At 71.1% G+C, this 55,587-nt stretch carries 52 protein-coding genes (1 of these 52 running past the window's edge); 18 read left to right on the top strand and 34 right to left on the bottom strand.

All coding sequences use genetic code 11. From position 1 onward, the window contains the following. Window positions 1-126: 126 nt before the first annotated feature. The 4 genes from ACIQID_RS12325 to ACIQID_RS12340 all read right to left on the bottom strand — a co-directional run bounded on the left by ACIQID_RS12325 (window position 127) and on the right by ACIQID_RS12340 (window position 4,605). On the bottom strand, window positions 127-1,047 hold the full coding sequence (locus ACIQID_RS12325; protein ID WP_400285291.1) for a carbohydrate ABC transporter permease: 921 nt from the start codon (window positions 1,045-1,047) through the stop codon (window positions 127-129). After that, window positions 1,044-1,991, bottom strand: coding sequence for a carbohydrate ABC transporter permease (locus ACIQID_RS12330; RefSeq protein ID WP_025105358.1), 948 nt, complete (start codon window positions 1,989-1,991; stop codon window positions 1,044-1,046). Before ACIQID_RS12330 ends, ACIQID_RS12325 begins: the two co-directional genes overlap by 4 nt. Before the next feature lie 3 nt (window positions 1,992-1,994). Beyond that, window positions 1,995-3,308 carry an ABC transporter substrate-binding protein gene (locus tag ACIQID_RS12335; protein WP_400285295.1) on the bottom strand — a complete coding sequence of 438 codons (1,314 nt, stop codon included), beginning with the start codon at window positions 3,306-3,308 and terminating at the stop codon, window positions 1,995-1,997. 61 nt (window positions 3,309-3,369) lie between these two features. Then, entirely contained in the window at window positions 3,370-4,605 is a 1,236-nt protein-coding gene (locus tag ACIQID_RS12340; RefSeq protein WP_400285298.1) for an aminotransferase class V-fold PLP-dependent enzyme, read from the bottom strand. A 165-nt stretch (window positions 4,606-4,770) separates the two neighbouring features. Between ACIQID_RS12340 and ACIQID_RS12345 the strand changes: the two genes are divergently transcribed. Next, window positions 4,771-5,448: a FadR/GntR family transcriptional regulator gene (locus ACIQID_RS12345; protein WP_060922368.1), complete on the top strand. Its 678-nt coding sequence runs from the start codon at window positions 4,771-4,773 to the stop codon at window positions 5,446-5,448. 69 nt (window positions 5,449-5,517) lie between these two features. On the opposite strand, the gene ACIQID_RS12350 is transcribed toward ACIQID_RS12345, so the two are convergent. From ACIQID_RS12350 to ACIQID_RS12370, 5 genes are read right to left on the bottom strand one after another with little or no spacing between them, the layout of a single operon-like run. Continuing rightward, the gene (locus ACIQID_RS12350) at window positions 5,518-6,033 is read right to left on the bottom strand and encodes a glycine cleavage system protein R (RefSeq protein WP_025105362.1); all 516 of its coding nucleotides are present in this window, start codon (window positions 6,031-6,033) and stop codon (window positions 5,518-5,520) included. A 21-nt stretch (window positions 6,034-6,054) separates the two neighbouring features. Next, window positions 6,055-7,113, bottom strand: a complete 1,059-nt coding sequence (locus ACIQID_RS12355; RefSeq protein ID WP_312674840.1) for a PLP-dependent cysteine synthase family protein — start codon at window positions 7,111-7,113, stop codon at window positions 6,055-6,057. Window positions 7,114-7,173: 60 nt separating this feature from the next. After that, window positions 7,174-7,986 (bottom strand): GntR family transcriptional regulator, encoded by an 813-nt coding sequence (locus tag ACIQID_RS12360; RefSeq protein ID WP_025105364.1) that lies wholly within the window; start codon window positions 7,984-7,986, stop codon window positions 7,174-7,176. Next, complete coding sequence (rbsD, locus tag ACIQID_RS12365; RefSeq protein WP_400285304.1) at window positions 7,986-8,390, bottom strand: D-ribose pyranase; 405 nt, start codon at window positions 8,388-8,390, stop codon at window positions 7,986-7,988. Before rbsD ends, ACIQID_RS12360 begins: the two co-directional genes overlap by 1 nt. Window positions 8,391-8,404: 14 nt before the next feature. Beyond that, on the bottom strand, window positions 8,405-9,367 hold the full coding sequence (locus tag ACIQID_RS12370) for a ribokinase (RefSeq protein ID WP_400285307.1): 963 nt from the start codon (window positions 9,365-9,367) through the stop codon (window positions 8,405-8,407). 118 nt (window positions 9,368-9,485) lie between these two features. On the opposite strand from ACIQID_RS12370, the gene ACIQID_RS12375 reads away from it, so the two are divergent. Continuing rightward, the gene (locus tag ACIQID_RS12375; RefSeq protein ID WP_400285310.1) at window positions 9,486-10,148 is read left to right on the top strand and encodes a transaldolase family protein; all 663 of its coding nucleotides are present in this window, start codon (window positions 9,486-9,488) and stop codon (window positions 10,146-10,148) included. 4 nt (window positions 10,149-10,152) lie between these two features. Here the strand turns inward: ACIQID_RS12375 and ACIQID_RS12380 are convergent, their stop codons facing one another. Further along, window positions 10,153-10,830, bottom strand: coding sequence for a FadR/GntR family transcriptional regulator (locus ACIQID_RS12380; RefSeq protein WP_331201318.1), 678 nt, complete (start codon window positions 10,828-10,830; stop codon window positions 10,153-10,155). Between the two features lie 47 nt (window positions 10,831-10,877). On the opposite strand from ACIQID_RS12380, the gene ACIQID_RS12385 reads away from it, so the two are divergent. After that, window positions 10,878-11,777, top strand: a complete 900-nt coding sequence (locus ACIQID_RS12385; RefSeq protein WP_400285314.1) for an amidohydrolase family protein — start codon at window positions 10,878-10,880, stop codon at window positions 11,775-11,777. 298 nt (window positions 11,778-12,075) lie between these two features. Here ACIQID_RS12385 and ACIQID_RS12390 read toward each other — a convergent pair whose 3' ends face one another. Both ACIQID_RS12390 and ACIQID_RS12395 read right to left on the bottom strand, forming a co-directional pair. Then, the gene (locus ACIQID_RS12390) at window positions 12,076-12,852 is read right to left on the bottom strand and encodes an SDR family NAD(P)-dependent oxidoreductase (RefSeq protein ID WP_400285317.1); all 777 of its coding nucleotides are present in this window, start codon (window positions 12,850-12,852) and stop codon (window positions 12,076-12,078) included. Next, a complete protein-coding gene (locus tag ACIQID_RS12395; protein ID WP_400285320.1) occupies window positions 12,849-13,709 on the bottom strand; it encodes a fumarylacetoacetate hydrolase family protein in 861 nt (286 codons plus the stop codon). The genes ACIQID_RS12390 and ACIQID_RS12395 overlap by 4 nt, the downstream gene beginning before the upstream one ends. A 123-nt stretch (window positions 13,710-13,832) precedes the next feature. On the opposite strand from ACIQID_RS12395, the gene ACIQID_RS12400 reads away from it, so the two are divergent. The 3 genes from ACIQID_RS12400 to ACIQID_RS12410 are packed head-to-tail and all read left to right on the top strand — an operon-like array spanning window position 13,833 to window position 16,528. Then, entirely contained in the window at window positions 13,833-15,128 is a 1,296-nt protein-coding gene (locus ACIQID_RS12400; protein ID WP_101848828.1) for an L-fuconate dehydratase, read from the top strand. Next, a complete protein-coding gene (locus ACIQID_RS12405) occupies window positions 15,115-16,083 on the top strand; it encodes an aldo/keto reductase (protein ID WP_400285323.1) in 969 nt (322 codons plus the stop codon). The genes ACIQID_RS12400 and ACIQID_RS12405 overlap by 14 nt, the downstream gene beginning before the upstream one ends. Window positions 16,084-16,108: 25 nt before the next feature. Beyond that, window positions 16,109-16,528: an RbsD/FucU family protein gene (locus ACIQID_RS12410; RefSeq protein WP_025105374.1), complete on the top strand. Its 420-nt coding sequence runs from the start codon at window positions 16,109-16,111 to the stop codon at window positions 16,526-16,528. A 9-nt stretch (window positions 16,529-16,537) separates the two neighbouring features. On the opposite strand, the gene ACIQID_RS12415 is transcribed toward ACIQID_RS12410, so the two are convergent. Continuing rightward, entirely contained in the window at window positions 16,538-17,539 is a 1,002-nt protein-coding gene (locus ACIQID_RS12415) for a LacI family DNA-binding transcriptional regulator (RefSeq protein WP_400285327.1), read from the bottom strand. A gap of 185 nt (window positions 17,540-17,724) precedes the next feature. Between ACIQID_RS12415 and ACIQID_RS12420 the strand changes: the two genes are divergently transcribed. The 4 genes from ACIQID_RS12420 (at window position 17,725) to ACIQID_RS12435 (ending at window position 22,445) form a co-directional block, all read left to right on the top strand. Continuing rightward, window positions 17,725-18,594 (top strand): sugar phosphate isomerase/epimerase family protein, encoded by an 870-nt coding sequence (locus tag ACIQID_RS12420; RefSeq protein WP_331201313.1) that lies wholly within the window; start codon window positions 17,725-17,727, stop codon window positions 18,592-18,594. A 178-nt stretch (window positions 18,595-18,772) separates the two neighbouring features. Continuing rightward, a complete protein-coding gene (locus ACIQID_RS12425) occupies window positions 18,773-20,275 on the top strand; it encodes a sugar ABC transporter ATP-binding protein (RefSeq protein ID WP_025105377.1) in 1,503 nt (500 codons plus the stop codon). Beyond that, window positions 20,275-21,309 carry an ABC transporter permease gene (locus ACIQID_RS12430; protein ID WP_205807905.1) on the top strand — a complete coding sequence of 345 codons (1,035 nt, stop codon included), beginning with the start codon at window positions 20,275-20,277 and terminating at the stop codon, window positions 21,307-21,309. Before ACIQID_RS12425 ends, ACIQID_RS12430 begins: the two co-directional genes overlap by 1 nt. Window positions 21,310-21,443: 134 nt before the next feature. Then, on the top strand, window positions 21,444-22,445 hold the full coding sequence (locus ACIQID_RS12435; protein ID WP_126894151.1) for an ABC transporter substrate-binding protein: 1,002 nt from the start codon (window positions 21,444-21,446) through the stop codon (window positions 22,443-22,445). 162 nt (window positions 22,446-22,607) lie between these two features. On the opposite strand, the gene ACIQID_RS12440 is transcribed toward ACIQID_RS12435, so the two are convergent. The 7 genes from ACIQID_RS12440 to ACIQID_RS12470 all read right to left on the bottom strand — a co-directional run bounded on the left by ACIQID_RS12440 (window position 22,608) and on the right by ACIQID_RS12470 (window position 28,987). After that, on the bottom strand, window positions 22,608-22,904 hold the full coding sequence (locus ACIQID_RS12440) for a putative quinol monooxygenase (protein ID WP_400285333.1): 297 nt from the start codon (window positions 22,902-22,904) through the stop codon (window positions 22,608-22,610). Between the two features lie 23 nt (window positions 22,905-22,927). After that, a complete protein-coding gene (locus ACIQID_RS12445; protein ID WP_400285336.1) occupies window positions 22,928-23,896 on the bottom strand; it encodes a phosphotriesterase in 969 nt (322 codons plus the stop codon). Next, the gene (locus tag ACIQID_RS12450) at window positions 23,896-24,840 is read right to left on the bottom strand and encodes a shikimate dehydrogenase (RefSeq protein ID WP_071329172.1); all 945 of its coding nucleotides are present in this window, start codon (window positions 24,838-24,840) and stop codon (window positions 23,896-23,898) included. Before ACIQID_RS12450 ends, ACIQID_RS12445 begins: the two co-directional genes overlap by 1 nt. Further along, on the bottom strand, window positions 24,837-25,814 hold the full coding sequence (locus ACIQID_RS12455) for a phosphoglycerate dehydrogenase (RefSeq protein ID WP_331201309.1): 978 nt from the start codon (window positions 25,812-25,814) through the stop codon (window positions 24,837-24,839). The genes ACIQID_RS12450 and ACIQID_RS12455 overlap by 4 nt, the downstream gene beginning before the upstream one ends. Beyond that, a complete protein-coding gene (gene xylB / locus ACIQID_RS12460; RefSeq protein ID WP_400285340.1) occupies window positions 25,814-27,304 on the bottom strand; it encodes a xylulokinase in 1,491 nt (496 codons plus the stop codon). Before xylB ends, ACIQID_RS12455 begins: the two co-directional genes overlap by 1 nt. A gap of 9 nt (window positions 27,305-27,313) precedes the next feature. Further along, the gene (locus ACIQID_RS12465) at window positions 27,314-27,889 is read right to left on the bottom strand and encodes a glucose-6-phosphate isomerase family protein (protein WP_312674868.1); all 576 of its coding nucleotides are present in this window, start codon (window positions 27,887-27,889) and stop codon (window positions 27,314-27,316) included. Window positions 27,890-28,012: 123 nt separating this feature from the next. Continuing rightward, window positions 28,013-28,987, bottom strand: coding sequence for an acetylxylan esterase (locus ACIQID_RS12470; protein ID WP_400285344.1), 975 nt, complete (start codon window positions 28,985-28,987; stop codon window positions 28,013-28,015). An 80-nt stretch (window positions 28,988-29,067) separates the two neighbouring features. On the opposite strand from ACIQID_RS12470, the gene ACIQID_RS12475 reads away from it, so the two are divergent. Beyond that, window positions 29,068-29,877 carry a DeoR/GlpR family DNA-binding transcription regulator gene (locus ACIQID_RS12475; RefSeq protein ID WP_400285347.1) on the top strand — a complete coding sequence of 270 codons (810 nt, stop codon included), beginning with the start codon at window positions 29,068-29,070 and terminating at the stop codon, window positions 29,875-29,877. A gap of 11 nt (window positions 29,878-29,888) precedes the next feature. On the opposite strand, the gene ACIQID_RS12480 is transcribed toward ACIQID_RS12475, so the two are convergent. From ACIQID_RS12480 to ACIQID_RS12505, 6 genes are all read right to left on the bottom strand, one after another. Continuing rightward, the gene (locus ACIQID_RS12480; protein ID WP_231919662.1) at window positions 29,889-30,776 is read right to left on the bottom strand and encodes a LacI family DNA-binding transcriptional regulator; all 888 of its coding nucleotides are present in this window, start codon (window positions 30,774-30,776) and stop codon (window positions 29,889-29,891) included. Between the two features lie 68 nt (window positions 30,777-30,844). Continuing rightward, window positions 30,845-33,106, bottom strand: coding sequence for an FAD-dependent oxidoreductase (locus ACIQID_RS12485; protein WP_400285350.1), 2,262 nt, complete (start codon window positions 33,104-33,106; stop codon window positions 30,845-30,847). Window positions 33,107-33,143: 37 nt separating this feature from the next. Then, window positions 33,144-34,949: a BNR-4 repeat-containing protein gene (locus tag ACIQID_RS12490; protein ID WP_400285353.1), complete on the bottom strand. Its 1,806-nt coding sequence runs from the start codon at window positions 34,947-34,949 to the stop codon at window positions 33,144-33,146. Between the two features lie 11 nt (window positions 34,950-34,960). Then, complete coding sequence (locus tag ACIQID_RS12495) at window positions 34,961-36,286, bottom strand: extracellular solute-binding protein (protein WP_312674875.1); 1,326 nt, start codon at window positions 36,284-36,286, stop codon at window positions 34,961-34,963. A 50-nt stretch (window positions 36,287-36,336) separates the two neighbouring features. Then, window positions 36,337-37,242: a carbohydrate ABC transporter permease gene (locus ACIQID_RS12500; protein WP_025105392.1), complete on the bottom strand. Its 906-nt coding sequence runs from the start codon at window positions 37,240-37,242 to the stop codon at window positions 36,337-36,339. Next, window positions 37,239-38,093, bottom strand: coding sequence for a carbohydrate ABC transporter permease (locus tag ACIQID_RS12505; protein WP_174235390.1), 855 nt, complete (start codon window positions 38,091-38,093; stop codon window positions 37,239-37,241). Before ACIQID_RS12505 ends, ACIQID_RS12500 begins: the two co-directional genes overlap by 4 nt. A 246-nt stretch (window positions 38,094-38,339) precedes the next feature. Between ACIQID_RS12505 and ACIQID_RS12510 the strand changes: the two genes are divergently transcribed. The 4 genes from ACIQID_RS12510 (at window position 38,340) to ACIQID_RS12525 (ending at window position 44,258) form a co-directional block, all read left to right on the top strand. Then, a complete protein-coding gene (locus ACIQID_RS12510) occupies window positions 38,340-38,783 on the top strand; it encodes a hypothetical protein (RefSeq protein WP_400285359.1) in 444 nt (147 codons plus the stop codon). Window positions 38,784-38,918: 135 nt separating this feature from the next. Beyond that, window positions 38,919-42,992: an Ig-like domain-containing protein gene (locus ACIQID_RS12515; RefSeq protein WP_400285365.1), complete on the top strand. Its 4,074-nt coding sequence runs from the start codon at window positions 38,919-38,921 to the stop codon at window positions 42,990-42,992. Further along, window positions 42,983-43,588: an SGNH/GDSL hydrolase family protein gene (locus tag ACIQID_RS12520; RefSeq protein WP_400285368.1), complete on the top strand. Its 606-nt coding sequence runs from the start codon at window positions 42,983-42,985 to the stop codon at window positions 43,586-43,588. Before ACIQID_RS12515 ends, ACIQID_RS12520 begins: the two co-directional genes overlap by 10 nt. A gap of 19 nt (window positions 43,589-43,607) precedes the next feature. Further along, window positions 43,608-44,258, top strand: coding sequence for a GntR family transcriptional regulator (locus tag ACIQID_RS12525; RefSeq protein ID WP_136051814.1), 651 nt, complete (start codon window positions 43,608-43,610; stop codon window positions 44,256-44,258). A gap of 93 nt (window positions 44,259-44,351) precedes the next feature. Here ACIQID_RS12525 and ACIQID_RS12530 read toward each other — a convergent pair whose 3' ends face one another. The 8 genes from ACIQID_RS12530 to ACIQID_RS12565 all read right to left on the bottom strand — a co-directional run bounded on the left by ACIQID_RS12530 (window position 44,352) and on the right by ACIQID_RS12565 (window position 52,661). Beyond that, a complete protein-coding gene (locus tag ACIQID_RS12530) occupies window positions 44,352-45,161 on the bottom strand; it encodes an amidohydrolase family protein (RefSeq protein ID WP_400285372.1) in 810 nt (269 codons plus the stop codon). A gap of 1 nt (window position 45,162) precedes the next feature. Then, entirely contained in the window at window positions 45,163-46,128 is a 966-nt protein-coding gene (locus ACIQID_RS12535) for an aldo/keto reductase (protein ID WP_400285375.1), read from the bottom strand. Continuing rightward, a complete protein-coding gene (locus ACIQID_RS12540) occupies window positions 46,098-46,880 on the bottom strand; it encodes a ribonuclease activity regulator RraA (RefSeq protein WP_136051811.1) in 783 nt (260 codons plus the stop codon). Before ACIQID_RS12540 ends, ACIQID_RS12535 begins: the two co-directional genes overlap by 31 nt. Next, a complete protein-coding gene (locus ACIQID_RS12545; protein WP_400285378.1) occupies window positions 46,877-48,793 on the bottom strand; it encodes a hypothetical protein in 1,917 nt (638 codons plus the stop codon). The genes ACIQID_RS12540 and ACIQID_RS12545 overlap by 4 nt, the downstream gene beginning before the upstream one ends. After that, window positions 48,790-49,644, bottom strand: a complete 855-nt coding sequence (locus ACIQID_RS12550) for a carbohydrate ABC transporter permease (RefSeq protein ID WP_312674887.1) — start codon at window positions 49,642-49,644, stop codon at window positions 48,790-48,792. Before ACIQID_RS12550 ends, ACIQID_RS12545 begins: the two co-directional genes overlap by 4 nt. Further along, entirely contained in the window at window positions 49,644-50,627 is a 984-nt protein-coding gene (locus tag ACIQID_RS12555; protein WP_400285383.1) for a carbohydrate ABC transporter permease, read from the bottom strand. The genes ACIQID_RS12550 and ACIQID_RS12555 overlap by 1 nt, the downstream gene beginning before the upstream one ends. Before the next feature lie 94 nt (window positions 50,628-50,721). Next, a complete protein-coding gene (locus ACIQID_RS12560) occupies window positions 50,722-51,993 on the bottom strand; it encodes an ABC transporter substrate-binding protein (protein ID WP_400285386.1) in 1,272 nt (423 codons plus the stop codon). Window positions 51,994-52,124: 131 nt separating this feature from the next. Next, on the bottom strand, window positions 52,125-52,661 hold the full coding sequence (locus ACIQID_RS12565) for a CGNR zinc finger domain-containing protein (protein WP_136051808.1): 537 nt from the start codon (window positions 52,659-52,661) through the stop codon (window positions 52,125-52,127). 38 nt (window positions 52,662-52,699) lie between these two features. On the opposite strand from ACIQID_RS12565, the gene ACIQID_RS12570 reads away from it, so the two are divergent. The 3 genes from ACIQID_RS12570 to ACIQID_RS12580 form a co-directional block, all read left to right on the top strand. Beyond that, entirely contained in the window at window positions 52,700-53,644 is a 945-nt protein-coding gene (locus ACIQID_RS12570; RefSeq protein WP_400285390.1) for an EamA family transporter, read from the top strand. Between the two features lie 101 nt (window positions 53,645-53,745). Continuing rightward, window positions 53,746-54,411, top strand: a complete 666-nt coding sequence (locus ACIQID_RS12575) for a GntR family transcriptional regulator (RefSeq protein WP_025105405.1) — start codon at window positions 53,746-53,748, stop codon at window positions 54,409-54,411. Further along, window positions 54,408-55,587: the 5' portion of an MmgE/PrpD family protein gene (locus ACIQID_RS12580; protein ID WP_400285394.1), read on the top strand. 347 nt of this gene lie beyond the right edge of the window; 1,180 of the gene's 1,527 nt are visible here — the first part of the coding sequence; its start codon is at window positions 54,408-54,410; its stop codon lies off the right edge, out of view. Before ACIQID_RS12575 ends, ACIQID_RS12580 begins: the two co-directional genes overlap by 4 nt.

Below are 55,587 nucleotides of genomic sequence, written 5' to 3' on the forward strand. Positions count from 1 at the left end.
CCCCGCCCCCCCGCCCGCGGCCGCCGGCCGCCACCCCCCCGCCCGGCGCCGCGACGCCCCCCCCCCCCCCCGCCCCCCGCCCCCCCCCCCGCCCGCCCCCCCCCCCCCCCCCGCTACTCGGGCGGGTTACTCCTTGACGGCCCCGGCCGTGAGGCCCTGGACGATCCAGCGGCTGGCGAGGGCGAACATCACCATCGTCGGGAGGATCGTCAGCAGGGCCGCGGCGCTCATGGAGCCCCAGTCGATGTTGAACGTGGAGATGAAGCCGTTCAACGCCGAGGGCACGGTGCGGTTCGCATCGGTGTTCATCAGCACGACCGACAGGAACAGCTCGTTCCAGCAGTTCACGAAGTTGAAGATGAACGCCGCGATGATGCCGGGGGTCATCACCGGCACGAGCACCCGGAACAGGGCGCCGAGACGCGAGCAGCCGTCGATCATCGCCGCCTCCTCCAGCGCGTCGGGGACGTTCTCGAAGAAGCCCCGCAGCATGACCGTGGAGAACGGGATGCAGATCGCGATGTAGACGAGGATGAGCCCCGGCTTGGTGTCGACGAGGCCGAGGTCGGTCATCATCGAGTACAGCGGTCCGAGGGCGATGAACGCCGGGATCATCTGCGTCAACAGGAACGCGATGAGCACCGCCCCCTTGCCGCGGAACTCGAACCGCGCCAGCACGTAGGCGCTGAGCAGGGCGATGAGCGTCGCCACGGCGCCTGCCGACACCGCCACGATGGCCGAGTTCGCCAGGAACGTCCCGAAGGAGCTCTTCTCGAACAGGCTCGTGAAGTTGTCCAGCGAGGGCTCGCTCGGCCAGTACTCGATCGGGAAGCGGTTGATGGTCCCCGGCGACTTGAACGCGGTGAGCGTGATCCAGTACAGCGGGAACAGGGTGATCAGCAGCCACAGCCCCAGGCCGACGACACGCACCACGCCGCCCACCGTGAGGCGGGGCTTGGGACGCGGGGCGGCCTTCGGGTCGGGCACCGTGATGCGACGGGTCTCCGTGACCGAGGAGCCGGTCCGGACGGATGAGGTGATGGTCATCGCTGCACTCTCCGCATCGCCATCAGGTAGAACGCGCAGAACACCATGAGGAACGCCACGACGATGAGCCCGATGGCGCTCGCGATGCCGTAGTTGCCCTGCTGCGTGTAGTTGATCATCCACGTCGTGATGATGTGGGTCTGGTTGGCCGGTCCGCCGTTCGTCATCGCGTAGATGATGTCGGGGAAGTTGAAGATCCAGATCACGCGCAGCAGGATCGTCAGCAGCAGCGTCATCGAGATGTACGGGATGATGATCGAGAACAGCTGCCGCACCTTGCCGGCGCCGTCGAGGCTCGCCGCCTCCAGCATCTCGTCCGGCACCGACTGGAGAGCCGCGAGGATCATGATCGCGAAGAACGTCACGCCGTACCAGATGTTCGCGACGATCACGGCGAACATCGCGAGCTTCGGGTCGGCCAGCCACGGCAGCGGGGCGTCGATCAGACCGGCCTTCATGAGCAGGTCGTTGACGACGCCGAACTCGGCGTTGAACATCCAGCGGAACAGCATGCCGATGAGGAAGCCGGACACCGCCCACGGGAAGAACACCAGCGCCTGGTAGAGCCCGCGGAAGCGGAACCGCTTGCGCAGGGCGAGGGCGATGAGGAACCCGATCACGAGCTGCGGCACGAGCGAGCCGACCACCCAGAGCACCGAGTTCCAGGCCACGGTCGGGAAGGCGGGATCCCGGAAGACGGCGAGGAAGTTGTCGAAACCCACGAACGGCGTCGACGTCAGGTCCCACAGGTTCCAGTCGTGGAAGGCCATGCGGGCGCCCTGCAGCATCGGCCAGTAGGTGAACCAGCAGACGAAGACGATCGCCGGCGCGAGGAAGGCCAGCAGCGTGAGCGCGGTGCGACCCCGGAACGGGCGTCGACGCGATGCCGGGGAGGCCCCGCCGGCGGTGCCGACGGAGCCCCCTTCACGGATGGTGCGGGCCACGGATCAACCCTTCTCCGCGGCGTACTTCTCGGTCCAGAACGCGTCCCACGAGGCGAGGAGGTCCTTCGTGGACATGTTGCCGAGCAGCACGCTCTGCACGTCCTGGTCGGACTTCTGGATCCACTCGGTCCACCAGCTCACCCCGCGCGGCTGACGCACGTTGACGTAGGTCTCCGGGTCTTCGGTCATGGTGACGTAGCTGGTCCAGGGGCCGGTGGAGTAGAACTCGTCGTCCGCGGCGGCCGCGATGATCGGGACGAGGCTGTTCGCCTGCGCGAACTCGGTGGCGGGCTCGGCGGACGACAGGAACTCGACGAGCTTCACCGCGGCCTCCTTGTGCTCGCTGTTCTCCGCGACACCCCAGCCGGCGACGGCGAGGGGCTGCGCGGCCTTGCCGGACGGGCCGACGAGCAGCGGTGCGGTGTCCCACTGGTCCTCGGCCAGCGAGGAGTCCTGCACCGTCGCGATGACCTCCGGGTCCTGCAGGAGGAAGGCCGTGGTGCCGTTCGTGAATCCGGCGACCATCTCGGGGTAGCCCCAGGAGACGGCCGAGGGCGGCGAGGCCTCCTTGAACAGGTCGAAGTAGTCGTCGACCGCCTCCTGCGCCTCGGGGGCGGCGAAGATCGTCGAGCCGTCCTCCATGAGGAACGCGTCCTCCGTGTCGAGGCCGTCGATCGTGTAGGCCTCGATCGCCGCGACGACGTTGCTGTTCGCGTTCTGACCGCCGCGGAACGCGTAGCCGTAGATGTTGTTCGACGGGTCCTGGATCGCCGACGCCTGCTCCAACAGGTCCTTCCAGCTGTGCGGCGGGCCGTCGAAGCCGGCGTCCTCCACGAGGTCGGTGCGGTAGAAGAGCGACAGCCCGTAGAAGCCGTAGGGGACGAAGTAGCTCTTGCCGTCCTCCGCGACCGAGGCCGACTGCGCGTTCTCGGTCAGGGCGTCCCAGCCGTCCCACTTCTTCAGATCCGGACCGAGGTCGTAGAGCCAGCCGTTGTTCGCGAACGGCCCGACGGTGATGTCGCGCACCTCGAGCACGTCGACGCCCTTGCCGGACTGCAGCATCTGCTGGATCTTCTGGTCGGCCTGCTCGGTGGGCGGGGAGACCAGGTTGACAGTGATGTCGGGGTTGTCCTTCTCGAACTCGTCGAGGAGTCCGCGGAGCAGCTCGGTGCGCGCCGGGTTCGTCAGGCTCTCGACCATCTGGAGGGTGACGCTGCCGTCGCCGCCGGACGAGCCGGAGCCTCCGGAGCAGCCGGTGAGTGCGAGGACGGCGACGGTGCCGACTCCGGCTGCGGTCGTCAAGATCTTGTTCTTCACGATGTGCCTCTCGGTGGGGGTGGGTGGGTGTTCGGGTGGGTCGTGCGGGAGGTGATGCGGGTCAGGGGAGGATGAGGGCGTCCGCGGGGCGGATGCCGGCGCGGCGCAGGATCGCAGGGACGCAGCGCTCGACGAACGCCTCGATGTCGGACGCCTCCGTGTACAGGTGCGCGGAGAGGCGGAAGTAGCCGACGCCGCGGAAGCTGGTGAACGCGGTCTCCACGCCGACCTCGTCGAGGAGGTCCATGCGCAGCGCGTCGGCCTCCTCGCGGGTGGCGCCGAGGCCGAGCGGCAGCCGGATGAGCCGCATGGACGGCACCGGGGAGGGGAGGGGGGTCAACGGGTCCTCGTCGCTGAAGGGGCGGAGGGCTTCGGCGATGAGCTCGGCGCCGGCGTCGGCCCGTGCGGCCATGGCGTCGCGGGCGGCCGCCCATCCGAACTCGGCCTCGATGAACTCGATCGCGGTGGGGGTGGCGAGGTAGGTCGTCGCATCGATCGTGCCCTGGGTGTCGAAGCGCTCGGGGTACGGCTCGCGCGCGGCCCAGGAGTCGATCAGCGGCCAGAGCTCGTCGCGGTCGGAGGCGGTGGTGACGAGGAGGGCGGAGCCGCGCGGGGCGCAGGGCCACTTGTGCAGGTTGCCGAACCACCAGTCGCCGCCGGCGACGGCCGCCGCGTCCGGGATGAGACCGGGAGCGTGGGCGCCGTCGACGAGGGTGCGCACGCCGCGCTCGGCCGCGAGGTCGGCGAGGCGGCGGGTGGGCAGCAGGCGGGCGGTGGGCGAGGTGATCTGGTCGACGACGAGCAGCCGGGTGCGCGGGGTGAGGGCGTCGGCGAAGAGCTGCACGATCTCGTCGTCATCCGCGAGCAGGGGAAGCGCGACCGTGCGGACGGCGGCGCCGAAGCGTCGGGCGAGGCGCTCGGCGCCCATGGTGATGGCGCCGTAGCCCTGGTCGGTCACGAGGATCTCGTCGCCGCTGTCGAGCTGGAGGGCGTTGTAGACGACGGTGGCCGCGGCGGAGGCGTTGGGCACGAACACGCTGTCCTCCGCGCGCGCTCCGACGAACGGGGCCGTCCGCTGCCTGGCGTCCTGCACCCGCTCCGCGATCCGCGGGAACCATTCGACGGGGCTCAGGTCGGCGCGGCGGCGCAGCGCGTCCTGGTGGGCGACCACCACCGACGGCACCGCCCCGAACGACCCGTGGTTGAGGTGGATCACGGTCGGGTCGAGCGGCCAGGCGTCGCGCGCCCGCAGGCCGGAGTTCAGCGTGAGCGGAGCGGGGAACTGCGGAGCGGGCATCGGACCTCATCGATGAGTGGGGGCGAGTTGTTGCACAACTTTGCCATACGCCTTCGCTTTTGGCTACGAAACCGAGAAGATGAAACATAGTTGTCATACGAGTTTGCGGCGACCGGTGTGTCCGACAGACTTCACGAGGGGTGGGGAGTGGCAGAGAGGATGACGATGAGCGCACTCGACACGGCGCTGCACGGGCTGCGGGCTCTCATCGCCGACGGTGCTCTGCGCCCCGGCGACCGGCTGCCGAGCGAGGGGGAGCTGTGCGAACGGCTCGGCGTCTCGCGGGGATCGCTCCGCGAAGCCATCCGCACCCTCGCCGCACTGGGCGTGCTGGAGACGCGGCATGGTTCCGGCAGCTACGTCAGCGAGCTCCGCGCCGCCGACCTCATCGGCAGCCTGTCCCTCACGGTCGGGCTGCTGCCGATGGCCGGGGTGCTGGAGCTGACCGAGCTCCGACGGGTGCTCGAGCCCCATGCGGCGGCGCTCGCCGCAGCCCGTATCGACGACGACACGGTGGCCGCGCTCGACGAGGTGCTCACCGAGATCGAGTCGACGACGGACTTCGAGGCGCAGTCCCGCCTCGACCACGAGTTCCACATGGCCATCTCGTCGGTCGCGGGCAACGAGGCCCTGACCAGCCTGATCGACGTGCTGCGTTCCCGCTCCCGTGCGTACCGGATCTCCGACCCGGAGGACGCCGCGGAGCTCAAGATCCACTCCGACGCCGGCCACCGCGCGATCCTGCGCGGCCTCGCCGCCGCGGATCCCGTCGCGGCCTCGGCCGCCGCGTCCGCCCACGTCGCCTACACGGAGTACTGGGTGCGGCGGTACTCCGGCCTCTGACTCCGCTCGAATCGCCCGATTGGTCCCATCCGGCGGCCGAATGGAGCCATTCAGGCGATTCGAACGAGGTCAGCCGAGGGTGATGTCGACCTGGATCTCCGACGCGAGGCGCTCGAGGTCGGCACGCAGGGCGTCGAGATCGACCGTCGGCGGGACCTTCGCGATCACCGAGGCCTCGAACAGCCGCCCGCCGGCCATCGCGGCCTCCCGGGTCTCGGTCGTGAGCTCCTCGATGCTCAGGGCGTGCGCGTTCAGCACCGCCGACACCTCGCGCACGATCCCGGGGCGGTCGTTGCCGAGCACCTGCATCACGAGCAGCTGCTCCTCGTCCTCGGACGGCCCTGGCGTGCCGGTGAGCACCGAGAGCGTGAGCAGCCCCTGGCCCTGGATCCCCCGGAGTGCGGTCTCGAGCTCCCCGGTGCGCTCCGTCGGCACGGACACCTCGATGACACCCGCGAACGTGCCGGCGAGCTCGGCGAGGGAGCTGTTCTCCCAGTTGCCGCCGTGGGCATCGACGACATCGGCGACGGCGGCCACGAGGCCCGGACGATCGGCACCCGCGACGGTGAGGATGAGTGTGGTCATGGGGTCAGCGTAACCCGGGGATCACTCCGCCCAGACCCCGGTCTCCAGGAACCGCTCCAGCCGCGCACGGTGCGGCGCGAGGTCCCACCCCTGCTGTGCCACCCAGTCGTCCGAGTAGTAGGTGCCGGCGTACCGCACACCGCTGTCGCAGATCAGGGTCACGACGCTGCCGGTCTCGCCCGCGGCACGCATCCGGGCGATGAGCTGGAACGCGCCGTAGAGGTTCGTGCCGGTGGAGCCGCCCGCCCAGTGCAGAGTGCGCTCGCGGAGGAGGCGGATCGCGGCGATGGAGCCCGCGTCCGGCACCTGGATCATCTCGTCGATCACGGACGGCACGAAGGAAGCCTCCACCCGCGGACGCCCGATGCCCTCGATGCGGCTCGGCCGCCCGGCCGGCGGGTCGACCGTGCCCGCCCAGCCGTCGTAGAAGGCCGAGCCCTCGGGATCGACGACGGCGATCCGGGTGTCATGGCGGCGGTACTTCACGTAGCGGCCGAACGTGGCGCTGGTGCCACCGGTGCCGGCGCCCGTGACGATCCAGCGGGGGATCGGATGCCGCTCCTGGGCGAGCTGGCCGAACACGCTGTCGGCGATGTTGTTGTTGCCGCGCCAGTCGGTCGCACGCTCCGCGTAGGTGAACTGGTCGAGGTAGTGCCCGGTGCAGTCCGCCGCCAGGCGCTGCGCCTCAGGGGACATGTCCTCCGCGCGGTCCACGAAGTGGCAGGTGCCGCCGTAGAACTCGATGAGGTCGATCTTCTCCTGCACCGTCGACCGGGGCACGACGGTGATGAACTTCAGCCCCAGCATCCGGGCGAAGTAGGCCTCCGACACCGCGGTCGACCCGCTCGACGACTCCACGAGGGTCGTGTCCTCGTGGATGCGCCCGTTGACGAGTCCGTAGAGGAGGAGCGAGCGCGCGAGGCGGTGCTTGAGCGAGCCGGTCGGGTGCACCGACTCGTCCTTGAGGTACAGGTCGATGCCCCACTCCGGCGGCAGCGGGAACAGGTGCAGGTGCGTGTCGGCGCTGCGGTTGGCATCGGCTTCCAGCAGGGCGATCGCGGTGCTGGTCCAGTCGCTCATGCCCTCGAGCGTACCGGGGCCGGCGCCGTCATCCCGGTATGGGAGAACAGCCGCCCCGGCTCAGCCCACCGTGCCCGCGGGCGAGGCGCCGCCCGATCCGTCGACGTGCATCAGCGACGCCTGCGACTGCTCCTGCTGGAGTTGGAACTCGAAGCGCGAGCGGTCGCCACGGTGATACGCGATGAAGTACTCGATCGGCAGCCCGTCCTCGCTGCGGCTGATGCTGCGCAGGCGGAGGAGGGCGGAACCGGCACTCACGCCGAGGTGCTGGGCCTGCTCGTGCGTGGCGACCGTCGCCTCAGCGGAGCGGACGCCGTGCGTGGCGATGATGCCGTGGTCGGCGAGCAGCCGGTACAGCGACGCCTCGGTGAGGTCGGCGCCGAGCGTCACCGCTCCCACCGCCTCCGGCATCCACGTGGTCGAGAGCGACCAGGGCTCGCCGTCGACATGCCGCAGCCGCTCCAGCACGATCACCGGCGATCCGACCGGCACCTCCAAGGCCAGGGCGACCTCCTCGTCGGCGACGGTCTGCTCGTGCCGGAGGACGTCGCTGTGCACGTGGCCGCCGCGCCGCTCGACGTCGTCGTACAGCCCGACGAGCGTGTGCACGAGACTCTCGCTCGTGCGCGGGCGGGAGACGAAGGTGCCCTTGCCCTTCACGCGCTCGACGAGTCCCTCGTGCTCGAGCTGGGCGAGCGCCTGGCGCACCACCGTGCGGGAGATGCCGTAGCGCTCGCACAGCCGGTGCTCGCCGGGGAGGGGATCCCCCGGCTGCAGACCGTCGCGCGCGATGCCGTCGATGATGAGCTGCCGGAGCTGGTCGTACATGGGCGCCGCGCTGTGGCGGTCGATCGCATCCTCGATGAGCGACATCAGTACGCCACCCCCGCGTGCAGGATCACGTTCGCGTACGGGGTGAACTCCCCGGAGCGCACGAAGGCGCGGGCGGCGTGCGTGCGCTGCTTGAACTCGACGTGCGGGACGAGCTCGATCTCGAACCCCGCATCGGCGAAGCGCTCGCGCAGGGCGTCGAGCACCTCCGGGCTCTTCTCGGCGACCTCGGCCGACATCGTCGCCCCCTCGACCACGAGCTCCGCGAGCACCGTGTCGAGCACGTCGAGGAAGGCGGGGGCGCCGGGACGGTAGGCGAGGTCGATGCGCTCGGAGCCCGGCGGGATCGGCAGCCCGGCGTCGGTCACGACGATCAGATCGGTGTGCCCGGTCTCGCTGATGACGCGGGAGAGCGCCGGGTTGATCGTGGTCGAGGTCTTGCGCATCGTGTGCTCCTGGTTCAGTTCGCGACGGGGGCCGCGGTGCGCGCGGCGAGGAAGGCCTCGACGTCGGCGCGGTGGGGGAGGCTCGGTGAGGCCCCCTGCTTCGTGACGGTGAGGGCGCCCGCGGCGGTCGCCAGCCGCACCGCATCGGTGAGGGCCGCTCCGCTCGCGAGCGCGGCACCGAGGTAGCCGGCGTAGGCGTCGCCCGCGGCGGTGGTGTCGACGGCCTCCACGGGGAACGGCGGGACGACGGTGGCGCCCTCGGCGGTGACGACGCACGACCCCTGCCCGGCCAGGGTGATGACCGCGGCGCCCACGCCCTGCTCGAGGAACCAGTGCCCGGCGCGCTCGGCGGAGGCGGCGTCGGTCACCTCGATGCCGCTGATGAGCGACGCCTCGGTCTCGTTCGGGGTGACGATGTCGATGCTGCGCCAGATCTCCGGTGCCAGCTCTGCCGCCGGTGCCGGGTCGAGGATCACGGTCATCCCGTGCGCGCGACCGCGCGCGGTGATGTGCGCGGTCAGGGCGGACGGGGTCTCGAGCTGGGTGAGCAGGACGGAGGTCGTCGGGGCGAGAGCCGCGAGGGCCTCGTCGATCTGCGCCGTGCTGAGGGCGGCGTTGGCGAGCGGCACCATGACGATGTCGTTCTGCGCGGAGGCGTCGACACGGATGTGCGCGATGCCGGTCGGGCCCGGCACGGTGCGCAGGTGCGCGAGGTCGACGCCGGCCGCGGTGAGCCCGTCCACCACGAGGTCGTGGAACAGGTCGTCGCCGACGCAGCCGACGAAGCTCGTGCGGGCTCCGGAGCGCCCGGCCGCGACGGCCTGGTTCGCGCCCTTGCCGCCGAGCATCAGCGTGAACTCGTCGCCGAGGATGGTCTCGCCGCGGGCGGGAAGCCGCTGGGAGAAGGTCGTGACGTCGGCCGTCACGCTGCCGACGATGACGACGCCGGAGCGGTCGCCGGGGTGTGCGGGTGTCATCTCGCTCCTGATCCTCCTCGACAGCGCGGGGCTCCCGGTCTTTGACAAGGTTCGGGAGCTGTCATTACATTAGCCGAAGCCCCACCTGTAACGACAGGTTGTCCGCGAGGAGACCCCGATGACCGCGATCGCGCCCCGCCTGTACGTCGACAGCGCCGACACCGACCGCGTCTCGCGGCTGCTCTCCGCCGGTGTCGTGCACGGCGTCACGACGAACCCCACGATCCTCGAGCGCGGCGGGCGGACGGCCGCGGAGATCCCCGACCTCTATGCCCGCTGGGTGGACGAGGGGGCTCGGGAGGTGTTCTTCCAGACGTGGGGTGGCGACACGGACTCCTTCCTGCGGAACGCGGAGGGCATCCGTGCGCTCGGCGACCGGGTGGCGGTCAAGGTGCCCGCCACCGCAGCCGGTTTCGCGGCGGCCTCGGCCCTCGTCCGGGACGGGGCCACGGTCCTCGTCACCGCGGTGTACTCCGTCGCGCAGGCGCTCGCATGCGCCTCGATCGGGGCCCAGTACATCGCGCCCTACCTCGGGCGCATGCGCGACGCGGGCATGGACGGCGACGCGCTCATCGCCCGGATGCAGGAGATGTGCGCGGGCAGCGACGCCAACGTCCTCGCCGCCTCCCTGCGCTCGGCCGACGACATCACGGGGCTGCGCGCGGCCGGCGTTCCGTACTTCACCGCCGCGCCCGACGTGCTCGACGAGATGCTGTTCCACGAGGTGAGCGACAGCTCGGCGGCGGAGTTCGACGCCGCGATGCAGCGCCTCGGGGCCTGACGGCTCAGGCCGACGCGGCCTGCCGCAGCCACCGCTCGACACCCGCGATGTGGGCCGTCGCGAGGGAGGTCGCCAGTGCCGAGTCGCGCTGCGCGATGGCATCGGCGATGGCGCGGTGCTCCGACAGGGTGCGCTCCACGGCGCCGCCCTCCGTGAGACCCCGCCACACGCGCGCCCGGACCGTCTGGCTGCTCAGGTGCTCGATGAGGCTCGCGAGGTAGGCGTTGCCCGCCATGCCCACGATCTCGCGGTGGAAGCGGATGTCGTGGTCGACGAGCTCCTCGATCCCGACGGACGCGTCGACGGCCTCCACCTCTTCCTGCAGGGTCGCGATCGCCTCGTCCGTGCCGAGGGTGGCCGCGAGCCCGGTGGCCTGCGATTCGAGCATCCGGCGGACGGCGAACATCTCCAGCATCGAGTCGTCGTCGTGCATGTCCACGACGAACGCGATCGCCTCCAGCAGCAGGTGCGGCTCCAGGCTTGTGACATAGGTGCCGTCGCCGCGCCGCACGTCGAGGACACGGATGACCTCCAGCGCCTTGACCGCCTCGCGCATCGAGTTGCGGGAGAGGCCCAGCCGCTCGGACAGCTCCTTCTCCGGGGGGAGGCGATCGCCGGGGGCCAGTTCGCCCGACACGATCATCGCCTTGATCTTCTCGATCGCCTCGTCCGTCACTGCCATGGCGCTCATCCTCGCACAACATCCGATGTCTGCGGCAGGATGGGGACATGCGCATCCTCGACTCGCACCTGCACCTGTGGGATCCGGAGGTCCTCGAGTACACGTGGCTCGAGGGGCCGCTCGCGGGGCGCTTCGGCGCCGTCGAGCTCGAGCGTGCGCGGGCGGAGCGGGCCACGGCCGAGCGGGCCGTGTTCGTGCAGGCCGAGACCGCCGAGGACGACTTCCTCGCGGAGGTGCGGTGGGTGGCCGGGCAGGCGGAGCGGCTCGGGGTGGTCGGCATCGTCGCCGGCGTCCGTCTGGATCGCGGCACCGACACCACGGTGCACCTGGAGAGCCTCACCGCGGAACCCCTGGTCGTCGGGGTGCGTCATCTGCTGCAGGGGGAGCCGGACGGCGTGATGCTCTCGTCGGCCTTCATCTCCGGAGCCCGGGAGGTCGCGGCGCACGGGTGGACCTTCGACGCGTGCGTGCGGGCGGCGCAGCTTCCCGACGTCGCACGACTGTCCGGCGCGATCCCCGAGCTGCGGATCGTGCTCGACCACCTGGGCAAGCCGGAGGTCGGGACGGCTTCTGCTCCGCGCACGCCCTCCGTGGAGTGGGAGCGCGACCTCGCCGAGCTGGCGCGACACCCCGGGGTGTTCTGCAAGGTGTCCGGACTCCCCGCGGAGGCCGGAGGGGACTGGAGCCTCGCGCAGCTCGAACCCTTCCTCGACACCGCGGCCGACGTCTTCGGTCCCGAGCGCCTGATGTGGGGGAGCGACTGGCCCGTGTCGGCGGTCGGCCCCGCGGAGCATGACGATCCGCACGCTCCCGTCGACGGTGCGCCGGTGTATCAGCCGTCCGCCCGCAGCCGTTGGGCCGACGCCGTGGCGACGTGGGCCTCCTCCCGCGGCATCGATCACGACGCCCTCTTCCACTCCACCGCCACCTCCGTCTACTCCCTCTAACCCCCCCGCCCCCCTTTCGCGGGGCGGGTGCAATATGCCACCTCCGGAGCCCCTTCCAGGCCCGTTTCTGATCCCGGGACGGGGGGTGCCGTGCCGCTCACGGTCGTCCCTCCGGGGCGTCTTGTGGCGTGCGGGATGGCAAACGGTCCGCGGCAGCCGCATCGAGGAGCGATTCTGATCCCGCCCGCGTGGCGAGGCGGTGTGCGGGATCAGAAGGGGGCCTGCAGGGCGGGAGGGCCCGGGGACGGGGACGGCCCGGGGTCTCGCGGGGAGACACCGGGCCGTCGGGAAGATCGGGTCACTCGGGGCGGAGGCGGAGCTGCGCCATCCCGCCGTCGACCTCGATGAAGGTGCCCGTGGTGGAGCCCGCGGCGGGACTCACGAGGTAGGCCACCGCGGCGGCGACCTCGTCCGGGCTCACCAGGCGTCCGTGGGGCTGTCGTGCCTCCAACGCGGCGCGCTCGGCGGCGGGGTCGGCCGCGGAGTCGAGCAGTCGTCCGACCCACGGCGTGTCTGCGGTGCCGGGGTTGACCGCATTGACGCGGATGCCCTCGCGCAGGTGGTCGGCGGCCATCGCGCGGGTCAGCGCCGACACGGCGCCCTTCGACGCGGAGTACAGGGCGCGCTGCGGGAGCCCGGTGGTCGAGGCGATCGAGGCCGTGTTGCACACCGCGGCGGCCGGGGACTTCCGCAGCCAGGGCAGTGCCGCCGACGTCACCCGCGCGATGCCGGTGACGTTGATGGAGAGGACGCGCGCCCACTCGTCGTCGTCGTTCGCGGCGATGTCGCCCTGTGCGCCGATGCCGGCGTTGTTGACGACGATGTCGATGCGGCCGAAGCGCTCTGCCACGGCGGCGACGGCGGCCTCCACGCTCGCGCGGTCGGAGACGTCGGCGGTGAACGCGGCGAAGCGCTCGTCGGCGTGGGTGGTGTCGCGGTCGAGGACCGCGACGGTGACGCCGTCCGCGTGCAGACGGTCGGCGATCGCCGCGCCGATGCCGGAGGCGCCACCGGTGACGATGGCCACGAGGCCTTCCGTGCCGGCGTCGGGTCCCTGAGCCTGTCGAAGGGTCACTTCTCTGCCTCCCATGCGATGAAGTCCTGGCGCTGACGGCCGAGGCCGTCGATCTCGATCTCGACCACGTCGCCCGCCGCCAGGTAGGGGTACTTGCCCGACAGAGCCACGCCCTGCGGGGTGCCGGTGAGGATCAGGTCACCGGGCTCGAGCGTCACGTACTGCGACAGGTGGTGCACGATCTGCTCGACCGTGAAGATCATGTCGCTCGTGTTCGAGTCCTGTCGCGGTTCGCCGTTCACGAGGCTGCGGAGGCCGAGCGCCTGGTGGTCGACCTCGTCCGGCGTGACCAGCCACGGACCCGTGGGGTTGAAGCCGAAGGCGATCTTGCCCTTCGACCACTGCCCGCCGGAGACCGCCATCTGGAAGTCGCGCTCCGACACGTCGTTCGCGGCGACGAAGCCGGCGACGTGCGCCATCGACTCCTCCGGGGAGTCGAGGTACGCGGTGCGGGTGCCGATGACGATGCCGAGCTCGACCTCCCAGTCGGTCTTCTCGCTCCCGCGCGGGATGGTCACGGCGTCGTTCGGGCCGACCACCGTGTTGGGCGTCTTGAGGAAGATGATGGGGATGGTCGGCGGCTCCGACCCCGACTCCGCGGCGTGGGCGGCGTAGTTCATCCCGATGCAGATCACCGCACTCGGGCGGGCGATCGGGGCGCCGATGCGCATCGTCGCGGCGTCCGGCAGCTCGGAGAGCTCCCCGGCGTCGCGGGCGGCGGCGACGCGGGCGACGAAGTCTCCCGCAAGAAAGTCGCCGTTGACATCGGATGTCACCGGGCGGAGGTCGAGGTAGCGGTCACCCTCCAGGAGGACGGGGATCTCCGCCCCCGGGGTGCCGAGCCGCGCGAACTTCATGATTCTCCTGATCGTTCGGGAGGCCGCTGCTCAGCGGCCGGTCTCGTTGACAGTATAGACATCGGATGTTTACACTCCAAGAGATCCGCGCGGAAGAACGACCCGCGCATGGAGAGGAACCCCGTGAGCCGTATCGTCGCCCTCGACACCACCGACATCCGCTTCCCCACGTCGCTGAGCCTGGACGGCTCCGACGCGATGAACCCGGACCCCGACTACTCCGCCGCGTACGTCATCGTCCGCACGGACGCCGGCGACGGCATCGAGGGGCACGCCTTCGTCTTCACGATCGGCCGCGGCAACGACGTGCAGGTCGCCGCCATCGACGCGCTCGCCGGACACCTGGTCGGGCGTGAGATCGAGCCGCTGCTCGACGACATGGGCGGCACCTTCCGCGAGATCATCGGCGACTCGCAGCTCCGCTGGCTGGGACCGGAGAAGGGTGTCATGCACATGGCCATCGGCGCGGTCGTCAACGCGCTGTGGGACATCAAGGCCAAGCGCGCGGGCCTGCCGCTCTGGCAGCTGCTCGCCCGGATGACCCCGGAGGAGCTCGTCGACCTCGTCGACTTCCGCTACCTCACCAACGCCCTCACCCGCGAGGAGGCGCTGGAGATCCTGCGCGCGGCGGAGCCCGGCCGGGCCGAGCGCGAGCAGCAGCTCCTCGCCACCGGCTACCCGGGCTACACGACCAGCCCCGGCTGGCTCGGCTACTCGGACGAGAAGCTCGAGCGCCTCGCCCGCGAGGCGATGGCCGACGGCTTCACGCAGATCAAGCTCAAGGTGGGTGCCGACCTCGACGACGACATCCGCCGCTTCCGGAAGGCGCGCGAGGTGTGCGGCCCGGACTTCCCGATCGCGATCGACGCCAACCAGCGCTGGGAGGTGTCCGAGGCGATCGAATGGGTGAACGCGCTCGCCGAGTTCCACCCCGCCTGGATCGAGGAGCCCACGAGCCCCGACGACATCCTCGGCCACGCCGAGATCGCCCGCGGCGTCGCGCCCATCCGTGTCGCCACCGGTGAGCACGCGCAGAACCGGATGATCTTCAAGCAGCTCCTGCAGGCTGACGCGATCTCGGTCATGCAGATCGACGCTGTGCGGGTCGCGGGCGTGAACGAGAACATCGCCAACCTGCTGCTCGCGGCCAAGTTCGACGTGCCGGTGTGCCCGCACGCCGGCGGCGTGGGGCTGTGCGAAGCCGTGCAGCACCTGTCGATGTTCGACTTCGTCGCCGTCTCCGGGACCCGCGAGGGCCGCCTGATCGAGTTCGTCGACCACCTGCACGAGCACTTCGTCGTGCCGACCGACATCCAGGGCGGCTCCTACATGGCCCCGACCGCGCCGGGTACGGGCATGGAGATGAAGGCCGACAGCATCGCGGAGTACACCTGGACGGGTGCGCATGTCCACGCCTGACCGCCTGACCGTCCCGACCCTCGGCTACGGTGCCGCGAACGTCGGCAACCTGTTCCGCGAACTGTCCGACGACGACGCGTGGGCCGTGCTGGATGCGGCGTGGGAGAGCGGCATCCGGTTCTACGACACCGCTCCGCACTACGGCCTCGGACTCTCCGAGCGCCGACTCGGTGCCTTTCTGCGGACCAAGCCGCGGGACGAGTATGTGCTCTCGACCAAGGTCGGCCGGCTGCTGCGCCCGAACCCCGACCACGCCGGCGGCCTCGACACCGCGAACGACTTCCACGTGCCGGACGAGCTCCAGCGCGTGTGGGACTTCTCGGCGGACGGCATCCGGACGAGCCTGGAGGAGTCCCGCGAGCGCCTGGGCATCGAGCGCATCGACCTCCTCTATCTGCACGACCCGGAGCGGCACGACCTCGACCTCGCGCTCGCCGAGGCCCTTCCCGCCCTGGAGCAGCTGCGCGCGGACGGTGAGGTGACCGCGATCGGCATCGGCTCGATGGTCTCGGAGGCTCTCGCGGCGTCGGTTCGCTCCGCCGACCTCGACCTCGTGATGGTGGCGGGCCGGTACACGCTGCTGGAGCAGCCCGCCGCCGTCGACGTGCTGCCCGCGTGCCGGGAGACCGGGACGGGGATCGTCGCGGCGTCGGTGTTCAACTCCGGACTCCTCGCCTCGAACGAGCCGCGACGGGACGGCCGCTACGAGTACGGGCAGCTCCCCGACGAGCTGTGGGATCGGCTCGTGCGCATCGCCGCGGTGTGCGCCGATCACGATGTGCCTCTGCCGGCCGCCGCGATCCGGTTCCCGCTGCAGGCCGACGTCGTGCGCTCCGTGGTGGTCGGCGGCAGTCGACCCGCGCAGCTCCGGCAGAACGCCGAGTACGCTGCCCTGGAGATCCCGTCGGCCCTGTGGGAGAACCTCGCGGCCGAGGGCCTCATCCCCGCCTCCTGACCTCCGCCCACCGAGAGGAGCCGCCGTGCTCGAAGGAATCCACCCGCTGCTGACCGGGGAGCTGCTGCTGCATCTCGACCGGATGGGGCACTCCGATGCCGTGGTCGTCGCCGACGCGCACTTCCCGGCCTGGGGCCTCGGGGCGCGCGTGGTCGATCTTCCCGGCACCACGACGCCCGAGGTCGTCGCGGCCATCCGCAGCGTGCTGCCGCTCGACGACGCGCCCGGCATCGACCTGATGACCTCGGCCGACGGCGAGGTGCTGGATGTGCAGCGCGAGCTCATGGCCGCGGCGGGCACGGAGCTCGACACCACGCGCTTCGTCGAGCGCTTCGCGTACTACGAGGTCGCGAAGGAGGCGTATCTGATGGTGCGCACGGGAGAGACGCGGAAGTACGGCAACGCGCTCCTCCGTAAGGGCGTGGTCGGCCACCCCTCGGCCTGACCCGGGGGTTCAGCGCCCGATGGTCGACTCCCGCACGATGAGCTCGGCGGGGAACGGCGTGGGCGCCGGAGGCGCGGCGGTCGGATCGGCGAGGAGCTGCAGCAGCGCGGCCCCGGCGGCGCGACCGATCTCGTAGCCGGGCTGCCGGACGCTCGTCAGCGGCACCACGCCCTGATGCGCGGCGGCCACGTCGTCGAAGCCGACGAGGGCGATCTCCTCCGGCACCCGGATGCCGTGGCGGAGCAGCTGCGTCAGCACACCGAGGGCCACCCCGTCGTTCGCGGCGAAGACCGCGTCCGGGCGCTCCTCCGCGGGAAGCTCCGCCAGGTGCGCCCCGGCACGGAGGCCGTCCTCCGTCGTGAGATGCTCGACGTCGAGGACGGAGACGCGGGCGTTGGTCCCCGCCACGGCGTCCTGCAGGCCCGCCAGGCGGTCGTTCGACTGGCTCACCGTCGGGGCTCCGAGGAACAGGATGCGGCGACGGCCGAGGGAGACCAGGTGCTCGCCGGCCAGCCGCCCGCCGCCGCGGTCGTCGAAGGTGACCGCGGCGACCGAGGGCGAATCGCGGATGGGGCCGACGACCACCGCGCGGATCCCGCGGGTCGCGAGCTGTTCCAGCCGCGGCACGACGTCTCCATGCGGGTAGATCACGATGCCCTGCACCCGGTGGGCCTCGAACATGTCGATGTTCTGCTCTTCGCGAGCGGCATCGCGGGCGCTGTCGCTGAAGAAGAGCGACCAGCCGCCCTCACGGGCCACGTCGTCGACGCCGCGGGACAGGTCGTTGAAGTAGGGCAGCCAGGCGTCGAGGAGGATGAGGGCGAGGGCCTTGCTCGATCCCGCGCGGAGCTGGCGGGCCGACTCGTTCGGCACGAAGCCGAGCTCGGCGATCGCCGCCCGCACCCGCTCCCGGCTGGCGGCCCCGAGGACGTGCGGGTGGTTGAGGTAGTTGGACACGGTCGATGCCGAGACCCCCGCGAGAGCCGCGACATCCTTCACGCTCGCGGACATGGGCCTCCTTCGGCGATGGACCGCAGGCGCGGCCGGATGAGGCCCAGGCTAGCGGAGGACTTGTAACGTGCCAAGAAAGTTCTTGACACCCCGGCGGATGGCGACGTAGCGTGACTCGCACACCGGACTTGTAACGTGCCAAGTCCGCGCGGCGACGGTGCCGGACACCCGCCGGAGGAGCGCTCATGAACATCGGCTGCCACGGACTCGTCTGGACGGGGACCTTCGACGCGGACGGCATCCGGCTCGCGGTGGAGAAGACGAAGCAGGCGGGCTTCGACCTCATCGAGTTCCCCCTGATGGACCCGTTCTCGTTCGACGTCGCCGCCGCCCAGGCCGCCCTCGCGGAGCACGGACTCGCGGTCAGCGCCTCGCTCGGGCTCTCCGACGAGACCGACATCACGAGCGGTGACCCTGCCGTGGTCGCCGCGGGCGAGGCGCTCCTGCTCCGCGCGGTCGACGTGCTCGCCGAGCTGGGCGGTACGCACTTCTGCGGGGTGATCTACAGCGCCATGAAGAAGTACATGGATCCGGTGACGCCGGAGGGTCTGGCATCGAGTCGTCGCACCATCGCGCGGGTCGCCGACCATGCCGCCGCGCGCGGGGTCTCGGTCTCGCTCGAGGTCGTGAACCGGTACGAGACCAACGTGCTGAACACCGCCCGGCAGGCGCTGGCGTACCTCGGCGAGGTCGACCGCCCGAATCTCGGGATCCACCTGGACACGTACCACATGAACATCGAGGAGTCGGATATGTTCGCGCCGGTGCTCGATGCGGCTCCCGCCCTGCGGTACGTGCACATCGGCGAGAGCCACCGCGGCTATCTCGGCACCGGGACGGTCGACTTCGACACGTTCTTCAAGGCGCTCGGGCGCATCGGCTACGACGGCCCCATCGTGTTCGAGTCGTTCTCCTCGGCCGTGGTCGCGCCCGACCTCAGCCGCATGCTCGGCATCTGGCGCAACCTCTGGACCGACAACGACGAACTGGGTGCGCACGCGAACGCGTACATCCGCGACAAGCTCGTCGCCGTCGACTCGATCCGCCTCCATTGACGCCGGGCGGCGGTTCGAGACCAAGATGTTATTACAGGTCTTCCCTCGCCGCCGATCGTTAGATACATTTAGATACAACTTGCACTGACCCGGGTGCAGGTCGCAGAATTGATCCGATGTTTGCGGCGGAACGGTCCGCCGCAATCGCGACAGAACCTTCAAGGAAGCAGGTGAGCGCATGAGTGGACCCATCCTGAGGGTCGAGGGGATCAGCAAGGGATTCCCCGGTGTCCAGGCGCTGAAGGACGTGCATCTCGAGGTGCGCGCCGGCGAGGTGCTCGTGCTCGTGGGTGAGAACGGTGCCGGCAAGTCCACCCTGATGAAGATCCTCTCCGGGATCTACACCAAGGACGAGGGCACGATCACGTTCGAGGGGCAGGAGGTCGAGCTCACCAGCCCGCTGCAGGCGCAGGAGCTGGGGATCACGATCATCCACCAGGAGCTCAACCTGATGCCCGACCTCACGGTCGCGCAGAACATCTACGTCGGCCGCGAGCCCACGACCGGCCCGTTCCTGTCGGAGCGGAAGCTCAACCGGCAGACGGCGGAGCTGCTGCAGCGCCTCGACATCCACCTCGACCCGCGTCAGCGCGTGGGCGAGCTGACGGTGGCCGAGCAGCAGATGGTCGAGATCGCCAAGGCGCTGTCCTTCAACGCCAAGGTCCTCATCATGGACGAGCCGACGTCGGCCCTCACCGACAGCGAGGTCGAGACCCTCTTCGTCCTCATCGAGCAGCTCAAGGCCCGCGGCACCGGCATCGTGTACATCTCGCACCGCATGGACGAGCTGCGCCGCCTGGCGGACCGGGTGACCGTCCTGCGCGACGGCACATACATCGGATCACTCGACAAGTCCGAGATCACGATCCCGACGATCATCGAGATGATGGTCGGCCGCGTGATCGACGAGGGCACCCGCCCGCAGGCCCGGGAGCACCTCAACGACCCGATCGTGCTCGACGTGCAGGGGCTGTCCACGCGGAAGCTCCTCAAGGACGTGTCCTTCCAGCTGCACAAGGGCGAGATCCTCGGATTCGCCGGCCTCATGGGTGCCGGCCGCACCGAGACCGCCCGTGCCGTCATCGGCGCGGACCACCGTGACGGCGGCACGATCACGATCGGCGGGCGCACCGTCCGCATCGCGCAGCCCGCGGACGCGGTCAAGCACGGCGTCGGCTACCTCTCCGAGGACCGCAAGCTGCTCGGCCTCATGCTCGAGCAGGACGTCACCTTCAACACCGTGCTCGCGTCGCTCGGCTCCTACGCCAACGGCATCGGCTGGATGGGCGACAGCAAGGCCAAGAACCGCACCAAGGAGTACGTCCAGCAGCTGCGGGTGAAGACCCCCTCGGTCAACCAGGTCGTCAAGCTCCTCTCCGGAGGGAACCAGCAGAAGGTCGTCATCGCGCGGTGGCTGATGCGCGACTGCGACATCCTCATCTTCGACGAGCCGACGCGAGGCATCGACGTCGGCGCGAAGGAGGAGATCTACCGCCTCATGCAGCAGCTCGCCGACGCGGGCAAGTCCATCATCGTCATCTCGTCGGAGCTCCCCGAGATCCTCCGGGTCGCGAACCGCATCGCCGTGTTCGCGAACGGCCGCATCACCGGGACGCTCCGCAACGAGGAAGCCAGCCAGGAGAAGATCATGCAACTCGCAGCCCACGGGGAGGAAGACTGATGAGCACCCCACAGCAGTCCGGATCGTCGACGACGACGATCATCCAGACGGCCGTCAACGAGGACACCGACAAGCGCGACGTCGCCGGGTTCCTCAAGCGGCAGTTCCAGCAGTCGCTCGCGTTCGGCACCCTGATCGTCCTGGTCATCTTCTTCTCGGTCGCCAGCCCGAACTTCTTCACGTTCAGCAACATCGCCACGGTGCTGCTGTCGACCGCGGTCATCGGCATCCTCGCTCTCGGCACGACGTTCGTCATCATCACGGGCGGCATCGATCTGTCGATCGGCACCGGCATGGCGCTCTGCGCCGTGATGACGGGTGTGCTCATCACCAACCTCGGCCTGCCGGTGTGGGTGGGCGTGCTCGGCGGCATCGCGACCGGTGTGCTCATGGGTCTGGTGAACGGCGTCAACATCACGTTCCTGCGGCTGCCTCCGTTCATCGCGACGCTGGCCATGATGATGATCGCCGGCGGCCTCGCCCTCGTCATCTCGAACGTCGCGCCGATCTACTTCTCGACCTCGGCTCCCGACTTCAAGAAGATCGCGCTCGGCGTGCTCATCCCCGGCATCCCGAACGCGGTGCTCATCACCGCGGCCCTCGCGATCGTCGCCTGGCTCGTGCTGTCGAAGACGCTGCTCGGCCGGTACACCTTCGCGATCGGATCGAACGAGGAGGCCACGCGCCTCTCCGGCGTCAACACCCGCCGCTGGACGATCCTCATCTACATGTTCGCCGGCGCCTTCACCGGCATCGCGGGCATCGTGATCGCCGCCCGCCTCGACTCGGCGCAGCCGCAGATCGGCACCGGCTACGAGCTGCAGGCCATCGCGGCCGTGATCATCGGCGGCACCTCGCTGCTCGGCGGCCGCGGCTCGATCCTCGGCACCGTGATCGGTGCGCTCATCATGAGCGTCCTCGTCAACGGCCTCCGGATCATGTCGATCCAGCCCGAGTGGCAGAACATCGTCGTCGGCGTCGTCGTCCTGCTGGCCGTCTTCCTCGACTCGCTGCGCAACCGCCAGCGGACCTGAGACACGGCGGCGGCGAAACCCGTGCCCGCCGCCGTCCCCGGCTCCGGCCGGACCCCGCGGAACCCTCCGCACAGGCACCACGAATGTCCACCCGCCGGTCCTGGCCGGCACCCACACAGAACAACGGAGTTTCCATGAAATTCGGCAAGAAGACCGCATTCGCGGCACTCGTGGCCGCATCCGCGCTCGTGTTCGCCGGCTGTGCCGGCGGCGGCGACGTGATCGAAGAGGGCTCGGGCGGCGACACCGGCAGCGGCGACGGCGAGATGTACATCGCCATGGTCTCGAAGGGCTTCCAGCACCAGTTCTGGCAGGCCGTCAAGAAGGGCGCGGAGGAGAAGGCCCAGGAGCTGGGCGTCAAGATCACCTTCGAGGGCCCGGCCGCCGAGACGGAGATCGCGCAGCAGCTCGAGATGCTGACCGCCGCGATCGACAAGAACCCGGACGCCATCGCCTACGCCGCCCTCGACCCCGAGGCGTGCGTCGCCCCGCTCGAGCAGGCGAAGTCGAAGGACATCCCCGTCGTGTACTTCGACGCCCCGTGCAACGGCGACGTCGGACTCAGCCTCTCCGCGACGGACAGCAAGGTCGCCGGCGCGCTGGCGGCCGAGCACATGGCCGAGCTGATCGGCGGCGAGGGCGAGGTCGCCATCGTCGGCCACTCGCAGATCAACTCGACGGGTGTCGAGCGTCGCGACGGCTTCGTCGAGAAGATCGAGGCGGACTACCCCGACATCGAGATCGTCGACATCCAGTACGGTGACGGCGACCACCTGAAGTCGGCCGACATCGCCAAGACGCTCATCGCGGCCCACCCCGACCTCAAGGGCATCTACGGCACCAACGAGGGTTCGGCCATCGGCGTCGTGAACGCCGTGAACGAGCTCGGCCTCGAGAAGGGCAAGATCACCATCGTCGGCTTCGACTCCGGTGCGGCCCAGATCAACGCCATCAAGGACGGCACCATGGCCGGCGCCATCACGCAGGACCCGATCGGCATCGGCGCCCAGGTCGTGCAGGCGGCCTACGACGCGGCCAACGGGGACGACGTCGAGGAGTTCTACGACACCGGTTCCTACTGGTACGACAAGAACAACATCGACGACGACAAGATCGCCGCGGTCCTCTACGAGTGACCCGCACGACGGAGCCCCTCGCCTTCGGGCGGGGGGCTTCGTCGTGGGCGGGGGAACTCCGGCTCCGGTGTGGGTCCGTGGCCCGTGGGCGGCTGCGCGATCGGACCCGCGGTTTCCTCGTGCACCCGTGTCGGGGTCGTGCAGGTGGAAGAGGGAGAGGGGTCAGAGGGGGCGGAGGAAGGTCAGGATCGAGGTGGGCTCGACGATGAGCTCCTGCAGGGCGGCGTTGAAGGGGACACCGGCGGGTGCGTTCAGGTGGGCCTGGAAGGCGTCCTCGTCGCGGTAGACCTCGTAGACGAAGAAGCGGTCAGGGTCGTCGACGAGGCGGTGGGCCTCGAAGACGACGTTGCCCTCCTCGGCGCGGACGACCTCGGCGAAGTCCCGCAGCAGCGCGGCGACGCGGTCGGCGGCTCCCGGCTGCGCGGTGAAGACGGCGTGGAGGACGGTGGGTTCGGGCATGACGACTCCTCGGGTTCGGGTGGTCAGGGGCGGAGGGTCAGGAGACGCGCCGGTGTCGTCACGAGCATCCGGTGCACGGCGTCGTCGCCCACGGCCTCGCGGAGCCGCGGAAGGTAGCGGTCGCCGAGGTAGGCGAGACCCGGCATGCCGCCGTAGGCGATGTACCGGGTGCGCCGGGCGACGTCGCCCCCGAGCAGGATCCGGTCACCGGCGCCCCGCTCCACCACGGCGACCGTGAGGGCCAGCAGCTCCGCGTCGGAGCGGGTGCGCGGGCGGGCGAAGCCGTCGTACCCGAGGTGGGCGCCGCGCTCGGCCAACGCGACGTGCAGACCGGGGTCGGGGTCGCGGTCCGCGTGGGCCAGCACGACGCGATCCGCCGGCACCCCCTCGGCTGCCAGCAGGTCGAGGACCTCGTGGGCCGCGGTGCCGAACTCCAGATGCACCATGACGGGGGCTCCCGTCTCCCGGTGCGCCTGAGCGACGGCGACCAGGGTCGTCCGCTCGAACGGACTGAGGCGCCAGTAGTCGGCCCCGCCCTTGAGCATGCCGGCGCGGACGGGCTGCCCGTCGGGACCCGCGGCGAGGGGCACGTCGGGCGTCTCGAACACCGCGGCGTCGTCTGTCGACATCCCCCGCGTGAGGTCGGACACGAACAGGGCGGCGAGGCGGTCCGCACCCCACACCTGCATCGGATGGTCGGCGCCGTAATGGGCCTCGCGGTGCCGACCCGTCGTGGCGATCACGTGCAGTCCGGTCGCGGCGCTGATGCGGGCGACGGCGGCCGGGTCGCGACCGAGGCCGAACGGGGTGGCGTCGACCATGGCCTCGAAGCCGCTCGCCCGCAGCAGACCGGCCTCCTCGCCGGACGCGGCCTCGTCGTCGAGCTCGTCCCCGACCAGCAGCGGCGACACCTGGAAGAGGTGCTCGTGGTAGTCCACCCGCCCGAGCCGCGACGGGTCGAGGTCGCCGAGGACGGTCCGCACGGCGGGCATCAGCGCACCGACTCCGCGGCCTCCGCGAGGCGCTCGACGGTCTCGGGCGTGAGGTCGAGGTCGAACACGTCCGCCACGACCTGGGACCAGCCGTGGATGAAGTACCGCCAGCCGTCGACCACGTGCAGCGCGCGATCGTCCTCCTGGGCTTCGGCCTGGTGCAGGAACTCCAGCGAGCCGCGGTAGTTGAACTCCCACACGTACGCGCCCTCGGGGAACACGACGGCGTCGGTCAGCGGGGAGCCGGGGCGGTCCTTGCCGAGCCCGGTCGCGTTCGCGATGACCGATCCCGCGGGCGCGGCGGCGACCAGGGCATCGGCCTCCTCCGGTGTCTCGGTGACGACGTAGCGGAGGAGTCCCTCGGGGGTGCCGTGCTGGCGGTGCACCTCGCGGAGGTGGTCGAGCTTGTCCTGCGTGCGCGCGGTGACGGTGATGAGGGCCGGGGCATCCTCCCGCTCGGCGAGGGCCCAGCTCAGCGCGGTGCCCGATCCGCCCGCACCCAGGATCACGACCTCGGCCCCGGTGCGCGCGAAGTGGTCGGCGGGGAGGAAGTCGCGCAGCGCCAGGTCGACCGTGATCGGGTCCTTCGCGCGGCCGGACAGCGTGGACCCGCGCTTGGCGATGCTGGAGACCTCGGCGCAGGACACGGCGAACGGGTCGAGCTCGTCGAACAGGTCGGACGCCGCCGCGTACACGTTCATCTTGTGCGTGGTGACCAGCGCGCCGCGGTGGTGCGGGTCGTCGCGGATCTGCTCGACCATGGCGCGGTACTGCGCGGGGTCGGCATCCATCGGCAGGTCGTGGCCGACGAGGGTCCGCGTGGGGAGGCCGAGGATGTCGGCCCACAGCGGGAACACCTTCATGATCGACGAGGAGGCGGTGGTGACGCCGACGAAGCCCATGTAGTCGGCGGTGGCGGGGGCGGACGTCGCGGCGGTGGTCATCGGTTCTCCTCGGGGGCGGACGCGGGGACGGGGACGAGGTGGGCGGGGTCGGCGCCGCGGAGGACCGCGATCACGTCGTCGAGGGACAGCGCCCCCATGTTGTCGACGGCCTGGGTGGTCTGGGCGCCGAGGTGCGGGGTGACGATGACACGGTCGGCGAGGTCCGCGGCGAGCAGGGGGCTGTCGTGCGCGGCGGTGTCGCCGTCGAGCGTGTCGGCCGCGTACCCGGCGAGGATGCCGTCGCGGAGCGCGTCGGCCGCGGCCTGCTCGTCCACGAGGTCGCCGCGGGCGGTATTGACGAGTACGGTCCCCGGTCGCATCCCGGCGAGGCGGTCGGCGTCGACGAGCTGCTGCCCGCCGGGGGCGTGCAGGGTGATCACATCGGCGATGCGGAACAGGTCGTCGAGGTCGACGGGTTCGGCGCCGCGGTCCCGCACGAGGTCGGCGGGCAGGAACGGATCGGAGGCGAGCAGCCGCGGACCGAACCCGCCCAGTCGCCGCGCGACCCCCTGGCCGATCCGCCCGAAGCCGACGATGCCGACGGTCGCGGCGCCGAGCTCCCGCCCGCGGCGGACGCTCCAGTCGCCGGTCCGCACGCGGCGGTCGCCGTCCGGGATGGTGCGCAGAGCGGCGAGCATGAGGCCGACCGCGTGGTCGGCGACCGCATCCGCGTTCGCGCCGGGGGTGTTCGTGACCGGGATGCCGCGGTCGCGCGCCGCCGCGAGGTCCACCGCCTCCGTGCCGACCCCGTAGCGCGCCACGACCTTGAGCTTCGGGCCGGCGGCGAGGTGCGCGTCGGTGACCGGTCCGGTCCCGGCGATCCAGGCGTCGGCGCCGTGCAGCAGCACGCGCAGCTCGTCGAGGTCGTGGTGGGCGGGTCCGCGGAGGATGCGATGGCCGGCCTGCGCGGCGCGCTCGACCAGGTCGAGGTCGCCGTCCGAGAAGGAACGGCTCGTGACGAGGATGACGCCCATCAGCAGGGTCTCCCGGCGAACCACGGCGCGAGCGCCGTGTACGCGTCGGTGAAGCGCGCGTGGCGTTCGGCGTAGACCGCGTGCCGGGACGGATCGGGCGTGAACTCGGCGGTGACCTCGCTGAGCGCCCGGGCGGCGGAGAAGTCGGCGAGACCGAGGCCGACGGCCCCCGTGACCGCGGCACCGAGGCTGTTCGCCTCCTCCACGATCGTGCGGCGTCGCACCGGCACGCCCCACACGTCGGCGAGGACGGCGAGGTAGACGTCGCTCTGCGCCCCGCCGCCGACGGCGTCGATGCGGTCGATCGTCGCGCCGGCCTCGCGGAACGCCTGGATGCAGGTGAGGAGGTTGAATGCCGTCCCCTCCAGGACCGCGCGCACGAGGTGGGCCCGCCCGTGGTGGCGGGCGAGGCCGACGAAGGCCCCGCGCGCATCCGGGTCCCACAGCGGGGAGCGCTCGCCGAGCAGGTAGGGGAGGAAGTAGAGGTCGTCGGTGTCGATGTCGCTCGCGGCCTCGGCGACGAGGCGCCCCGTCTCCGGGTGCGCGGGGTCGACGGAGAGGGCTTCGGCGATCCACTGCACCGAGGCGCCGCCGGCCTGCATGGTCGCGGTCGGCACGAACGACGCGGGGACGACGTTGTCGAACGTGAAGGTCCGCATCGCGGAGTCGTGCAGCGGGGCGTCCGCCGCGAAGGAGATCCAGGAGGAGGTGCCGAGGCACACGTAGGCGCCGTCCTCCGGGGCCACGACGCCGGAGCCGACCGCGGCGAGCGGCCCGTCGCCGCCGCCCATCACGACCTGGACGCCGGTGTGCAGCCCGAGCGCCGTCGCGGCCGCGGCCGTGAGCGGACCCGCGATCTGCGTCGACTCCAGGATCTCGGGGAACAGGGCGGGGTCGAGCCGCGCCGCGGCGAGGATCTCCGGGGACCACGTGCCCGCGACCTGGTCGTAGGCGTTGGTGCCGGAGGCGTCCGAGCGGTCCGTGGCGAGCCGCCCGGTCAGCCGCAGCACGATGAAGTCCTTGGCGACGCACACCCGGCGCACGCGCTGCCACACGTCGGGCTCGTTGTCGCGCACCCACATGATCTTCTCGAGGGAGTAGGTGGGGTTCAGACGGTGGCCGAGGATCCCGTAGGCGCGCTCGGCGCCGACCGCCGCCTCGAGCTCGCGCTGCTGGGCGCCGGCGCGGGTGTCGGCCCAGATGATCGCGGGTCGTGCGGGCTCGCCGTCGGCGTCGAGCAGCACGGCGCCCATCATCTGTCCGCTGACCACGAGGCCGGCGACCTCGGCGGCGGCGGTGCCGGTGCGCGAGAGGAGGTCGCGGGTCGCCGTGACGACCGCGTGCCACCAGTCCGCCGGGTTCTGCTCGGCGACACCGCCGGCCGCGAAGTGGGCCGGGTACGGAACGGTGACCGCGGCGATCAGGCGACCGTCGTCGTGGTGCAGGGACGCCTTGTTCCCGGTGGTGCCGAGGTCGTGGGCGATGATCATGGCCGGAGCCTATTCCGCGTAGGGGCGGAGGTCGACGCCGGACTCCGCGCGGTACGCCCGCGAGCCCATGCCGTGCTCCAGCACCCAGCCGTAGTCGTGGCCGGCGCCCCCGGGGTACACGGCGAGGAAGGAGTAGGGCTCGTCCCCGGTGTTCACGGAGCGGTGCGCCCAGCCCGGCGGGATGTAGCCGATGGTGCCCGGGAGCATGTCGAGCCACTCGGTGCGCTCGCCGTCGAACATGAGCAGTCCGCCGCGGCCGTGCAGCGCGAGGTAGATCTCGCCCTGGTGGTCGGGGTGCTGGTGACCCTTGGTCATCCAGAGCTCGCCGCCCGTGTCGCCGGGCATGATCGTGGTGATCGACTGGGGCAGCTCGCGCTCGATCTCGGGGACCGGGGAGCTGACGACCGTGTAGACGATCGGGTCCTCGCCCGCGGCGGCGGTCGCCCAGGCGTCGTGGTCGCGGAACAGGCCCTCGAGGTCGGACATCCGCCGGGTCAGCGTGGGGCCTTCGGGGGAGAGGGTGAGCTTCTCGGCGTCGAAGGCGATCGCCATCGGGGAGATCGGCGGGGTCTGGTACTCGGGCATCCATGCTCCTCGAAACGGGTGCTGCGTCGTCGCGCAACCTGTAATGACAAGCTCACTGTACCTGTTATGACAGGTTGCGTCCAGTGCTCTCCTGCGCGGAGGAGGACGCGCGCGCGACGGCCGTCAGCCGGCGAGTACGCGCTCCAGGTGCGCGCGCCCGCCGCGGATGGCGTCCGCCGTCACGTCCGCCGACCCCGGGTACTCGGCGTGACCGGCCGGAAGGACCGCCAGGTCGAGGTCGCGGGCCCCGGCGGCGACCGCGAACTGCCCCTGCGGCGGCACGTACTGGTCCCACAGGGCCGCCTCCACCCGGACCGGCATCTCCGTGCAGCCGATGCTCGTGGAGGAATCGAACCAGCGCAGCGCCTCCCGTGCCTCGGGGTGGCGCTGCACGTGCTGACGCACGGTCTCGCCGCTCCCCAGGCACGGCACGGCCAGCCGTTCGTCGTACTGGCCGAAGCTCGGCACGATGAGGGTGGCCCCCACGAACCGGTCGTCCCACGGCAGGGCGAGCGCGCCGATGCCGCCGCCGAAGCTCTCGCCGACGTAGTAGAGAGGAAGCGCGCCGACGACCGCGACGAGGACGTCGGCTGCCAGCCACAGGTCGCGGGCGCAGAGACCGAGCACGTAGCGCTCCGGATCGTCGATGCCCGCGAGCACGTGCTCCGGGGTGGGCTCGGGCGCACCGACACCCGCGTTCAGCACGCCGAGCCCGCGAGCCACGGGATAGATCGCCGCGACGTCGTCCGGCACCCGGGCGAGATCGACCGCCTCCCGGCCCCCGTAGCCGTGCCCGTGCACGATGCCGGCGCGGGGAGGGCCGTCGAGGGGCTCGACCACCCAGGCCCGCAGTCGCACGCCGTCGACGCCGGCATGCTCGACGACGGACACCCGACGGCCCTGCTCCTCGGAGGTGGAGAGGACGACGGGGGCGGCGTCCACCGCGGCGGCCTCGCGTCGCCAGCGTCGCCAGCGGTCGGCGAACCCGGGCGGCGCGGGCACCGGGCGCACGGCACGGAGGTCGGCTTCGGTCCGGCCGTAGCTGCCGTCGAATGCGGCATCGGGGAACCAGGTGGCGTAGGGCTCGGGGAAGGTCATGCGGGCTGAGGGATCCTGTTCCGGGAGTGGGGCGGGCGGGGGTGCGTGGCAGACTGGAGGCTCCATCGGAAGGAGACCGCGTGCTGGTCACGGAACGCCGCGAGCGCATCCTCGCCCTGACCCGCGATCGCGGTACCGCCTCCATCGTCGAGCTCGCTGCCACGCTGCAGGTGAGCGAGATGACGGTGCGGCGCGACATCGACCAGCTGGCCGAGGAGGGCGCCGTCGAGCGCATCCGCGGCGGCGTGCGGGCGCGGGGCCACCAGCGCCTGGTCCCGGCCCCGGCGGCCTCGGCCGAACGGCGGGCGATCGTCGCGGCGGCCGCGGACCTCGTGGAGCCCGGCATGGCGGTCGGCATCTCCGGCGGACCCACGGCCCTGGCGCTCGCGCGGGAGCTCGTGCGCGTCCCCGAGCTCACGATCGTCACGAACGCTCTGCCGGTCTCCGACCTGTTCTCGCCGCCGGACCGCGCGGACGCTCCGTACACGCAGACGGTCGTGCTCACCGGGGGCGTGCGCACGCCCTCGCAGGCCCTCGTCGGACCGGTCGCCGTCCGCGCCCTGGAGCATCTGCACTGCGACCTCGTGTTCCTCGACGCCCACGGCCTCGACGAGCAGGCCGGCATCACGACCATGAACCTGCTGGAGGCCGAGACCAACCGGGCGCTCATGGCCGCGGGGCGGGAGGTCGTCGTCCTCGCGGAGCACAGCCGCTGGGGCGTGGTCGGGCTCACGACCGTCGCCGACCTCAGCGACATCGACCGCCTCGTCACCGACGACGGCCTCGACGACGGCGCGCGGGAGCTGCTCGCCGCGCACGTCGGCACCCTCCACGTCGCGCCGCGCGACGGCGGCGACGAGCGCGCGCCGGCGACGGCCCTCGCGGACTGAGTCCGCCGCGGTCATCGGGCCGTGCTCGCCCGCGGGATCAGCCGGGCGCCGACCGTCACATGCCGCACCGGCAGATCGGCTCCCGGCGGCGCGGCGATCTGCCGCTCCAGTTCCGTGAACGCGGCGTCCACGAGGCGGGCGTGGTCGGGAGCGATGGTGCTGAGGGCGGGGACGGCGAAGCGCGCGGCCCGGATGTCGTCGATGCCGACGACGGCGACGTCGCCCGGCACGCTCCGTCCCTGGGCCTGAAGAGCGGCCAGCGCACCGAGGGCGACGGAGTCGTTCGAGCAGACGATGCCGTCGAGGTCGGGGACCGCGGCGGCCATCGCCCCGGCGACGCGCTCGCCTTCCTCGGCCGTGAAGGCGTCGACCTGCGCGGTGAGTGCGGGGTCGGCGGGGATCCCGGCGGCGGCCAGAGCCTCCAGGTACCCGGCGTGACGACGGTCGGCGGCATCCGAGGGGCGGGCGTCGCGGCGTCCGACGAAACCGATGCGGCGGCAGCCGACCGCGAGCAGGTGCTCGGTGGCCGTGTAGGCGGCGGCCCGGTTGTCGATCGTGACGTGCGTGAACGGGCTCACCTGGATGTGCTCGCCCAGCAGCACCAAGGGGCCGGGGGAGGTGCGGCGCGTGAGGTCGGCGACCGTGAGCGAGCGCGGGATGTGGATCAGCCCGTCGATGGGCGGCAGGCCGACGCCGTTGGCGACGTCGATCTCGCGGCCGTGGTCGCCCTCGGTCTGCACGATGAGCACGGCCAGCCCTCGGTCGTCGGCGCCCCGGACGATGCGCGAGCCGAGCTCGGCGAAGTACGGCTCCTCCAGATGCGGCACCGCGAGCGCGATGAGTCCCGTGCGGGTGGCCCGCGCGACGGGGAGCACGCGGCCGCCGGGCGAGGTGGTCACCTGCGGCCTCCTGGAGGGACGACGGTCTCCGCCGGGACGACGGATGCCCTTCACGTTAGCGCCCTCCGTCACGATTGCACTCGGAACGCGATCACGCGTGCCTCCGCGACGCCGTTCGTCCGCTCCACCACGAGGCGGGCGGCCGTGAGGGCGCCGAGGTCGTCCGGCAGCGGATGCACCCGCAGGCGATGGCGGTTGTCGCGTTCCTCCGCCACGGTGCGCCACTCCTCGGAACCCGCCTGCTGCACCTCGACCCGGTAGTCGCGCACGAGCTGGGGCAGCACCTCGTCGGGGCTGCGGTGGTGATGCAGGGTGTTGAGCTCGAGGTCCACGTCGTCGTCGAACACGAGGCGGATCTCGGAGGCCGTGACCGGCTGCTCCCAGTCCAGGCGCAGCCACTGCGGACCCTCGGCCTCCGGGGCGGACGCCCACAGGTGCGGTCCGCCGAACGGGCGGTTGTACCCGGAGACGGCGCGCTCCGGGGCGACGGCCTCGGAGTCCGGGCTCGTGCGGAACGCGGGCACCCGTCCGCGCAGCGGCTTGGTCGGCCACTGCACGAGGAGACCGTCGCGGTCGACCTGCACGTTCCGGTCGTCGTTGTCGACCCGGTGCACGAGGGTGAGCACCCCGGGCGGGAGCTCGGAGGCGAGCTGCACCTGCACCTGCGGGTTCGCGCGGAGCACGATGATCGCGTTCTGCGGGTCCTCCGGGGCGAAAGGCGTCTCCGCCCGCACCCAGGACGGACCCCCGGCGGGGACGTCGATCACGGTGCGGTGCTCGAGCACCGCGGGCACGATGTTCTGCGGACGACCCGTGGACCAGACCTCCACCGTGACCTGCGTGTCGACCTCGGCGCCGAGCAGCAGCTCGGTCGTGTCGAGGCGCGGGTGCACGGGGACGACGATGCCGAGGTCGTCCGTCAGGGCGTGCGGCGTCGCCGCGGCCACGGTGCTCTCCGGGGTGCCGATCGTGCGCAGGGTGCTGGACGCGGTGACGGCGGCGGCGCGGGCGCGGTCGGCGGCGTCCTCGTTCGCGACGCCGATGAGGGAGGCGTCGGCGCGGAGCAGCGTCTGGCGGAGTTCCGCACGATGGTGCTCGTACAGCTCGCGGGGCGTGGCGTCGTGCGCGTAGCAGAGGGCGGCGGCGGTGCCCGCGGCCTCGCCCATCGCCGCGCACGTGGCCATCACCCTGGCGGCACCGAAGGCGATGTGCGTGGCCGAGATGTCGCGGCCCGCCATGAGCAGGTTGTCGACGTTGACGGAGTACAGCGAGCGGAACGGGATCTCGAAGACGCCGTCCGAGAAGCGCTGCACCGCGCCCGCCCCCGTCGCGTACATGCCCTCGGCGGGATGCAGGTCGATGGACCAGCCGCCGAACGCGATGCCGTCGTCGAACGACGTCTGCTCCAGGATGTCCTGCTGGCGCAGCGTGTAGTCGCCGATGAAGCGGCGGTACTCGCGCTTGCCGGGGATGTTGCCGATCCACTCCAGGGTCAGGTTGTCGGCGTCGAACTCGCCGGAGTTCTTGATGTGGTCCCAGATGCCGAGGATCACCGCGCGCAGCTCGTCGCGGATCGCCTCGTTGTCGTCGACGATGTCGAGCGTCCCGCCCCACTCGATCCACCAGTAGTGCGCGCCGCTGTCGCCGCTGCGGATGATGCGCGACGAGGGGATCGGGGTGGTCGAGATGTCCTTCGCGCTCTCCGGCGCGACGTACTTCACCGGGTGCCCGAGATCCTTCGTGTAGAAGAGGAGCGTCGAGCCGAGGAACTCGCGCACGGGCTGCTCGGGTGCCCAGTCCTCGCCGAACTCGCTGCGGCTCTCCTTCCCCAGTCGGTGCCGGGCGCCGACGAGCCGTCCGACCAGGCCGTCCCCCGTGCAGTCGAGGAAGAGCGGCCCGCGGAAGACGGTGCGGATCTCCGAGCCCATCGTCCAGCCGGTGACCGACCGGACCCGACGGGCGTCGTCGGGCCCGGTGGCCTCGGCCTCGAGCACCTCCGTGTTGAGGAACAGCGTGAGGTTGGGCTCGCGGCGCACGATGTCGAGCACCACGTCGTCCCAGTACACGGGGTTGCCCTCGGGGTTGCGGAACTGGTTCTCCCGGTACATCTCGCCGATGATCCCGGTCTCCCGCGCCCACCGCTGGTTGCCGTGGGCGGTCGCTCCGCACACCCAGACCCTCACCTCCGAGGAGGAGTTGCCGCCGAGCACCGGCCGGTTGTTGATCAGCACGGTACGTCGGCCGAGGCGGGCCGCCGCGACGGCGGCGCTCACTCCGGCGAGGCCGCCGCCGACGACGATGATGTCGGCTTCGACGGTCTGGGTGCGCATGGGATGGGGTTCCTTTCGGGAGGGGTGGTGATGCCGCTCAGCGCGCGGCGATCGCTTCGATCTCGTAGACGCGGGCGACGTCGGTGGCGGAGTCCGACGGGTCGGTGATGACGAGACGCACGGCATCGGCCGTCCGCCCCTGGGCATCGACCACGACCGTCGTCTGCGTGTTGCCGGTGACGGTGCCGACCGTGACCCAGCCGCTCGCGGTGCGCAGCTGGACGGTGAAGTCGCGCAGCACGGAGGTCTGCGGCGGGCCGACCGTGTATCCGCTGCGGACGCGGACCACGTCCAGCGGCGCGGGCTCGTCCCACGTGACGGTGATGGTGGGCTGGGTGTCGGAGGCCGCCGAGATCCACCGGCTCGCATCCGTGCAGCCGCCGTCGATCGCCTTCTCCGGACCGGTGTCGGCGCGGAGCTGGGACGAGGCGGTCGCGGTGCCGCCGAGCGCCAGGTTCTCGCCGCCGGCGTCGCCGCGGAGGGAGGCGACGATGGCGGGGAGGGTGGTCGCCCCCGGCTGGCCGTCGCGCGGGACCTCGGCGTGCCGGAGCGTCCCTCCGCTGGGAACGGCGGGGGCGCTGAGGTAGACGACGTCGGTGCCGTCGGCGCGGGTGGCCGCGCGGAGGCGCTGCTGGCCCACGACCGGCGCGCCCACGGTGTCGGCGGTCCACCCGGAGGCGCCGGCGGTGAGCAGCACCGTCTGACTGCGGGTGATGCCGCAGTCCTGCACCGACACCACGGCGTAGACGCGGGTCTCGCCGCCGGCGGTGGTGGTGTCGAGGGCGGCGATGGTCTGCACGCCGCCACCCAGGGCGTCCGTGTCCACGAGGGTCTCGCTCGTCCAGGCGGAGCCGGTCCAGGTCGCCCACCGCACGTCGAAGGCGTTCTCGGTCTCGTCCGCGTACCGGTAGGTCACGCCCACGAGCTCGCCGTCGGCGATGGACATCTTCGCGGTCTGCACCGCCGGCACGGCGTCGCCGATGGTCTCGCCGGGCTCGTAGCCGCGCCACACGACGGCGCCGGGGGTGTCCGGGCGGATCGGGGTCGGCAGCGCCTGCCCGGCGACGTCGCGGAAGCCGCCCGCGGCCGGGTCGTACACCGCGTAGGAGCCGAGGTGACGGTAGGGGTCGGCCGGCCAGGGCCCCCACTCCCACAGCACGTGCACCCTGCCGTCCGCGTCGACCTCGAGGTCGTCCGGGTAGAAGGAGTGGTTCACGGCCGCGGCGATCGTGGTCTCCCGGCTCCACGTCCCGGCAGCGGGGTCGTAGTGGTACAGGACGCCGTCGCGGCGGGCCTGCGGGTCGGCGCCGACCCGTACCATGAGCCAGATGTCGCCGTCGGCGCCCTGCGCGGTGACCGGGTAGGAGATCGCGGCGCCGGCGTCGGGCATCTCGGCGCTCACGTCGACGAGCGAGGTCGCGTCGTAGGGCGCGGTGGAGCGGAAGTACTTCCAGGGCTCGTGGTGCATCGACACGAACGCGTGGATGTACCCGTCGCCGTCGATCGCGATGGACGGCTGGTTGTGGCCGTTGTCGTCGAGGTACTCCGCGCAGACCCCGGTGGCCAGCCGCAGGCAGCCCGAGGTCCACGTGCCGTCGGCGGCGCGGACGGCGACGTTCACCTGATGCTTCGCCGCCACCGAGCCGGGCACGTTGTAGGCGAAGTACGTCTCGTCGCCGTCGACGACGAGCGGGTTCCACCAGCCGGACTGGTTGGAGCTGTCGACCGTGACGGGCACGGTCTCGACGTCCGGGGTCGCGGCGGCCGCCGGAGCGGGCACGGCGAGGACGAGTGCGGTGAGGGCGGCGGCAGCGGTGGCGCCGGCCTTCCAGCGGAGGGTCATGGCGATGCTCCTCAGCCCAGCAGCTTCTGCGCCTGGTCGCCGGCCTGCGCCATCGCGTCCTTGGCGCTCTGCTGACCGACGAGGACGGCCTGCACACGGTCGGCGATCACGGTCTCGATCTGGGCGTACTGCGGGTACTGCCAGAACGGGTTGGTGGTGGCGGTCGCCGTGATCTTCTCGGCGAAGCGGGCGCCGAACGCGTCGGACGCCACCTCCTTCGAGGCCTGGGCCTCCTCGGTGACGGGCGGCAGGCCGCGCAGCTCGTAGTCGCCGAGCACCGCCTTCAGATCGCTCGTGGCCCACTGACCGAAGTCCGCGGCCGTGCGGGTGCTGTCGCCGGAGCCGCCGCCGACGATGGCGATCGCACCACCCCAGACGAGGGCGCGCGGGGTGTCGCCCTTCTTCAGCACCGGGCGGGACTCGGGCACGAGCTTGGAGGCGAGGTCGGGATCCGGCGAGTCCTTCGTGACGGACGCGCGACCGACGGGGGCGTCGTCGTAGATGGCGGCGCGGCCCTGGGAGAACAGGGAGCGGGCGTCGAAGCGGTCGACGTCGGCGGCGATGAGCCCCTGGTCGTACAGCGACTTGTACCAGGTGACCGCCTCGATGCTCGCGTCGTCGCCGATCGTGACCTTCCCGTCCTTGACGAGGTCGCTGCCGAACGTCTGCATCCAGATGAGGACGTCCTTGAGCTGGGCGGCCTTGGTCGAGGCGGCGTAGGGGATGAGGCCGCCGCCGAGGGCCTTGAGCTTCTTCAGCGCCGCTTCGAAGTCGTCGACGGTGGTCGGGAACGTGGAGATCCCCGCCTTCTTCAGCAGCTCGGAGTTGGTGATGAGGCCGATCGCGCCGATGGTCCACGGGAACGCGTACTGCTTCCCGTCGAGCTGGGTCGCGTCCAGGCTCGACGCGGTGTAGCCGCGACCCTTCGTGAGCGCCGAGACGTCCTCCAGCTTGCCGAGCGCGGCCAGCGAGGCGAGCCAGGCGACGTCGACGTGCGCGGCGCCGGTGAACTGCCCGCCGCGCACCTGGAGCATGAGCTGCTTGAAGTACTCGTTGTAGGGGAAGGAGACCTCGGTGATGCCGACCTCGTTGGTCTTCTTGTAGCCGTCGAGCAGCGCGCGGGTGGCCGGGGCAGCGGCCTCCTCGGTGAGCGACCAGCTGGAGAAGGAGAAGTCGGTGGCGGTGAAGTCGCCCGCGCCGAGCCCGGCGCCGGGGGTGGAGGACGGACTGCCGCTGCCGCCGCCGCTCGGCATGCAACCGGCGAGGAGGAGGCCGGCGGCGCCGAGCCCGGCGAACTGCAGGAGCTGGCGACGGGAGACGGTGGTGTTCTCGGACATGGGGGTGCTCTCTCTTCTTCGAGGGACTGCGGATGAGGGGGTGGTGCGGGTCAGCCCTTGACCGCGCCGGCGGTGAGCCCGCCGACGAGGAAGCGCTGCAGGGCGATGAACGCGATGGCCACGGGGAGCGAGACCACGAGCGAAGCCGCCATGAGCTCGGGCCAGGCGGTGGACGCCTCGCCGATGAACGTGTTGACGAGTCCCGGCGGCAGGGTCTGCTTGTCGGGACCGGCGAGCGTGAGGGCGAAGATGAAGTCGTTCCAGCCCCGGACGAACGCGAACAGTCCTGCGGCGATGAGGCCGGGGGCGGCCAGCGGCAGCACGATCGAGTGGATGATGCGCAGGCGGGAGGCGCCGTCGACGCGGGCGGCCTCGATGAGCTCGTCCGGGATCGTGTCGAAGAAGCCCTTCAGCATCCACACGCACAGCGGCAGCGTGAACGTCGTGAACGACAGCACGAGCGCGGTGTAGGTGTTGAGCAGGCCGTAGGCCGAGAACACCGCGTAGAGGGTGATGAGCAGCAGCGCCTGCGGGAACATCTGCGACGCCAGCACGAAGTACATGAGGCTGCGGCGGCCGCGGTAGCGGAACTTCGAGAACGCGTAGCCCATGTACGCCGACACCAGCACCGAGAGGATCGCGGTGATGACGGAGACGACGATGCTGTTGCGGAGGTAGCCGAACAGGGCCGGGTTGTTCGCGAGGGCGGCGTAGGCCTCGAACGTGATCTCGGTGGGGAACAGCTTCGGCGGGTAGCTGAACACCTCGGTGCGCGGGGTGAGCGAGGTCGCGAGCAGCCAGTACACGGGCAGCAGGGCGAACCCGCCGAACACGACGACGGCGATCCAGGCGCTCACGGTGGAGGCGCGGCGGTCGGCGCGGTGGCGTCGACGGCGGGGCGCGGCGGGCGGGGCGGAGACGGCGGCCACCGTCTCCTCGGTCAGCACGGCAGTCATCGCTTCTCTCCCTTCTCGGACAGACGGACGTAGACGACGACGAGCGCCATCAGCAGGATCATCCAGAGCAGGCCGATCGCCCCGGCGTGGCCGAGGTCGAAGCCGTCGAACGCGGTCTCGTACACCGCGGTCGCGAACGTCTGGGTGGAGCCGGCGGGACCGCCGCCGGTGAGGACGTAGATGATGTCGAAGTGCTGGAAGTTCCAGATGAACTCCAGCAGGATCACGAGGCCGATGATGCCGCTCATCTGCGGGACCGTGATGGAGAAGAAGCGGCGGATGGTGCCGGCGCCGTCGATCTCGGCGGCCTCGTGCAGCTCGATCGGCACGGTCTGCAGGCCGGCGAGGAGCATGACCATCATCCAGGGGAACGACTGCCACGTCTTCGCGACGATCACGGCGATCATGGCGGTGGTGGGGTTCGCGAGCCACGCCTGGGGCGAGTCGATGAGGCCGACGGTCTCCAGGGCGGCGTTGAGCACGCCGTAGTTGGCGTTGAAGATCCACATCCACAGGAATGACACGACCACGCCGGGGATCAGCCACGGGATGAGCATGAGGCCGCGGAGCACCTTGGCGCCGCGGATGCGCGTGTTCAGGGCGAGGGCGAGGCCGAAGCCGATCACGAACGGCGCGATGGTCGTGCCGAGGGTGAAGACGAGCGTCTGGGTGAGGAGCGGGAAGAACTCACCGGTGAGCACGTCGACGATGTTCTGGAAGCCCACGAACTCGCGACCGGGCTCGACGAGGCTCTGCTTGTAGAACGCGGTGATGAGGGCCGTGATCAGCGGGTACACGACCACGGCGGCGAGGAGCGCGAGGCCGGGAGCCGTGAGGAGGAGCGCGAACATCCCGTCCGAGAGGCGACGGGGCCGGCGACCTGTTCCTATCTGTGAGGAAATGGTCTGTTCTGTCATCTAGGTCATCCTTGGCCTGGGGTGATGTGTCCGCACTCTCGCGGTGCGGTCTCGGGCTTCCTCAGTATTTCCGGCAGATTACAGCGACGTCAACTGGAGAGCGCAATAGTCAGAAAGTGGTGGAAAGTGTTTGTTTTGTGAACTGATTCCTCAGGAGAGCGCCCTCGGTACGATCACGACATGGGGTTCTCAGTGCTCGGCCTGGCGGTGAGTCTCGCGATCTTCCTGCCGAACCTGCTGCTGATCCCCTTCCCGCCCAGGCCGAAGCTCGAGAGCCCGGCGGTGCCCCGCGTGCTCCTCGTGTTCGAGAGGGCAGGGCAGGCGCTCTGCATGACGGTCCCTGCGATCACGGCGGCCGGCCCGATCGTGTGGGGGTGGGCGGTGCCGGTGGCGCTGGCGGTGCTCGCGTACGGGGCCCTCTGGATCCGCTACCTCCGTCGCGGCCGGCCCGGGTCGGCGCTGTTCGACACCGTCTTCGGCATCCCGGTCCCGATGGCCCTCGCGCCGGTGGCCGCCTTCCTCGGCACGGCGGCCTGGTTGCAGAACCCGTGGATCGCGCTCGCCGCGGTGATCCTCGCGATCGGACACATCCCGACCTCCCTCCGCGCGGCCCGGGAGCATTAGGCGACCTGCCTCCGCCGATCCGAAACGATCAGTATCGATCCTTGCTAGTCGATTATCGATTGGCTACGGTCGGAGCAGCCGCTCCCGCGGCGCCGCGCGCATCGGCCGTGCGGGAAGCGACAGTTCGGAGACGCGATGAAGCGTGTACTGGCAAGCCTGACCCTGGCGGCGGTGTTCGGGTCCGCCCTCGGCGCGGCGATCCCGTCGGCGGCCGCGGCCGCAGACGACGACGCCCTCTACCTCGCGCCGGGAGGTGACGACACGGCCTCCGGCACGATCGACGACCCGCTCGCGACGCTGGAAGGCGCCCGCGACCGGATCCGCGCGCTGAAGGCGGATTCCGCCCTGCCGGACGACGGCCTCACGGTCTACCTCCGAGAGGGCACGTACCCCCGCTCGGCGTCGTTCGAGATCGGCGCGCAGGACTCGGGGACCGCGGACGCCCCCATCACCTACCGCTCGTACCCCGGGGAGACCGCCACTCTCACCGGCGGTCGCGAGCTGCCGCGCGACCAGTTCGCCGCGGTGGACGACGCGGCGGTGACCGACCGCATCATCGACCCGGCTGCCCGCGACCGCGTCGTCGGCATCGACCTCGCCGACCTCGGCATCACCGACTACGGCCAGCTCAGCCGCCATGGCTACTGGAAGGCCAACGACGTCAGCACCACGCCCCCCATGGAGCTGTTCATCGACGGCCAGGGCATGACGCTCGCGCGGTGGCCCAACGCCGACGCGGCCACCCCGACCGTGCAGATGGGCGACATCGTGGACGCCGGGCCCGACCGCAACGACGCCGACCTGCAGGAGCGCGGCGGCACGTTCAGCTACGGCTACGACCGCCCGAAGCACTGGACCCAGGCCGAGGACGTGTGGCTGGACGGCATCTTCGGCTACAGCTGGGAGTGGTCGTACAACAAGATCGAGAGCATCGACACCGAGGCGAAGACCATCACGCTCCGCTACGGCGAGATGTCCGGGATCATGAAGAGCTGGTTCCCCGACTTCCACTTCGCGCAGAACCTGCTGGAGGAGCTCGACGCCCCCGGCGAGTACTACATCGACCGCGACGCCGGGAAGCTGTACCTCATCCCCAACGCCGCGTTCACGTCGGGTCGCGGCGCCGTGACGGTCACGACCCTCGACGAGCCGATGCTGCGCGCCGACGGGGCCTCGTACGTGAACTTCGACGACCTCGTGATGGAGTACGGCCGCGCGACGGCCGCGGTGATCCTCGGCGGCTCGCACGTGACGATCTCGCACAGCGACATCCGCAACTTCACCGACGGCGGCGTGCTCATCAACTCGCCGGGGCGCTACACCTACGACGGCATCCCGGTGAACCGCGGCGGCCGCGACCACGCCGTGACCGACAGCCGGCTCACGCACGTCGGCGGCGTCGGCGTGGTGCTCCAGGGCGGCGACAAGACGACGCTCGAGCCCGGCCGCAACCGGGTCGAGAACTCCGAGATTGCCGACTTCGCCTACTACCACAAGGCCTACAACCCCGGTGTGATGTTCGACGGCGTCGGCAACATCGCCAGGGACAACGAGATCCACGACGCTCCCCACCCCGGGATCATCGTGCACGGCAACGACCACCTGTTCGAACGCAACGAGGTGTACGACGTCTGCAAGCAGTTCCACGACCTCGGTGCGATCTACATGAACTCCGGCAAGACCCCGCAGCAGCGCGGCCACGTGTTCCGGGAGAACTACTTCCACGACATCGGCGTCGGCATGGCGGGTGTCGAGGGCATCTACGCCGACAACTTCACGTGGGACCTCACGATCGAGAAGAACGTGTTCGTGAACATGGGCAACGGCGCGATCAAGAGCGGCTCGGCCGACTACATCGAGGCGCGCAACAACGTCTTCGTCGACGCGTACGCGCCGTACGACAACTACGAGCAGTGGATGGGCGACCAGGAGGGCAACGTCGTCGACCGCGACTACATGCCGGCCTGGGAGAAGGTGTTCGCCGACAACAACGACTTCGTCGGCACGCCGTATCTGACGAAGTACCCCGAGCTCGCGCACTTCTTCGAGGACGACCACCACTTCCCGAACCACAGCACGTTCGCCGAGAACGTCGTGTGGAACCCGAACCGGGCCCGGATGGCCGGCGTCAACGAACACGGCGCGAAGGACGGGAAGAACCTCCTGAACTACGGGGACAACTGGGTGGCCGACGCCGACCCCGGCTTCGTGGACGCCGCGAACGGCGACTACACGCTGAAGGCCGATGCCGCCGTGTTCGACCGGATCCCGGGTTTCGAGTCCATCGCCTTCGGCGAGATCGGGGTCGACGGCGCGATCGGGCAGACCCAGCAGCCGCAGACCATCCCGCTCGAGGACATCGCGTTCGACAGCGACACGCTCACGATCGACGCGGGCGACGAGGTGCGCGTGCGCGCCGTGCCGCTGCCCTGGAACGCCGACGACGCCGCGGTGACCTACGCCTCGGCCGATGCCGCCGTCGCCACCGTCAACGACAAGGGCGTGGTGCTCGACATGGGCCCCGGCACGACCACCGTCACGGCGACGGCGAAGGCCGATGCCGCCAAGACCGCCACCATCGAGGTGATCGTCGAGGAGGGCGACGGCGTGCTGCACTTCACCGACTTCGAGTCGGGGGCGAACGGCTGGCCGACCGACCCCAACCGCAGCATCCAGGTGGATGCGTCGGGCGACAAGGTGTACCGCATCCTCAAGGGGGCGAACAGCATCCTGCCGCGGGACTTCACCGAGTTCGTGCTCGACTTCGACGTCACGGCTCCGGCGACGACCCCCGCGAACGCGGGACTCATCGTCTATGACCGCAACGGCAAGGGCGGCGGCTACATCCGCTTCCGGCAGGCCGCGGCCGGGCCTACCTGGACGATCTTCGACGACGCCTGGAAGGTCGTCGCGGAGAAGGTCGTGCCGGCGGCGCAGGGCCTGACCCCCGGGGAGACGTCGCATGTCCGCATCGCTGTGCAGGACGGGCAGATCCGGATCTCCGTCAACGGGGCGATCGCGCTGGAAGGTGCCGACCCCGGGCCCGGCAAGGCCGGTCGGGTCGGGTTCTACGTGGAGAACTACGCCTCGCTCGACTTCGACGACATCGGGTTCTCGCTCTCCGGGGTGCCGGTCACGGGCGTGAGTCTGGACGCCGACGCCGTGGGGCTGACGGTGGGGGAGCGGCGGTCGGTCGCGGCCACGGTCGCCCCGGAGGACGCCAGCGACGCCCGGGTCACCTGGACGACCGACAGTCCGGAGGTCGCCACGGTCTCCGGGGGACGGATCGCGGGGGTCGCAGCCGGCACGGCGACGATCACCGCGACCTCGGTCGGCGATCCGAGCCTCAGCGACACGGTCACCGTGACCGTGGACGACGCCGAGTACCCGACCACCCGCCTCGACGGCCAGCTCACGGACGGGGTGAACTGGAGTGAGTCCGACCTCATCACGGTGGACGACACGGGTGTCGTGATCAGTGGCCAGGGCGTGCACGGCTACGAGGCCGAGCGCTTCGGCGACACCCTGCTGCAGTTCGAGGCGGAGTTCGGCGCCTTCGACGGCGGCTGGTACGGCTTCCAGGCGCGCTCCGACCAGACCGGCCTCCCGGCCTGGCAGAACTCCAACACCGGGTACCTCGCGGTGATCAAGGAAGACGTGATCGAGTTCCAGAGCTGGACCCCGGGGCAGACCATGCTCGACAGCATCCCCAACACGGTCATCGAGCCGGGCTCCACGCACCGGATCGAGTTCGGTGCCGTCGCCGAGGACGGCGGCACGCGCATCGTGCTCCGGGTGGACGACGTGACGGTGTGGAACATGGTCGACGCCCGAGAGAACCTCCGCGTCGGTGCCGACGGCTTCTTCAACGTCTACCACTACGGCAAGACGAACACCCTGGCCGTGCGCCCGACGCCGCCGCCCGCGACCGTGACCGGCATCTGCTGGGCCCCCGAGGCCGACCCGAAGACCCGCTACGTGCGCGGCGAGGAGCTCGACGTGACCGGCATGCTGCTGGGCGTGGACTGGAGCGACGGGTCCCGCACCACGCAGCAGGTGACCGCCGACATGGTCAGCGGCTTCGACAGCAGCAAGGTGCGCCCGCACCACACGCTCACCGTGACGTACGCTGGCGCGAGCGTCGAGCTCCCGATCTCGGTGCGACCGAAGCTCAAGGACGACGAACAGGACGTGCCACGATGCGGGTGACCTTCATCGGAGACTCGATCACCGACGCGGGGCGCGATCGCTCCGACCCCGGCTCCTTCGGCGACGGCTACGTGTCGCTCCTCGTGCCCGAGCTGCAGGCCGCGGGAGCCACGGTCCGCAACCTCGGGATCGCCGGGGACCGCGCCCGCGACCTGGCCGCGCGGTGGGACGCGGAGCTGCTGCCGACGGCGCCGGAGCTGCTGACCGTGTACGTCGGCGTGAACGACATGTGGCGGCGGTTCGACAGCGACGACCCGACCTCGGCCGAGGACTTCGCCGCGACGCTCGGCGACCTCCTCGGCCGCGCGGTGGCGGCGCACGCCCCGCGGCTGATCCTCATGGAGCCGTACTTCCTCCCGGTGACGGAGGAGCAGCGCGCATGGCTCGACGACCTCGACGGGAAGCGGGCGGCGGTGCGGGCTCTCGCGGCGGAACACGGGGCGGCGTTCGTGCCCCTGCACGAGGTCTTCACGGCGGCGGCGGAGGAGCATCCGGTCGTCGAGCTCGCGCCGGACGGGGTGCACCCGACGCCCCGCGGATCCGCCCTCATCGCGGATGCCTGGCGCACGGCCGCGTCCATTAGCGATAGTCGATAATGGACGTAGACTGATGGTCATGACGGATGCTCTCGGCACGGCCGGACTGCAGCGCGGACTGCTGTCCGATCAGATCTACGCGCTCATCAAGGCGATGATCAAGGACTCCACGCTGGCTCCGGGCGAGCAGCTCGTGGAGTCGCAGCTCGCTCGGCAGATGCAGGTGAGCCAGGCGCCCGTGCGCGACGCCCTCAAGCGGCTCGCCCACGAGGGTCTCGTGTCGCACGTGCGGCATCAGGGCAACTTCGTCGCGAGCTACTCCGCGGAGGAGGCGGCGCAGGCCAAGGTCGCCCGCGTCGAGCTGGAGGGGCTGGCGGGACGGCTGGCCTGCGGAGCGCTCGACCCCGCTCGCCGGGCCGAGCTCGTCGGCCTCATCGCGCAGATGCATGAGGCGGCCGAGGCGGAAGACCTCGCCCGGTTCCGCGAGCTCGACTTCACCTTCCACCGTGCGGTGATCGAGGCCAGCGGCAACGTGTACCTCCCGCGCATGTGGGACCTCCTGGAGCCGAGCCTGCGCGTCATGCACGTGCTCGGCGACCCCACCTTCACGGGGGACTGGCACGAGGTCGCGGACTGGCACAAGGGCCTGCTCGACACCCTGGACGCCGGTGACGAAGAGGCTGCGTCCTCCCTGTTCCGCGCCCACGCCGCCGGCACTCTCCTCGACTGACCCCCGCTTCCCGCCGTGCGAGGTCGGAGTTTCGCACCCCCGTCGCACGGGTGGTCGGAGCCCCTGCGACCTCGGTACGAAACTCCGACGGGGCTACGCGGTGAAGGGGGAGAGACGGTCGGCGGTGCCGGACCAGAATGCTCGAGCCTCGGCCGGGGACAGGGGAGGGAGAGCCCGCCGGGTCGCGGCGAGCACCTCCGCGTAGGTCGTGGTCCGCGTGGACATCGGCCAGTCGCTGCCGTACATCAGCCGTTCCGCGCCGAAGAGGGCGAAGGCGGAGCGCAGCAGTTCCCGCGACTCCTCCGCCCCGCGCGCCGTGAGGTCGAGCCCGGAGACCTTCGCCGACACCCCCGGTGCCGACGCGGCTTCGGCGAGCGCGGAGAGCCATGCGGCATCGGCCGTCCGGGCGCCGAGGCCGAGGTGGCAGACGACGATCGCGGTGTCCGGGTGCCGTCGGGAGAGGGCGGCCGCGGCGGGAAGCTGCTCCGGACGGATGAGGAGCTCGAGGGTGCGGGCGGTCGCGCCGAGGTGGTCGGCGAGGGCGTCGAGGCCGTCCACATCGGACAGGTCAGCGGCGTACTGCGGCACCGCGGCGCGCACGCCGACCACGGCGGGGGAGAACGCGACAGCGGTGGCCCCGGCGGCCCGTCCCGGCGCGGGGGTGTACTGCAGCACCACGCGCCGCAGGTACGGGTCCGTGGCGGCCGTCGCGGTCAGCCACTCCGCCTCCGCCACCGAGTCCGCGGCCTGCACGGCGATGGCGGAGGAGACGCCGGCGTCGGTCAGCTCCTGCGCGAGGTGGGCGGCGGCGGCATGCCGCGGGAGCCCGAGATCGTCGCGGAACCAGGGGATCGGCACGGCATCCGCGTCCCAGACGTGCACGTGCGCGTCGACGATGCGCACGTCAGTTCCCGTGCCGCGCGAGCGCGTCGGCCTCCGCATCGAGGGCGTCCCACAGCGCGGCGGGCAGCACGGCGTCGAGGCCGTCCGCGAACGCGTCCACCTCGGCGGGGGTCCGCGCCCCGACGACCACGGCGTCCGCGCCCTGCCGCAGCGGGTACTGCACCGCGGCATCCGCGAGGCGCACGCCGTACGTGGCGCACAGGGCCTGCAGGCGCTGCGCCCGCTCCCGGAGCTCCGGGGGTGCGGGCTTGTACTCGAAGAACGGGGAGCCGACCGGGTCGACGAGGATGCCGGAGTTGAACACCGCGGCCGCGAGCACCCCGATGCCGCGGGCCGCCGCGGTCGGCAGCAGCCGGTCCAGGGCGGTGCGGTCGAGCAGCGTGAGCCGGCCGGCCTCCATCACCACGTCGAGCGGCGCCTCGGCGACGTAGCGCTCCAGAGGATCGAGCCTGCCGAGGCCCACGCTGATCGCGCGTACCACCCCTTCGTCGCGCAGCTCGACGAGGGCCGGAAGTGCCGTCGCGAACGCCGTCTCCACGTCCAGGGGGTCGTGCAGGTGCAGCACGTCCACGCGGTCGACGCCCAGCCGGGCCAGGCTGCCGTCGAGGCTCCTCCGCACGCCGTCCCTGCTGAGATCGACGACGGAGTCGTGCCCGCTGGCGGCACCCGCGACGGGGCGGCCGTCCACATCGACGAGCACCCGGCCGACCTTCGTCGCGATCACGTAGTCGTCGCGCGGCACGCCGCGGAGGGCGAGGCCGAGCTTCCGCTCGCTCTCGCCCGAGCCGTACAGCGGTGCGGTGTCGAAGAACCGCACGGCGCGGGCGAGCGCAGCCTGCACGGTCGCCACCGCGTCGCCGTCGGGCACCGGGGCGAAGAGGTTGCCGATCGGCGCGCAGCCGAGTCCGACGTCGTCGCGCGCGGCGACGGCAGGGTTCAGCGGACGGAGCTCTGGACGGAACGCCATGCCTCGTACTCCTCGCGGCTGTCGGGGGTCAACGGGTAGTAGTCGCTCAGGCGCGCGCCCTCGTCGAGGCGGCGGCGGCTGAACACCTCCCACTCCTCATGATCGCGCGCGTCGTCCACGACCTGCGGGGCCAGGGCCTGCGGCACCACGACGGGGCCGTCGTCGTCGGCGACCACGAGGTCGCCCGGCATGCACAGCGCACCGCCCACCGCGACCGGCACGTCGTAGGCCCACGGCACGAGCTCCGACTGCGAGGCGTAGTGCGGGGTCGTGCCCGTCGACCACACCGGGATCCCGAGCTCGCGGATGCGGCCGGCGTCGCGGATGCGGCCGTCCACGACGATCCCCGCGCCCCCCTTGCGTGCGAAGTAGCGCGCCAGGATGTCGCCGATGCATCCGGAGAACCGGCTGCCGTAGGCCTGGATCACCAGCACGTCGCCCGGCTGCACGGCCTCGAGCACGTGCCACAGGGCGGTGTGCCGCTCGGCGTACTCCTGGCCGTCGCCCGAGGCCATGTCCTCGCGCTGCGGCATGAACTGCAGGGTGAGCGCCGAGCCGACGACGCGCTGGCCGAGGCTCAGCGGCTCCGGCCCGTCGATGTAGCTGCGGCGGATCCCGAGCCCGTGCAGCTTGGCGCACGCGGTGGCGGACGAGATCGCGTCGAAGGAGTCGACCACCTCGCGCGAGGGCCGCTGGTAGGCCCCACCCCGCACGGGCAGGGCGAAGTCGGGTCGGATCAGATCGGCGCTCATGCGTCTCCTTCAGGGAACAGGTGGCGCGGCGAGCCGGTCGCACGCGCGATGGTCAGGTCGAGGTCGGCGGTGTGCGCCGGGGGCAGGGTCACCACGAGGTCGTCGTCCACGTCGAACGTCGTGGTGACGGTCGGGGCGTCCGGGGCCGTGTAGGTGCCCGAGGCGCCGGGCCAGAAGCCGGGCTCCTCGCCGGTCGCCGTGACCCGCACGATCCGGTCGAGGCCGAAGCGCCCCCCGCGCAGGCGCACGGTGCGGGTGTGCACGGCAGAGGTGTTCACGAGCTGCACGCCGATGCCGCTGTCGTCGAGACGGTGCACGAGCGCGGCGACGTCCTCCGGGAGTCCGGGCCGCGCGCGGTCGACGTCCTCGTAGCGGAGGGCCGTGAAACCGAGTCCGCCGTTGTAGAGCACCTGCGGCGCCCCGCCGACGAGCTGGGTCAGCACCTCCGTCACGACGGGGTTCACACGCTGCCAGAAGTGCAGGTGCGCGGCGTCGGGGTCGCGGTCGTCGGCGAGCATCATCGCGGCACGGCGCGCCACCTGGCCGAGCGCCATCTCCAGCGCCCGCACCGGGTACTCCGGGAGGTCGCCGGAGAGATATGCGAACCAGCCGGCCTCGTGACCCGCCTCCTCCTTGTCGCGGAACGGCGCGACGAGGTCGGTGGAGTCGGGGAGGCCGGCGATCGCGGTCTCCAGCCGCTCCCGGTCGGACGCCCGTCGCGACCACCACCACAGCCACAGCGGGAGATCGAGCTGCAGCGGACCGTAGTCGAACCAGCCCTCCGCGCCGTGACGGTAGGGGACGAGCAGTGCGGGCTCGGTGGCGGCGGCGCCGAGCCGGGCTATCCACCCGCCGCGCAGGCTGTAGGTGGACTCCGCGACGCTGCCGCTGCGCGCCTCGGCGAGCACCGTGTCGAGCATCGTGCGCACGAGGTCGAGGGCGGCGTCGTCGCCGGTGACGAGTGCGTGGTTGAGCGCGCCGATCAGGGCGCTCATGCCGACGGAGTGCAGCCCGTGCGGCCAGGCCCAGCCGTAGTGGCCGCCCCACCAGCGGCCGTCGTGGAGAGAGCCGACGGTGCCGTCGGGGCCGACGTTGTCGGGGAGCAGTCCGCCCGCCGCCCGGGCACGCCAGCCGTCGACGTACCGGCGGATCCAGGCGGCCGCCTCCTCGTCGCCGTCGTAGAGCCAGCGGTTCGCGGCGAGGGAGGTCGCGGCGAGGTTCACGGCGATGTCGCCGGCCGCGCGGCGCTGCATCTCCTCCGCCATCCGCTGCGCGTGCGCGGGGTCGGCGAGGTCGTCCCAGGAGGCGATGCCGTCCAGGCCGTGCAGCGGCAGACCGTACGGGCGCATCTCCTCCCGATCCGCCGAGTACGGCACGATCTTCTCGTCCAGCCCCTCGCGGGCGCCGAGGGCTCCGTTGTGCGGTGAGCGGATCATGTTGCGCTCGGCGTCGTAGTTGCCCTTCGCGGGGTCGGTGAAGAGGGCCGCGAACCGGGCGGCGCGCGCGGCGAACGCGATATCGGCCGGGTCGGCGGCGCAGATGCCGGCGAGGAACAGCAGCGACTCGCCCTGATGGAACCAGTCGTAGCCGTTGTCGTACTCCTCGGCGAGCATGCCCGCCTCGGCGAGCTGCACGGTCACGCCCTCCCAGTGCCGCTTGGCGTCGGCGAGGACCTCGTCGGGGCCGCCGAGCAGATAGAACGCCGGCCAGTTGAAGAAGGGCTCGTACAGGTCGTCCACGCCGTCACGGTCGATGAACTCGGCGACGCCGCGGAGGTGGCCGTCCGGCAGCGTGTAACGGTCGCGGAAGAGGCGGCGGGCCTCCTCGACCTCGGCGAAGAGCCGGCGCTGCAGCACGGCCCAGGCCGGGATCGTGCGCAGCGGACGGGTGAGCGGGGTCTCCGGCACGGTCATCCCTTCGTCGCTCCGGCGACCAGGCCGCCGATGATGTGGCGCTGCATCACGATGAAGAACACCATCGCGGGCAGCACGGCCAGCAGGAGGGTCGGGAACACCTGCGTGTAGTCGGTCGAGAACTGTCCGACCGCCGCGTAGACGCCGGTGGTGACCGTGTAGATCCCGGAGCTCGGCCCGAGGATGATCTGCGGACTCACGAAGTCGTTCCACACCCCGATCGAGTTGAGCACCACGACCGTCGCGACCACGGGCTTCATGATCGGGAAGATGCACGCCCAGAACGCGCGGATGGGACCGGCGCCGTCCAGCGACGCCGCCTCGTCGATGTCGCGGGGCACGCTGCGGAGGTAGGCGGTGAACAGGAAGATCGTCACCGGCAGGGTCGCCGCGGTCTCGAAGAGGATGAATCCCGGGATCGTGTTGATGAGCCCGAGCACGCGGAGCACGAAGACCACAGGGATCAGCGTCACCTGGCCCGGGATGAAGAGCCCGGAGACGAAGAGCAGCAGCAGTCCCAGGTGCCACTTCGACCGCCCGCGGGCGATGACGTAGGCGACGGGCGCGGCGAGGGCGATGCAGCACAGGTTCACCAGCACGACGAACAGCAGCGTGATGCCGTACGCGGCGATCACGTTGAACTTGCTGCTCGTGATCGCGGCCCACAGGTAGTCGAACGTGAACATCTGCGGAGTGATCAGCAGGGGGTTCTCGATGATGTCGGCCTGCGGCTTGAAGGCGTTGATCAGCATCGTGTACATCGGGATCAGCATCGTGATCGCGACGACGCCGAGGACGATCCATCGGATCGCGCTGATGGCGAGGGCCGGGCGGTTGCGGGTCTGCTTCATCAGTCGGTCGCCTTCTGCTCGGCGCGGCGTCGCACCAGGGTGACGGCGAGGCCGACGACCGCGGTGACGATGAGGAGGATCATGGACTGCGCGGCGCCGAAGCCGAGGGCCGAGTTCGCGAAGGAGTCCTTGAGGATCTGGTAGACGATCGTCTGCGTCGAGCCGGCAGGTCCTCCGTCGGTGAGCGACAGCACCACGTCGTACGCCTTGAGGAGCCCGACGAGGGTGAGCACGAGGTTCACCGTGAAGACGGGGGCGATGAGCGGCAGCGTGATGGAGCGGAACTGCTGCCACCGCGTGGCGCCGTCCACCGTCGCCGCCTCGTAGTACTCCGCGGGGACCGACTTGATGCCGGCGAGGAACAGGATCATGTTGAAGCCGAAGTGCGACCACACGATCGTGAAGATCACGCTCGCCTTGGCGAAGGTCGGGTCGGTGAGGAACGGCATCGCCGGGAGGCCGAGTGTGCCGAGCAGGCCGTTGACGGCGCCGGTGGGGGAGAGCATCGCCGACCACAGGAAGCCGATGATGAGCGCGCTGATCACGTACGGGTAGAAGAAGATCGTGCGCAGGATCGTGTTCGAGCGGCCGGGGCCGGCGATGAGTGCGGCGATCGCGAGGCCGATGGCGTTGCAGAGGATCGTGCCGACCACCGCGATGACGCCCGTGAAGATCGCGGCCTGTATCGAGCGCGGGCTGCGGAACGCCTTGATGTAGTTGTCCCACCCGACGAAGGTGAAGTTGAGGCTGTAGCCGTTCCAGTCGGTGAAGCTCAGCACCGCAGCCAGGATCATCGGGATGACGAACATCGCCAGGAACACGGCGACGGCCGGACCGCCCATGAGGATCCCGGGGATCCGGTTCCGCCACTGCTGCAGCGCGGTGCGGCGGCGCGGGGCGGGGGTCGAGCTCATCGGTGTCGATGGTCCTGTCGGGGAGGTGGCCGCGGCCGGGGGCGGCGCGGTCGTGGTGGGCGGGGTCATGGCGGCACTCTCGTTCTCGGTGGCGCGTAAGCGGGGAGGGCGCGCGCGGCGCCGGGGAGGAGCCGGGGACGGTGCGTCCCCGGCTCCTCGAGGGTCAGCCGGCGTTGGCGGCGAACCAGTCGTCCATGGCCTGCAGCACCTGGTCGGCGGGCGCGCCGCCGAGGAGGGCCTGGGTCTGGGTGTTGATCTCGCCCGCGTAGCCGTCGGGGAGCGTGCGCTCGCCGTAGCCGCCGCCGGTGGGCGTGTAGGCCTCGGCGGGGGTGTCGGCGACGATCTGCAGCAGCTCCTCGCCGAGCGGCGTCATGTCGTACTCGTAGCCGTCGCGGAAGTTGCCGTCGACCGCGAGCTGGTCGCTCACCGCGGTCTGATCGGTGGTGAGGAACTCGATGAGCTTCGCCGCGGCGTCCTGGTTCTTGCTCGCCTTGAGGATCGAGTACGGGCTGGCGATGTTGGCGCCCATCGCGGGCTGCTCGTCGGCGCTCGTGGCGGGGGCACGGAACACGCCGATGTCGGCCGAGTCGGCGGCCTTCGCCTGCGTGCCGGCGAACCAGCTGCCCATCGAGTACACCGCGGTCTTGCCCGAGAGGAAGGCCTGCTCGGCGTCCGGATACTTGATGCCCAGGGCGTCGCCGGGGATGTACCCCTCGGACACCCAGTCCGCGTAGGTCTCGACCGCGTCGCCGTAGGTCTCGCTGAAGGTGACGTCGCCCGCCGAGATGTCCTGGAACCACTCCGGGTCCTCGGCGATGATGGTCGGCAGTCCGAGCGCCTGCAGCGTGTGGCTGGTCATCCAGTCGCCGCCCGTCTGGACGGGGGTCCAGCCCGCGTCCGCGAGCTTGCCGAGGGCGTCCGTGAGCTCGTCGACGGTCGTCGGCAGCTCCGTGATCCCGGCCTCCTCGAAAGCGGTCTTGTTGTAGAAGAAGAGGCTCTGCAGCTGCACGCCGATGCCGGCCATGTAGTTCTTGCCGTCGATCGAGTACTGGTCGGCGAGCGGACCGGACGAGGCCCATTCGTACTGCGACAGGTCGACGAGCTCGGGCGCGAGCTTCGTGGTGGGGGCGATGGACTGCACGACGTCGGGCGCGTCACCGGCGGCCAGCAGGCGCGGCACGGCGGCCTCGACCCCCTCCGCACCCGGGTTCTGGATGACGACGTCGATGTTCGGGTTGGCGTCCTCGAACGGGGCGACGAGATCGTTCCAGAACTCCTCGGTCAGGTTCGGGGTGACGTTCACGAGCATGCGGACGGTGACGTCGCCGCCGCCGGCGTCGCCGCCGTCGTCACCGGCGGTGGTCGAGCAGCCGGCGATGGCGAGGGCGGATACCGCCGCGATGCCGGCGAGGGGGAGGACTCGGGCCTTGATCATCGTTGATCCTTTCCTGATGCATGAGGGAGGGCCGCTCGCGACATTACACTAATCGATAATCGTTTGTGAAGAGCGGGCAGCATCAGGTCACGCTCGAAGAAGGCGGACCTCGAGCGTGGCGGGCGACGGGCTCAACCGGCGGCGCGACGGGCGCGGTAGGCCGCCACGGCGTTGCGATTGGCGCAGCTCGTGGAGCAGTAGCGCTTGGAGCGGTTGCGGGAGAGGTCGAGAGCGATCGCCTGGCAGGTCGCGTCTTCGCAGACGGTGAGCCGGGAGCCCTCGTCCGTGCGGATGACGTCGATCAGGGCCATCGCCGTCTCCACGAGCACGCGTTCGGCGAGCGGGCGCTCGTCGGCCAGGCCGTGCAGGTGCCAGTCCAGCTCGCCGTGGCGGACGAGGCGAGGGGTCAGGCGCACCTCGGCGAGGGCGGCGTTGACGTGCGCGGCCATCTCGTCGCGCGGGGCCAGCAGCATCGCGCGCAGCCGCGGACGCAGGGCGCGGAGGTCGTCCAGCTCCACCGTGTCCCCGTCCACGCGCCCCGTGTAGGGGAACACCTGCAGGAAGGTCTTCTCGTCCTCGATGTCGACGAGGGTGTCCGGGTCCTCCGCCGAGTTCGCGAGCCAGACCGCCGCGCGCAGCGCATCCTCTGTGTCATCGGTGAAGACCATATTGACAGCTTACTCCGGCCGGCGTAGCGTCACGTCTCATGAGCGCTGTGGCTGATGACATCACCCGGACGCGGACCGGCATGCGCCTGGGCCTCCCGCTCGCCGTCGCGGCCGCCTTCGCGTTCGGCTCCTCCGGGGCCTGGGCGCGCGGGCTCATCGATGCGGGGTGGACGCCGGGTGCCGCCGTCACGGTGCGGGTGTGGGTCGCGGCGGTCGTGCTGCTCGTCCCCACGCTCCTCGCGCTGCGGGGGCGGTGGCGTGCGCTGCGCCGGAACGCGGGGATGGTCTGCGCGTACGGCCTCCTCGCCGTCGCGGCCACCCAGCTCTGCTACTTCCAGGCCGTCGCGGTGATGGACGTCGGGATCGCGCTGCTCATCGAGTACACCGCCCCGGTCGCGGTGCTCCTCTGGCTCTGGCTGCGCCGGGGCGAGCGTCCCACGCGCCGCAGCATCCTCGGTGCGGGCATCGCCTTCGTCGGACTCGTCCTCATGCTCGACATCGTCACCGGGGCGCAGGTGAACGTGGTCGGTGTCCTCTGGGCGCTCGGGGCGATGGTGGGTGCCGCGAGCTACTTCGTGCTGTCCGCCCGAGCCGACACCGGGATCCCGCCGATCGCCCTCGCGGGCAGCGGCCTGCTGCTCGGCGCCGTGGGTCTGAGTCTCGCCGGGCTCGTCGGCGTGCTGCCGTTCGCATGGACGACGGCCGACGTGGACTACCGGTTCGGCGCGGTGCCGTGGTTCGTGCCGGTCCTCGCGATCGGCGTGATCGCCACGGCCCTCGCGTACGTGCTCGGCATCGTCTCGACGCGCATGCTCGGCTCCCGGCTGGCCTCGTTCGTCGCGCTCGCCGAGGTCGTGGCGGCCCTGCTCTTCGGCTGGCTCCTGCTCGGACAGCTCCCCGGCCCGCTGCAGGCCCTCGGGGGTGTGCTCGTGCTCGCCGGCGTGGTCGTGGTCAAGCTCGGCGAGCCCCGCCCCGCCGCCTGAGCCCGCTCCCGCGCGCACAACTTCGGAGACTATGTATACGAATGGACCGCCCTCGCCCGAGAAGTCGACCGAGTGGGGCCGTTTATGTATACACTGACGGAATGGTTCTTCCTGTCGAGCGCACGTCCATGGGTGATCGCGCCTATGCGGCGCTCCTCGACGGCATCCAGTCCGGGGAGCTGCCGGCCGGGTACGTGCTCGGCGAGGTGGAGCAGGCCGAGCGCCTGGGTGTGAGCCGGACGCCGCTGCGGGAAGCTCTGCGCCGCCTGGCCGCCGACGGTCTGGTCGTGCAGCAGTCGCCTCGCGTCACCGTGGTCGCCGACCTCGACGCCGACGACATCCGGTCCCTGTTCGAGATCCGTCGCGCGCTGGAGGAGACCTCCGCCCGACTGGCGGCCGTCCGGGGCGACGCCGACCGGTTCGCCGCACTCGCCGCGGAGTTCGCGCACGTGGACCTCACCAGGGCGGAGGGTCGCGATGCCTACTACGCCCTGATCGCGCGATTCGATGCGGCCCTCGACGACGCCGTCGCCAACGACTACATCGCTGCGGCGCTGCGCACGGTCCGCACCCACCTCGTCCGCGTGCGGCGCATGGCGCGGGACAAGCCCGCCCGCCTCGCCGCCTCCGCGGCCGAGCACCGCACCATCGCCGAGGCTCTCGCCGCCCGCGACGGCGACCTCGCCGCCCATGCCACGCACGTGCACCTGCACAACGCGCTCACCGGCATCCTCGACTCCCTCCCCGACAGCGAAGGACACTCATGACCGTCACCCACCACGTCCGCGTGCACGCCAGCTCCGAGAACCTCGTCCGCGAGGATCAGCTCGCCTGGAAGATCGCCGAGGTCGCGGTCGACCAGGTCGAGGTCGAGCAGCCCGTCGTCGACATGATCATCAACCGCATCATCGACAACGCGGCCGTGGCCGCGGCCTCGCTCACCCGCGCGCCGATCGTCGCCGCCCGCGCGCAGGCGTTCAGCCACCCCGTCTCGACGGGCGGGGCCGGCGCCAACCTGTTCGGGACACCCCTCGACCGCCGCACCAGCCCGGAGTGGGCGGCCTGGGCGAACGGCGTGGCCGTGCGCGAGCTCGACTACCACGACACGTTCCTCGCCGCCGAGTACTCGCACCCGGGCGACAACATCCCGCCGATCCTCGCGGTCGCGCAGCACACCGGCAAGGACGGCCGCGCGCTCGTGCGCGGCATCGCCACCGGCTACGAGATCCAGATGGACCTCGTGCGCGCGATCTGCCTGCACAAGCACAAGATCGACCACGTCGCCCACCTCGGCCCGTCCGCCGCCGCCGGCATCGGCACCCTCCTCGGCCTCGACGTCGAGACGATCTACCAGGCGGTCGGACAGGCGCTGCACACCACGACCGCCACGCGCCAGAGCCGCAAGGGCGAGATCTCCACCTGGAAGGCGCACGCCCCGGCCTTCGCCGGGAAGATGGCCGTCGAGGCGGTCGACCGGGCGATGCGCGGACAGACGAGCCCCGCGCCGATCTACGAAGGCGAGGACGGCGTGATCGCCTGGATGCTCGACGGCAAGGACGCGGCCTACGAAGTGCCGCTGCCCGCCGCCGGCGAGGCCAAGCGCGCGATCCTCGACTCGTACACGAAGGAGCACTCCGCGGAGTACCAGGCGCAGGCGTGGATCGACCTCGCCCGCAAGCTCGGCACCGCGAACCCGGCCCTCCGCGACCCCGCGAACATCGCCTCGATCGTGCTGCACACCAGCCACCACACGCACTATGTGATCGGCTCGGGCGCGAACGACCCGCAGAAGTACGACCCGACGGCCTCCCGCGAGACGCTCGACCACTCCATCCCGTACATCTTCGCGGTGGCGCTGCAGGACGGCGGCTGGCACCACGTCGACTCCTACACGCCGGAGCGCGCAGGCCGCCCCGACACCGTCGCGCTGTGGCACAAGATCA

Source organism: Microbacterium sp. NPDC091676, from assembly GCF_044756645.1.
Classification (GTDB): Bacteria; Actinomycetota; Actinomycetes; order Actinomycetales; family Microbacteriaceae; genus Microbacterium; species Microbacterium paraoxydans_D.

Bases quoted from the DNA above. Each gene is read 5' to 3' on its own strand.
- ACIQID_RS12525 (WP_136051814.1), top strand. From the start codon at position 43,608: ATGACGGATGCTCTCGGCACGGCCGGACTGCAGCGCGGACTGCTGTCC.
- ACIQID_RS12510 (WP_400285359.1), top strand. From the start codon at position 38,340: ATGGGGTTCTCAGTGCTCGGCCTGGCGGTGAGTCTCGCGATCTTCCTG.
- ACIQID_RS12455 (WP_331201309.1), bottom strand. From the start codon at position 25,814: ATGGGCGTCATCCTCGTCACGAGCCGTTCCTTCTCGGACGGCGACCTC.
- ACIQID_RS12535 (WP_400285375.1), bottom strand. From the start codon at position 46,128: ATGGCGTTCCGTCCAGAGCTCCGTCCGCTGAACCCTGCCGTCGCCGCG.
- ACIQID_RS12560 (WP_400285386.1), bottom strand. From the start codon at position 51,993: ATGATCAAGGCCCGAGTCCTCCCCCTCGCCGGCATCGCGGCGGTATCC.
- ACIQID_RS12395 (WP_400285320.1), bottom strand. From the start codon at position 13,709: ATGAAGTTCGCGCGGCTCGGCACCCCGGGGGCGGAGATCCCCGTCCTC.
- ACIQID_RS12565 (WP_136051808.1), bottom strand. From the start codon at position 52,661: ATGGTCTTCACCGATGACACAGAGGATGCGCTGCGCGCGGCGGTCTGG.
- ACIQID_RS12420 (WP_331201313.1), top strand. From the start codon at position 17,725: ATGAACATCGGCTGCCACGGACTCGTCTGGACGGGGACCTTCGACGCG.
- ACIQID_RS12440 (WP_400285333.1), bottom strand. From the start codon at position 22,904: ATGCCCGAACCCACCGTCCTCCACGCCGTCTTCACCGCGCAGCCGGGA.
- ACIQID_RS12485 (WP_400285350.1), bottom strand. From the start codon at position 33,106: ATGCGCACCCAGACCGTCGAAGCCGACATCATCGTCGTCGGCGGCGGC.
- xylB (WP_400285340.1), bottom strand. From the start codon at position 27,304: ATGATCATCGCCCACGACCTCGGCACCACCGGGAACAAGGCGTCCCTG.
- ACIQID_RS12570 (WP_400285390.1), top strand. From the start codon at position 52,700: ATGAGCGCTGTGGCTGATGACATCACCCGGACGCGGACCGGCATGCGC.
- rbsD (WP_400285304.1), bottom strand. From the start codon at position 8,390: ATGCGCAAGACCTCGACCACGATCAACCCGGCGCTCTCCCGCGTCATC.
- ACIQID_RS12490 (WP_400285353.1), bottom strand. From the start codon at position 34,949: ATGACCCTCCGCTGGAAGGCCGGCGCCACCGCTGCCGCCGCCCTCACC.
- ACIQID_RS12345 (WP_060922368.1), top strand. From the start codon at position 4,771: ATGAGCGCACTCGACACGGCGCTGCACGGGCTGCGGGCTCTCATCGCC.
- ACIQID_RS12355 (WP_312674840.1), bottom strand. From the start codon at position 7,113: ATGAGCGACTGGACCAGCACCGCGATCGCCCTGCTGGAAGCCGATGCC.
- ACIQID_RS12350 (WP_025105362.1), bottom strand. From the start codon at position 6,033: ATGACCACACTCATCCTCACCGTCGCGGGTGCCGATCGTCCGGGCCTC.
- ACIQID_RS12375 (WP_400285310.1), top strand. From the start codon at position 9,486: ATGACCGCGATCGCGCCCCGCCTGTACGTCGACAGCGCCGACACCGAC.
- ACIQID_RS12520 (WP_400285368.1), top strand. From the start codon at position 42,983: ATGCGGGTGACCTTCATCGGAGACTCGATCACCGACGCGGGGCGCGAT.
- ACIQID_RS12445 (WP_400285336.1), bottom strand. From the start codon at position 23,896: ATGCCCGCCGTGCGGACCGTCCTCGGCGACCTCGACCCGTCGCGGCTC.
- ACIQID_RS12385 (WP_400285314.1), top strand. From the start codon at position 10,878: ATGCGCATCCTCGACTCGCACCTGCACCTGTGGGATCCGGAGGTCCTC.
- ACIQID_RS12505 (WP_174235390.1), bottom strand. From the start codon at position 38,093: ATGTTCGCGCTCCTCCTCACGGCTCCCGGCCTCGCGCTCCTCGCCGCC.
- ACIQID_RS12550 (WP_312674887.1), bottom strand. From the start codon at position 49,644: ATGAAGCAGACCCGCAACCGCCCGGCCCTCGCCATCAGCGCGATCCGA.
- ACIQID_RS12515 (WP_400285365.1), top strand. From the start codon at position 38,919: ATGAAGCGTGTACTGGCAAGCCTGACCCTGGCGGCGGTGTTCGGGTCC.
- ACIQID_RS12555 (WP_400285383.1), bottom strand. From the start codon at position 50,627: ATGACCCCGCCCACCACGACCGCGCCGCCCCCGGCCGCGGCCACCTCC.
- ACIQID_RS12450 (WP_071329172.1), bottom strand. From the start codon at position 24,840: ATGACCACCGCCGCGACGTCCGCCCCCGCCACCGCCGACTACATGGGC.
- ACIQID_RS12425 (WP_025105377.1), top strand. From the start codon at position 18,773: ATGAGTGGACCCATCCTGAGGGTCGAGGGGATCAGCAAGGGATTCCCC.
- ACIQID_RS12500 (WP_025105392.1), bottom strand. From the start codon at position 37,242: ATGACTGCCGTGCTGACCGAGGAGACGGTGGCCGCCGTCTCCGCCCCG.
- ACIQID_RS12465 (WP_312674868.1), bottom strand. From the start codon at position 27,889: ATGCCCGAGTACCAGACCCCGCCGATCTCCCCGATGGCGATCGCCTTC.
- ACIQID_RS12405 (WP_400285323.1), top strand. From the start codon at position 15,115: ATGTCCACGCCTGACCGCCTGACCGTCCCGACCCTCGGCTACGGTGCC.
- ACIQID_RS12470 (WP_400285344.1), bottom strand. From the start codon at position 28,987: ATGACCTTCCCCGAGCCCTACGCCACCTGGTTCCCCGATGCCGCATTC.
- ACIQID_RS12325 (WP_400285291.1), bottom strand. From the start codon at position 1,047: ATGACCATCACCTCATCCGTCCGGACCGGCTCCTCGGTCACGGAGACC.
- ACIQID_RS12495 (WP_312674875.1), bottom strand. From the start codon at position 36,286: ATGTCCGAGAACACCACCGTCTCCCGTCGCCAGCTCCTGCAGTTCGCC.
- ACIQID_RS12545 (WP_400285378.1), bottom strand. From the start codon at position 48,793: ATGACCGTGCCGGAGACCCCGCTCACCCGTCCGCTGCGCACGATCCCG.
- ACIQID_RS12360 (WP_025105364.1), bottom strand. From the start codon at position 7,986: ATGTCGCTCATCGAGGATGCGATCGACCGCCACAGCGCGGCGCCCATG.
- ACIQID_RS12430 (WP_205807905.1), top strand. From the start codon at position 20,275: ATGAGCACCCCACAGCAGTCCGGATCGTCGACGACGACGATCATCCAG.
- ACIQID_RS12575 (WP_025105405.1), top strand. From the start codon at position 53,746: ATGGTTCTTCCTGTCGAGCGCACGTCCATGGGTGATCGCGCCTATGCG.
- ACIQID_RS12540 (WP_136051811.1), bottom strand. From the start codon at position 46,880: ATGAGCGCCGATCTGATCCGACCCGACTTCGCCCTGCCCGTGCGGGGT.
- ACIQID_RS12415 (WP_400285327.1), bottom strand. From the start codon at position 17,539: ATGTCCGCGAGCGTGAAGGATGTCGCGGCTCTCGCGGGGGTCTCGGCA.
- ACIQID_RS12370 (WP_400285307.1), bottom strand. From the start codon at position 9,367: ATGACACCCGCACACCCCGGCGACCGCTCCGGCGTCGTCATCGTCGGC.
- ACIQID_RS12380 (WP_331201318.1), bottom strand. From the start codon at position 10,830: ATGGCAGTGACGGACGAGGCGATCGAGAAGATCAAGGCGATGATCGTG.
- ACIQID_RS12435 (WP_126894151.1), top strand. From the start codon at position 21,444: ATGAAATTCGGCAAGAAGACCGCATTCGCGGCACTCGTGGCCGCATCC.
- ACIQID_RS12340 (WP_400285298.1), bottom strand. From the start codon at position 4,605: ATGCCCGCTCCGCAGTTCCCCGCTCCGCTCACGCTGAACTCCGGCCTG.